The sequence below is a fragment of the Patescibacteria group bacterium genome, assembly GCA_018817715.1.
Classification (GTDB): domain Bacteria; phylum Patescibacteriota; class Patescibacteriia; order Veblenbacterales; family UBA10138; genus JAHITT01.
Genome location: JAHITT010000004.1, coordinates 173,015 through 228,384, shown reverse-complemented (window position 1 = coordinate 228,384; position 55,370 = coordinate 173,015). Strand labels below are relative to the sequence as shown.

General features: G+C 36.8%; 61 protein-coding genes and 11 tRNA genes (1 of these 72 cut by a window edge). 21 read left to right on the top strand and 51 right to left on the bottom strand.

Annotated elements, in window-relative coordinates; all coding sequences use genetic code 11:
* Positions 1-265 carry the beginning of a ribonuclease HII gene (locus tag KKC17_02680; protein MBU1039108.1) on the bottom strand. Its footprint begins 362 nt before the window's first position, so only the first 265 of its 627 coding nucleotides appear in the window; the start codon lies at positions 263-265; its stop codon lies off the left edge, out of view.
* Between the two features lie 74 nt (positions 266-339).
* Between KKC17_02680 and KKC17_02675 the strand changes: the two genes are divergently transcribed.
* On the top strand, positions 340-939 hold the full coding sequence (locus KKC17_02675) for a hypothetical protein (GenBank protein MBU1039107.1): 600 nt from the start codon (positions 340-342) through the stop codon (positions 937-939).
* Entirely contained in the window at positions 926-1,252 is a 327-nt protein-coding gene (locus tag KKC17_02670) for a hypothetical protein (GenBank protein MBU1039106.1), read from the top strand. The genes KKC17_02675 and KKC17_02670 overlap by 14 nt, the downstream gene beginning before the upstream one ends.
* A gap of 43 nt (positions 1,253-1,295) precedes the next feature.
* On the opposite strand, the gene KKC17_02665 is transcribed toward KKC17_02670, so the two are convergent.
* The 9 genes from KKC17_02665 to KKC17_02625 form a co-directional block, all read right to left on the bottom strand.
* Complete coding sequence (locus KKC17_02665) at positions 1,296-1,688, bottom strand: CoA-binding protein (GenBank protein ID MBU1039105.1); 393 nt, start codon at positions 1,686-1,688, stop codon at positions 1,296-1,298.
* 120 nt (positions 1,689-1,808) lie between these two features.
* Complete coding sequence (locus tag KKC17_02660) at positions 1,809-3,044, bottom strand: Glu/Leu/Phe/Val dehydrogenase (protein ID MBU1039104.1); 1,236 nt, start codon at positions 3,042-3,044, stop codon at positions 1,809-1,811.
* A 39-nt stretch (positions 3,045-3,083) separates the two neighbouring features.
* A complete protein-coding gene (locus KKC17_02655) occupies positions 3,084-4,073 on the bottom strand; it encodes an FAD-dependent oxidoreductase (GenBank protein ID MBU1039103.1) in 990 nt (329 codons plus the stop codon).
* A 4-nt stretch (positions 4,074-4,077) separates the two neighbouring features.
* Positions 4,078-4,401, bottom strand: a complete 324-nt coding sequence (gene trxA / locus KKC17_02650; protein MBU1039102.1) for a thioredoxin — start codon at positions 4,399-4,401, stop codon at positions 4,078-4,080.
* A gap of 15 nt (positions 4,402-4,416) precedes the next feature.
* Complete coding sequence (locus KKC17_02645) at positions 4,417-4,674, bottom strand: metal-sensitive transcriptional regulator (protein ID MBU1039101.1); 258 nt, start codon at positions 4,672-4,674, stop codon at positions 4,417-4,419.
* Positions 4,675-4,866: 192 nt separating this feature from the next.
* Positions 4,867-4,942: transfer RNA gene (locus KKC17_02640), tRNA-Ala, on the bottom strand.
* Between the two features lie 51 nt (positions 4,943-4,993).
* The gene (locus tag KKC17_02635; protein MBU1039100.1) at positions 4,994-5,770 is read right to left on the bottom strand and encodes a WecB/TagA/CpsF family glycosyltransferase; all 777 of its coding nucleotides are present in this window, start codon (positions 5,768-5,770) and stop codon (positions 4,994-4,996) included.
* 76 nt (positions 5,771-5,846) lie between these two features.
* Positions 5,847-5,919 (bottom strand) — tRNA-Ala (locus KKC17_02630).
* Between the two features lie 96 nt (positions 5,920-6,015).
* Positions 6,016-6,090 (bottom strand) — tRNA-Arg (locus KKC17_02625).
* 181 nt (positions 6,091-6,271) lie between these two features.
* On the opposite strand from KKC17_02625, the gene KKC17_02620 reads away from it, so the two are divergent.
* On the top strand, positions 6,272-6,685 hold the full coding sequence (locus tag KKC17_02620; GenBank protein MBU1039099.1) for a polymer-forming cytoskeletal protein: 414 nt from the start codon (positions 6,272-6,274) through the stop codon (positions 6,683-6,685).
* A 27-nt stretch (positions 6,686-6,712) separates the two neighbouring features.
* On the top strand, positions 6,713-7,474 hold the full coding sequence (locus KKC17_02615) for a hypothetical protein (GenBank protein ID MBU1039098.1): 762 nt from the start codon (positions 6,713-6,715) through the stop codon (positions 7,472-7,474).
* Here KKC17_02615 and KKC17_02610 read toward each other — a convergent pair.
* From KKC17_02610 to rpmH, 5 genes are read right to left on the bottom strand one after another with little or no spacing between them, the layout of a single operon-like run.
* Positions 7,471-7,743 carry a PRC-barrel domain-containing protein gene (locus KKC17_02610; protein MBU1039097.1) on the bottom strand — a complete coding sequence of 91 codons (273 nt, stop codon included), beginning with the start codon at positions 7,741-7,743 and terminating at the stop codon, positions 7,471-7,473. The two genes, KKC17_02615 and KKC17_02610, sit on opposite strands and share 4 nt — an antisense overlap.
* Entirely contained in the window at positions 7,721-8,440 is a 720-nt protein-coding gene (locus KKC17_02605) for a YidC/Oxa1 family membrane protein insertase (protein MBU1039096.1), read from the bottom strand. The genes KKC17_02610 and KKC17_02605 overlap by 23 nt, the downstream gene beginning before the upstream one ends.
* Positions 8,441-8,454: 14 nt before the next feature.
* Positions 8,455-8,721, bottom strand: a complete 267-nt coding sequence (gene yidD / locus KKC17_02600) for a membrane protein insertion efficiency factor YidD (protein MBU1039095.1) — start codon at positions 8,719-8,721, stop codon at positions 8,455-8,457.
* A 13-nt stretch (positions 8,722-8,734) separates the two neighbouring features.
* Positions 8,735-9,073: a ribonuclease P protein component gene (rnpA, locus tag KKC17_02595; protein MBU1039094.1), complete on the bottom strand. Its 339-nt coding sequence runs from the start codon at positions 9,071-9,073 to the stop codon at positions 8,735-8,737.
* A gap of 3 nt (positions 9,074-9,076) precedes the next feature.
* On the bottom strand, positions 9,077-9,217 hold the full coding sequence (rpmH, locus tag KKC17_02590) for a 50S ribosomal protein L34 (protein MBU1039093.1): 141 nt from the start codon (positions 9,215-9,217) through the stop codon (positions 9,077-9,079).
* 175 nt (positions 9,218-9,392) lie between these two features.
* Here rpmH and dnaA point away from each other — a divergent pair, with 175 nt between their 5' ends.
* Together dnaA and dnaN are read left to right on the top strand one after the other, a co-directional pair.
* Positions 9,393-10,745, top strand: coding sequence for a chromosomal replication initiator protein DnaA (dnaA, locus tag KKC17_02585; GenBank protein MBU1039092.1), 1,353 nt, complete (start codon positions 9,393-9,395; stop codon positions 10,743-10,745).
* Between the two features lie 118 nt (positions 10,746-10,863).
* The gene (dnaN, locus tag KKC17_02580; protein ID MBU1039091.1) at positions 10,864-11,967 is read left to right on the top strand and encodes a DNA polymerase III subunit beta; all 1,104 of its coding nucleotides are present in this window, start codon (positions 10,864-10,866) and stop codon (positions 11,965-11,967) included.
* A gap of 3 nt (positions 11,968-11,970) precedes the next feature.
* On the opposite strand, the gene KKC17_02575 is transcribed toward dnaN, so the two are convergent.
* On the bottom strand, positions 11,971-14,763 hold the full coding sequence (locus KKC17_02575; GenBank protein ID MBU1039090.1) for a transglycosylase domain-containing protein: 2,793 nt from the start codon (positions 14,761-14,763) through the stop codon (positions 11,971-11,973).
* A 50-nt stretch (positions 14,764-14,813) separates the two neighbouring features.
* Here KKC17_02575 and KKC17_02570 point away from each other — a divergent pair, with 50 nt between their 5' ends.
* Positions 14,814-15,998 (top strand): tyrosine--tRNA ligase, encoded by a 1,185-nt coding sequence (locus KKC17_02570; GenBank protein MBU1039089.1) that lies wholly within the window; start codon positions 14,814-14,816, stop codon positions 15,996-15,998.
* A gap of 2 nt (positions 15,999-16,000) precedes the next feature.
* On the opposite strand, the gene ruvC is transcribed toward KKC17_02570, so the two are convergent.
* Positions 16,001-16,507, bottom strand: a complete 507-nt coding sequence (gene ruvC / locus KKC17_02565) for a crossover junction endodeoxyribonuclease RuvC (GenBank protein ID MBU1039088.1) — start codon at positions 16,505-16,507, stop codon at positions 16,001-16,003.
* Positions 16,491-17,207, bottom strand: coding sequence for a YebC/PmpR family DNA-binding transcriptional regulator (locus KKC17_02560; protein MBU1039087.1), 717 nt, complete (start codon positions 17,205-17,207; stop codon positions 16,491-16,493). The genes ruvC and KKC17_02560 overlap by 17 nt, the downstream gene beginning before the upstream one ends.
* A 159-nt stretch (positions 17,208-17,366) precedes the next feature.
* On the opposite strand from KKC17_02560, the gene KKC17_02555 reads away from it, so the two are divergent.
* Together KKC17_02555 and KKC17_02550 are read left to right on the top strand one after the other, a co-directional pair.
* The gene (locus KKC17_02555; GenBank protein ID MBU1039086.1) at positions 17,367-18,941 is read left to right on the top strand and encodes a hypothetical protein; all 1,575 of its coding nucleotides are present in this window, start codon (positions 17,367-17,369) and stop codon (positions 18,939-18,941) included.
* Positions 18,942-18,946: 5 nt separating this feature from the next.
* Complete coding sequence (locus KKC17_02550; protein ID MBU1039085.1) at positions 18,947-19,648, top strand: polyprenol monophosphomannose synthase; 702 nt, start codon at positions 18,947-18,949, stop codon at positions 19,646-19,648.
* Between the two features lie 58 nt (positions 19,649-19,706).
* Here KKC17_02550 and KKC17_02545 read toward each other — a convergent pair whose 3' ends face one another.
* The 9 genes from KKC17_02545 to KKC17_02505 form a co-directional block, all read right to left on the bottom strand.
* Complete coding sequence (locus KKC17_02545) at positions 19,707-20,264, bottom strand: pilin (GenBank protein MBU1039084.1); 558 nt, start codon at positions 20,262-20,264, stop codon at positions 19,707-19,709.
* A 15-nt stretch (positions 20,265-20,279) separates the two neighbouring features.
* Complete coding sequence (locus tag KKC17_02540) at positions 20,280-20,675, bottom strand: pilin (GenBank protein MBU1039083.1); 396 nt, start codon at positions 20,673-20,675, stop codon at positions 20,280-20,282.
* Positions 20,676-20,745: 70 nt separating this feature from the next.
* Positions 20,746-22,179 (bottom strand): pilin, encoded by a 1,434-nt coding sequence (locus tag KKC17_02535; GenBank protein ID MBU1039082.1) that lies wholly within the window; start codon positions 22,177-22,179, stop codon positions 20,746-20,748.
* 6 nt (positions 22,180-22,185) lie between these two features.
* Positions 22,186-22,890, bottom strand: a complete 705-nt coding sequence (locus tag KKC17_02530; GenBank protein ID MBU1039081.1) for a pilin — start codon at positions 22,888-22,890, stop codon at positions 22,186-22,188.
* A gap of 25 nt (positions 22,891-22,915) precedes the next feature.
* Positions 22,916-24,301, bottom strand: a complete 1,386-nt coding sequence (locus tag KKC17_02525; protein ID MBU1039080.1) for an extracellular solute-binding protein — start codon at positions 24,299-24,301, stop codon at positions 22,916-22,918.
* Positions 24,298-25,164, bottom strand: a complete 867-nt coding sequence (locus KKC17_02520; protein ID MBU1039079.1) for a UTP--glucose-1-phosphate uridylyltransferase — start codon at positions 25,162-25,164, stop codon at positions 24,298-24,300. Before KKC17_02520 ends, KKC17_02525 begins: the two co-directional genes overlap by 4 nt.
* Positions 25,165-25,244: 80 nt before the next feature.
* Entirely contained in the window at positions 25,245-25,706 is a 462-nt protein-coding gene (locus KKC17_02515) for a Gmad2 immunoglobulin-like domain-containing protein (protein ID MBU1039078.1), read from the bottom strand.
* A 3-nt stretch (positions 25,707-25,709) separates the two neighbouring features.
* On the bottom strand, positions 25,710-26,441 hold the full coding sequence (locus tag KKC17_02510) for a coenzyme F420-0:L-glutamate ligase (protein MBU1039077.1): 732 nt from the start codon (positions 26,439-26,441) through the stop codon (positions 25,710-25,712).
* Between the two features lie 279 nt (positions 26,442-26,720).
* Positions 26,721-27,482, bottom strand: coding sequence for a hypothetical protein (locus tag KKC17_02505; GenBank protein ID MBU1039076.1), 762 nt, complete (start codon positions 27,480-27,482; stop codon positions 26,721-26,723).
* 84 nt (positions 27,483-27,566) lie between these two features.
* Here KKC17_02505 and lexA point away from each other — a divergent pair, with 84 nt between their 5' ends.
* The gene (lexA, locus tag KKC17_02500) at positions 27,567-29,147 is read left to right on the top strand and encodes a transcriptional repressor LexA (protein ID MBU1039075.1); all 1,581 of its coding nucleotides are present in this window, start codon (positions 27,567-27,569) and stop codon (positions 29,145-29,147) included.
* On the opposite strand, the gene KKC17_02495 is transcribed toward lexA, so the two are convergent.
* The 4 genes from KKC17_02495 to KKC17_02480 all read right to left on the bottom strand — a co-directional run bounded on the left by KKC17_02495 (position 29,148) and on the right by KKC17_02480 (position 31,102).
* Entirely contained in the window at positions 29,148-30,161 is a 1,014-nt protein-coding gene (locus tag KKC17_02495; GenBank protein ID MBU1039074.1) for a hypothetical protein, read from the bottom strand.
* A gap of 70 nt (positions 30,162-30,231) precedes the next feature.
* Positions 30,232-30,453, bottom strand: coding sequence for a helix-turn-helix domain-containing protein (locus KKC17_02490; protein MBU1039073.1), 222 nt, complete (start codon positions 30,451-30,453; stop codon positions 30,232-30,234).
* Between the two features lie 209 nt (positions 30,454-30,662).
* Complete coding sequence (locus KKC17_02485) at positions 30,663-30,977, bottom strand: GIY-YIG nuclease family protein (GenBank protein ID MBU1039072.1); 315 nt, start codon at positions 30,975-30,977, stop codon at positions 30,663-30,665.
* A gap of 36 nt (positions 30,978-31,013) precedes the next feature.
* Positions 31,014-31,102: transfer RNA gene (locus KKC17_02480), tRNA-Ser, on the bottom strand.
* A gap of 171 nt (positions 31,103-31,273) precedes the next feature.
* On the opposite strand from KKC17_02480, the gene KKC17_02475 reads away from it, so the two are divergent.
* The 4 genes from KKC17_02475 to KKC17_02460 are packed head-to-tail and all read left to right on the top strand — an operon-like array spanning position 31,274 to position 35,291.
* Positions 31,274-31,552 carry a metal-sensitive transcriptional regulator gene (locus tag KKC17_02475; protein ID MBU1039071.1) on the top strand — a complete coding sequence of 93 codons (279 nt, stop codon included), beginning with the start codon at positions 31,274-31,276 and terminating at the stop codon, positions 31,550-31,552.
* 3 nt (positions 31,553-31,555) lie between these two features.
* Complete coding sequence (gene cadA, locus KKC17_02470; GenBank protein ID MBU1039070.1) at positions 31,556-33,859, top strand: cadmium-translocating P-type ATPase; 2,304 nt, start codon at positions 31,556-31,558, stop codon at positions 33,857-33,859.
* A gap of 10 nt (positions 33,860-33,869) precedes the next feature.
* Positions 33,870-34,889 carry a sulfite exporter TauE/SafE family protein gene (locus KKC17_02465; GenBank protein ID MBU1039069.1) on the top strand — a complete coding sequence of 340 codons (1,020 nt, stop codon included), beginning with the start codon at positions 33,870-33,872 and terminating at the stop codon, positions 34,887-34,889.
* Positions 34,890-34,892: 3 nt separating this feature from the next.
* On the top strand, positions 34,893-35,291 hold the full coding sequence (locus KKC17_02460) for a hypothetical protein (GenBank protein MBU1039068.1): 399 nt from the start codon (positions 34,893-34,895) through the stop codon (positions 35,289-35,291).
* Here KKC17_02460 and KKC17_02455 read toward each other — a convergent pair.
* The 14 genes from KKC17_02455 to KKC17_02390 all read right to left on the bottom strand — a co-directional run bounded on the left by KKC17_02455 (position 35,288) and on the right by KKC17_02390 (position 43,798).
* Positions 35,288-36,682 (bottom strand): flippase, encoded by a 1,395-nt coding sequence (locus KKC17_02455; GenBank protein ID MBU1039067.1) that lies wholly within the window; start codon positions 36,680-36,682, stop codon positions 35,288-35,290. The two genes, KKC17_02460 and KKC17_02455, sit on opposite strands and share 4 nt — an antisense overlap.
* Entirely contained in the window at positions 36,679-36,999 is a 321-nt protein-coding gene (locus KKC17_02450; protein ID MBU1039066.1) for an MGMT family protein, read from the bottom strand. The genes KKC17_02455 and KKC17_02450 overlap by 4 nt, the downstream gene beginning before the upstream one ends.
* A gap of 131 nt (positions 37,000-37,130) precedes the next feature.
* Positions 37,131-37,205 (bottom strand) — tRNA-Gly (locus KKC17_02445).
* A gap of 108 nt (positions 37,206-37,313) precedes the next feature.
* On the bottom strand, positions 37,314-37,859 hold the full coding sequence (locus KKC17_02440; protein MBU1039065.1) for a hypothetical protein: 546 nt from the start codon (positions 37,857-37,859) through the stop codon (positions 37,314-37,316).
* A gap of 80 nt (positions 37,860-37,939) precedes the next feature.
* Positions 37,940-38,011: transfer RNA gene (locus KKC17_02435), tRNA-Phe, on the bottom strand.
* A gap of 14 nt (positions 38,012-38,025) precedes the next feature.
* Positions 38,026-38,385: a hypothetical protein gene (locus KKC17_02430; protein ID MBU1039064.1), complete on the bottom strand. Its 360-nt coding sequence runs from the start codon at positions 38,383-38,385 to the stop codon at positions 38,026-38,028.
* Between the two features lie 9 nt (positions 38,386-38,394).
* Positions 38,395-38,471, bottom strand: a tRNA-Pro gene (locus KKC17_02425).
* 184 nt (positions 38,472-38,655) lie between these two features.
* Positions 38,656-38,730, bottom strand: a tRNA-Lys gene (locus KKC17_02420).
* Positions 38,731-38,758: 28 nt separating this feature from the next.
* Positions 38,759-38,830: transfer RNA gene (locus KKC17_02415), tRNA-Arg, on the bottom strand.
* Between the two features lie 145 nt (positions 38,831-38,975).
* Complete coding sequence (locus KKC17_02410; protein MBU1039063.1) at positions 38,976-40,013, bottom strand: type IV pilus twitching motility protein PilT; 1,038 nt, start codon at positions 40,011-40,013, stop codon at positions 38,976-38,978.
* A 42-nt stretch (positions 40,014-40,055) separates the two neighbouring features.
* Positions 40,056-40,412 (bottom strand): DUF2703 domain-containing protein, encoded by a 357-nt coding sequence (locus KKC17_02405; protein ID MBU1039062.1) that lies wholly within the window; start codon positions 40,410-40,412, stop codon positions 40,056-40,058.
* A 308-nt stretch (positions 40,413-40,720) separates the two neighbouring features.
* The gene (locus KKC17_02400) at positions 40,721-41,533 is read right to left on the bottom strand and encodes a patatin-like phospholipase family protein (GenBank protein ID MBU1039061.1); all 813 of its coding nucleotides are present in this window, start codon (positions 41,531-41,533) and stop codon (positions 40,721-40,723) included.
* A gap of 9 nt (positions 41,534-41,542) precedes the next feature.
* On the bottom strand, positions 41,543-42,601 hold the full coding sequence (locus tag KKC17_02395; protein ID MBU1039060.1) for a glycosyltransferase family 4 protein: 1,059 nt from the start codon (positions 42,599-42,601) through the stop codon (positions 41,543-41,545).
* A gap of 3 nt (positions 42,602-42,604) precedes the next feature.
* Positions 42,605-43,798, bottom strand: coding sequence for a glycosyltransferase (locus KKC17_02390; GenBank protein ID MBU1039059.1), 1,194 nt, complete (start codon positions 43,796-43,798; stop codon positions 42,605-42,607).
* 157 nt (positions 43,799-43,955) lie between these two features.
* Here KKC17_02390 and KKC17_02385 point away from each other — a divergent pair, with 157 nt between their 5' ends.
* Positions 43,956-44,219, top strand: a complete 264-nt coding sequence (locus tag KKC17_02385) for a hypothetical protein (GenBank protein ID MBU1039058.1) — start codon at positions 43,956-43,958, stop codon at positions 44,217-44,219.
* A 272-nt stretch (positions 44,220-44,491) separates the two neighbouring features.
* Here the strand turns inward: KKC17_02385 and KKC17_02380 are convergent, their stop codons facing one another.
* From KKC17_02380 to KKC17_02360, 5 genes are all read right to left on the bottom strand, one after another.
* Positions 44,492-44,884, bottom strand: coding sequence for a cupin domain-containing protein (locus KKC17_02380; GenBank protein MBU1039057.1), 393 nt, complete (start codon positions 44,882-44,884; stop codon positions 44,492-44,494).
* 81 nt (positions 44,885-44,965) lie between these two features.
* Positions 44,966-45,039: transfer RNA gene (locus tag KKC17_02375), tRNA-His, on the bottom strand.
* Between the two features lie 48 nt (positions 45,040-45,087).
* Complete coding sequence (locus KKC17_02370; GenBank protein ID MBU1039056.1) at positions 45,088-46,422, bottom strand: DUF3048 domain-containing protein; 1,335 nt, start codon at positions 46,420-46,422, stop codon at positions 45,088-45,090.
* A gap of 122 nt (positions 46,423-46,544) precedes the next feature.
* Positions 46,545-46,616 (bottom strand) — tRNA-Arg (locus KKC17_02365).
* Positions 46,617-46,678: 62 nt separating this feature from the next.
* Positions 46,679-47,557 (bottom strand): tyrosine-type recombinase/integrase, encoded by an 879-nt coding sequence (locus KKC17_02360; protein ID MBU1039055.1) that lies wholly within the window; start codon positions 47,555-47,557, stop codon positions 46,679-46,681.
* A gap of 192 nt (positions 47,558-47,749) precedes the next feature.
* On the opposite strand from KKC17_02360, the gene rpsO reads away from it, so the two are divergent.
* From rpsO to KKC17_02330, 6 genes are all read left to right on the top strand, one after another.
* Positions 47,750-48,094 carry a 30S ribosomal protein S15 gene (gene rpsO / locus KKC17_02355; protein ID MBU1039054.1) on the top strand — a complete coding sequence of 115 codons (345 nt, stop codon included), beginning with the start codon at positions 47,750-47,752 and terminating at the stop codon, positions 48,092-48,094.
* Between the two features lie 17 nt (positions 48,095-48,111).
* Positions 48,112-48,639, top strand: coding sequence for an NYN domain-containing protein (locus KKC17_02350; protein MBU1039053.1), 528 nt, complete (start codon positions 48,112-48,114; stop codon positions 48,637-48,639).
* Positions 48,640-48,792: 153 nt separating this feature from the next.
* A complete protein-coding gene (locus KKC17_02345; protein ID MBU1039052.1) occupies positions 48,793-51,024 on the top strand; it encodes a polyribonucleotide nucleotidyltransferase in 2,232 nt (743 codons plus the stop codon).
* 724 nt (positions 51,025-51,748) lie between these two features.
* Positions 51,749-52,114 carry a TraR/DksA C4-type zinc finger protein gene (locus tag KKC17_02340; GenBank protein ID MBU1039051.1) on the top strand — a complete coding sequence of 122 codons (366 nt, stop codon included), beginning with the start codon at positions 51,749-51,751 and terminating at the stop codon, positions 52,112-52,114.
* Positions 52,115-52,149: 35 nt separating this feature from the next.
* Positions 52,150-52,554 (top strand): signal peptidase II, encoded by a 405-nt coding sequence (locus KKC17_02335; protein ID MBU1039050.1) that lies wholly within the window; start codon positions 52,150-52,152, stop codon positions 52,552-52,554.
* On the top strand, positions 52,544-54,070 hold the full coding sequence (locus KKC17_02330; GenBank protein MBU1039049.1) for a YifB family Mg chelatase-like AAA ATPase: 1,527 nt from the start codon (positions 52,544-52,546) through the stop codon (positions 54,068-54,070). The genes KKC17_02335 and KKC17_02330 overlap by 11 nt, the downstream gene beginning before the upstream one ends.
* Here KKC17_02330 and KKC17_02325 read toward each other — a convergent pair.
* Positions 54,067-55,290, bottom strand: coding sequence for a peptidoglycan DD-metalloendopeptidase family protein (locus KKC17_02325; protein MBU1039048.1), 1,224 nt, complete (start codon positions 55,288-55,290; stop codon positions 54,067-54,069). The two genes, KKC17_02330 and KKC17_02325, sit on opposite strands and share 4 nt — an antisense overlap.
* Positions 55,291-55,370: the final 80 nt, after the last annotated feature.

Below are 55,370 nucleotides of genomic sequence, written 5' to 3'. Positions count from 1 at the left end.
CTATTTGGCGGCTATTTACCAAACCAATTGACCAAATAATTTGTCGCCGGGCTAACTTAAAAATTTCCTGTCTTTTTTGGGGGTTTAAAATTTTAGAATCTTTAACCCAACTCAACCAGTCTGGAGGATTGGCTAATAAATCTTTAGACAAAATAACCACTGCCGCCACAATTGGCCCGGCCAAAGCGCCCCGACCAGCCTCATCCGCCCCGGCCACCAACTTATAACCTTGGGTGGTTAATTTTTTTTCAATTAGCAAATTCATAACTATCTATTTGACAATATATACCAATCGGGGTAATTTGTTTAATTAAAATCACAAACAAAAAGGACTTTAAAATGATAAAAAATGTAAAAATATTATTACTAACAGGCGGTAAAATACCTAAACTAGGCACCCCACAATCAGCTGGCTATGACGTATATCCAAGGTGTATTGTTTCCTTAAGTGAAATGGATAAACAATCACCTTACTTAAGAAAAAACTTATTCAACTTTAAATCAAGATCGGATAATGAACAAATCAACAAAAACATAATCCAAGAAAACGGTCAGCTAATTTATAACCTTATGCCCAACCAGTCAGTAGTTTTGGGTATAGGTTTTATAACTGAAATGCCGTCAGAAATGTTTTATTACTTACTGCCCCGTTCCGGTGCCACTACAGTAAAAGATACTCTTTTACAAAATGCTATGGTACCAATTGATGCCGACTTTCGGGGCGAGGCTACTGCTAAAATATTAAACATAGGCAATAAACCTTTCATTATAAGCAAGGAAGTTGCCATAGCCCAAGTCGTTTTTCAGAAAAGGCTTGTTCCTCAATTTGTTGAGATTAATAATTATAACGAATTTAGCCAAACCGAAAGATCTTTCCACGGTCTAGGTCATACTGATTTTAAAAATAAAAACTTGAGGAAAAACAATGAAAACAAATAATTTAAATAATGAAAAAATTCAGATAGCTTTTGATTTATTACGAAAATTTGTTGACATAACAATCACAAACAAAAGATATCAGAATCAAATTACAAAAAAAGATGAGTTAATCCATCAAAAAATTTCTATCAACAGTCATCTTAAAAAATTAATAGATGAACACAAATGGAAGGAAATACTAAACAACTCTGATTTTGATGATCTATTAAATTACTTCCAAGACAACAAGCTATACAAAAATTCAGAAGTGATGGAGGTACTACATTATCTCATCAGGGTCTTTCCTGGACAAATTGAGGTTACCTTATGGTAACCTAAAACCCCAAAAGTCTTAAATCAAGATTTTTGGGGTAATTTTATTTAACCTGTCTAGCCAAGACCATAAGACAACTACCATCGGCCACTAAGTTAATATTATAATCCGCGGCTGTTCTTTTAATAGCCTCGTCAAAAGCACCTACTTGACACCATATTTTATCAATCTTTAAATCAACTGCTTGCCTCAATAAAGAATTACCTATTTCCGGTTTAATTACCAACACCAAAACATCGGGTTTAATTTTTAATTCCGACAAATCCTTATAAACTACCATACCCTCCTGTTCATTTTTATAATTTATATCCAAACCGACTGCCTTATATCCTTGGGTTAGTAAATCATTCAAAATAATATAACCATACTTTTGTTTGTCATGAATATTACCGGCCACGACATATAAATAATTTTTATTTAAAAAAGCAGAATACATAAATGAAGGTCCAAATCAAAATCCTAAAAACTAATACCTAAATCCTAAATAAACCCCAATACCCAATTTTAGGAATTTAAAGATTTGGATATTAGGATTTAAGATTTAGAATTTTTTTAATTAATATTTCCCTCTGGCTTCCATAGCCTGCTCCAGTCTTTCCAAGGCCACCACGTAAGCCGCCGTACGCAAATCAATATTTAATTGTTCTGATCTGCGCCAAACCTGTTTAAAAGATTGAACCATAATTGGTTTAAGTTTTTGCAAAACCTCGCCCTCATCCCAATAATATTGCTGCAAATTCTGAACCATTTCAAAATAAGACACTGTTACACCGCCAGCGTTAGCTAAAACATCCGGCACCACTACCACCCCACGTTTATTTAATTTAACATCAGCCTCCGGAGTGGTTGGACCATTGGCCATTTCCAAAATTATTTTAGCTTTAATGCGTCCGACATTTTTAATAGTTATTTGGTTTTCCAAAGCGGCTGGCACCAAAACAGTTACTGGTAATTCCAATAACTTCTCGTTGCTTATAGTTTGAGAATTGGGTAAACCTTTCAAACTGCCATGCTCTTTTTTATATCTTTCCACAGCTGGAACATCTAAACCATTACTATTATAAACAGCGCTACTAGAATCTGACATAGCTACTACTTTAACTTTAGCCTGATAAAGAAGTTGGGCCATAATGCCACCAACATTACCCATACCTTGAACGGCGACTGTGGTTTTTTGCGGCGACAATTTTAATTTGTTAAAAAGTTCCTGCAAAACATAAAGACCACCCTGAGCCGTGGCTGGCGTGCGCCCTTGAGACCCACCCAAAGACAGCGGTTTGCCCGTAACCACCGCTGGCACCTGACGACCAACTTGTTTGCTATATTCATCCATAATCCAACCCATTATTTCCGGTGTCGTATTTACATCTGGCGCTGGTACGTCTTTATCTGGCCCAATAAAAGGCGTTAGTTGCCTGGCTAAACTGCGACTTAATCTTTCCAATTCACCTTTAGATAATTTTTTTGGATCAACTGTAACGCCCCCTTTGGCACCACCCAAAGGAATGTTAACCACTGCACATTTTATAGACATCCAAAAAGCCAAGGCCTTAACTTCATCTAAGTTAGTTTTAGGGTGGAACCTAAGCCCGCCCTTATAAGGACCGCGACTGGATGAGTGTTGTACCCGATAACCATCAAAAACTTTCATAGAACCATCATCCATAGTCACTGGCAAAGACAGTTGAATAAGTTTTTCCGGTTTTTGTAAACGTTCAACAACACTGCTTTGGGTTTTAGAATAAAGCGTTGCTTTTTTTAACTGCTCCAAAGCGTTTTTAAATACAGACATAAGAAATAAAATTAAAAATCATAAAACTAAAATCAATTTTTATACCTGTTTTTTATCCTTAACTCCCCAATCAATCTTAACCCCCCTAAAACCACGAACTTTTTGTAAATATTCATAAGCCCGCAGAGCCGCTGTAGCTCCCCAGCCGGCCGAAACAACTATTTGTTTATAGGCGATATTAGTAATATCTCCGGCTGCTAAAATACCCGGCCGAGAAGTTTCTGAATCTAAATTTATTTTAATTTGCTTACGTTCATCCAAAGCAACCAATCCTTCTATTAACTGGGAGTTAACCACAAAACCCACCTCCACAAACACACCTTGCACTTCAATTGATCTGTTATTATTTTTAGGATCGGTTGATTTTAAAATTATTTTTTCTACCATCTCTTGGCCGGCTATTTCTTTAACTTCACTTTCTAAAATTACTTCTATATGAGCTTGTTTTAATTGCTCCACCAAAACAGCTTCAGCGCGGAAATCCTTACTACGATGAATTAAATAAACTTGGGGACAAAGCTTAGCCAAAAGCAAAGCGGCATCCACCGCTGAATTTCCTCCACCCACTACGGCTACTGTTTTATTTTTAAAAAGAGGGGCATCGCAAGTGGCGCAATAACTAACACCTCGACCACCTAATTCTTTTTCTCCTGGCACACCCAAATGGCGATGCGTTAAACCATAAGCCAAAATCACCGAATAAGCTCGGAAACTTTCTGTACTAGTAAGCACTGTAAAAATTGGTAAAGATTTTTCATCTTTTACTTCTGTTATTTTTATAACTTCACCAATCTTAAATTCAGCGCCAAATTTTTCTGCCTGTTCTTTAAAATTATTCATCAAATCCGGCCCGGTTACTAAACCTGTTCCCGGATAATTTTCTATTTCCGTAGTAGTGGCCGCTTGCCCACCAACATCTTGGCTAAGTATTAAAGTTTTCATCGCCCGACGCGAAGCATACAGAGCAGCTGTCAAACCAGCGGCCCCACCACCCACAATAATAGTGTCATACATTTTTTCTTCAACCATAAAACTATTGTTGTTTAGTAAGAGCGGCTTTTAAAGCATCCTTGCTTTGAACACCCACAAACCTTTCTACTACCTGACCATTTTTAAAAACTAATAAGGTCGGAATACTCATTACATTATATTGACCAGCTGATACTGGGTTTTCATCTACATTAAGTTTAGCTATCTTAGCTTTATTTTTGTCTGTCTCTTTGGCCAACTCTTCAATAATCGGACCCTGCATCCGACAAGGTCCGCACCAGGGAGCCCAAAAATCAACTAAAACAGGGGTAGTTGCCTCCACCACCTCTTTATTAAAAGTTGCATCGGTTAATAATATCTCTGACATAAGTTTATAAATTAATTAATTAAATTTAAATAAATTGGTTACCACACTATTTAGATTTTTTAATTTATCTTGACTGTTTTCATCAAAACAACCTTGAGCTTCCTGCTCTAAAAGCATAGTGGCTAATCTACCCAAAGAAGCCCGGACAGCAGCTATTTGTTGAACAATTTCTAAACAATCACGGCCAGACTCGATCATTTTATTTATACCATTAACTTGCCCCTGGCTTCGGTTAATTTGTTTTTTAATAGATTCTATATCACAACTTTGCATAATTTTTATACTAGTTACTAGTAGGTAGTATATACTATAAAGAAAAATAGTCAACTAACAATTTTGCGACACAAAAAATTATAATATAATTATATTAATATTAAAAAGAATTAACTATTATTTATTTTTTTAATAATTTAATTATTAAAAAAATACCTATTAATTAAATAATAAGTATTTAAAATAAACAAGTGGTGGACCCAAGGAGGCTCGAACTCCTGACCTCCTCCATGCCATGGAGGCGCTCTACCAGCTGAGCTATGGGCCCATTTAACTATCTAATTATAACCGATATTATTAAACTTGTCAATGAGCTTGATTAATGTTCTGTTCTATGTGGAACTTTGTCTTTATATAAAAAAACTAGCACTGGAAACACAATAACGGCTGTAACAATCCTTAATACTCTTCTAGGTTGCCTAATTAAACGCCATAGCCACTCTAAACCAAACCTTTTAATAATCTCTGGTGGTTGTTTAGCTATACCAGAGAGGTAGTCAATAGCTCCACCAACACCTATACCAATATTCGGTTCTATTTTATTAAAATAACTTTTAAGCCAAATTTCTTGTTTAGGACTGCCAAAGCCAACAAAAATTATATTAGGCTGGCAAAAATTAATATTATTAATTAATTCTATATTATCCAAATTATTATCTAAACCATTTAAATCATTTAAAGAAAAAATTGGGCCTTTTTTAAAACCCACTATATTGACCTTGGCATAATCTTCTTTAATTCTTTGTGTCGCAAAATTTAAAATATCTTGTTTTAAACCAGTTAAATAAAGCCTAAAACCTAATTTATCTGACTGCTTAGCTATTTCTTTTAAAAGATCAACTCCGGTAACCCGACCATTTCTTATTGATTTTTTTAAATAACGAGCAGCCAAGATAATTCCAAAACCATCAGCCAAAATTAAATCTGCTGAACTTAATACCAAATAATACTCTTTATTAAAAAAAGCTTTAACTAATATTTCTGGATTAGCTGTTAAAATTAAGTGTTTTCCTGGTGTTTTTATTAAATCAACAATTTTTTCAATTGTTTGATCAATAGACAAATCACTTATTTTAAAACCCAAAATATCCACCATAATATTAACCAAGAATTAAAATTTTTATTTTTTAACAAGCTTTTAATACTTACTAATAACTCACCTGCTCTTACTTTGGACCGTGGGGGAGTCGAACCCCCGACCTCAGCAATGCGAATGCTGCGCTCTACCAACTGAGCTAACGGCCCTAAGCAATAGCGGGTAAACACTAAAACCTACCTGTTAATTTAAAGGGGAAAGTACTAACTTAAAACAATTTACCTTATATTAGACTAAATATTTAGTGGTGCCCCCGCCAAGAATCGAACTTGGATCTAAGGCTTAGGAGTCCCTTGTTCTATCCATTGAACTACGGGGGCAAGATTTAAATTATATTATAACTTAAAGGCAACTACCAGCCTAAATAAAAACCAAAAATATTTACCCACAAACAAATTAGAGCGTGTCTTTCAATTTTTAAATTATTGGTTATTCTTTTTTGACTGGACAGTCTTTAACATACTACAATAGAGTTACTTTTACTATTATTGTTTTGTAATTATGTTTACTAAAAATGAATCTGGCTCAGAAGTTGAAACTATTATTGGGCCATCCGTTAATGTTGAGGGTAGTTTTACCAGCCAAGGTAATGTCAGAATAGAAGGTTCGGTTAATGGCTCTGTAGCGACCTCTGGGGCTTTAAGTATTGGGGAACAAGCTCACATCGCTGCCAATATCCAAGCCACCAATGCTTATGTGGCTGGTTATGTTAAGGGAAATATCCAAATAAAAGATCGTTTAGAATTAGCCTCCACCAGTCGAATTGATGGCGATATTTCCACTAAAATATTAATGGTAGCCGAAGGCGCCCAATTAACAGGTAAGTGTCAGATGACGGGTTTAACTAACAACGCTATCGCTACTGTAACCAAAAATTCCAAAAAATCTGAAAAAACCAGTGAGGCAGAAGCTTAGTCAATCCATTATTTTGGATTATAAGTTATGTCCTATTTTTATTTATACGATAGTTACTTACAAGATAAAGCTTATAGCAACCAACTAATCCGTCTGGAAACCACCTTAACAGATTTAGGTATTCAGGGGAAAATTGGCCGTTTAACTTTGTTAAAAAGCGTTAGTGACCTGATAGAAAACGGTCTTAGAGACGGTACTGACACTGTGGTAGCTGTGGGTAATGACACAACACTAAGTCAGGTGGCTGAAGTTTTGGCTCATCATCCTAAAACCACTTTGGGTTTTGTTCCTTTGGGTCAAGAAAATCAAACCTTAGCTTCTTTGTTGGGTATACCTATTGGAATTTTAGCTTGTCATATCTTGTCCAGCCGTATTATTGAAACAATTAATCTAGCCAAGATTAATAATCAATTTTTTTTACAATCCATTATCAGTCAAGGAACACCAATCATTGAATGCGAAAACAATTATCGATTAGTCCTACAAAAACCCCATAAAATAAAAATAAGCAATTTAGATTGGTGGGGAGAAGGGGAAGATAAAATATCAAACCCCAAACAAAAATTATTAGAAATGATCCTTGAACCTATCGCTAAAAAAAGCTGGTGGTCAATGAAAAAAAATATTATTAGTTCACCCTCTTTTTTACCTTTAAAAAAATTTACTTTAAGTAGCCAACAACCCTTAAGCCTAGTAGTTGATCAACACCGCGTCATGAAAACTCCGGCGGTTATTTCGGTAGCAACAGAAAAAATTCGTTTAATTGTGGGTAAAGACAGAAAATTCTAACTAATCGCTGGTTGGGAAACTCTTTCCGCCTCGTTTTTTTCAGAAATTTCTATAGCTGTGTCTTCTACCACAATTTTTTTTGTTGTAATTTTAATAATCTGCCTAGGATGAATAAGTAAAAATTTTTTAAACTTCCACCAACCACTAACCACTTGATAAAACAAAACAAAACCATTAGTTTCATCCAATTCCACAGCTTGAAGCCGGCCCAAATATACCCCCTCCTTACTAAAAACAGGCAATTTTTTAACTAACAACTTTTTCTTCATTTTTAGTAAAAGTTAAATACTGCTGACCAATAGTAATAAGGGTGTTCATCAACCAATAAAGAATTAAACCGGCTGGTAGGGTAAAACCAAAAACCATAGTCATCACCGGCATAATATATAAAGCTTGTTTATTTATAGAAGCAGCCAAACCTTCATCTTTAGAGGCTTCACCACTAATAGCTGGCTTAGTACTCATTAACATTTTAGCTTGCCAGTATTGAGACAAACCAGTAATCACAGCTAAAATAATATTCGGTTTTCCTAAAGACCAAAAACCTAAAAATAAATCCGAAATAGCCCCTGGATTAGCCACAAAACTATATAAACCAGAAAAATCATTGGTTGATAAACCACTACCAAAAACACTATACAAAGCAAACAAAAAAGGTAGTTGAATTAAAAGTGGTAAACAAGAAGAAAAAGGACTAACCTTTTCCTGTTGATATAAAGCCATTAATTCTCGACTCATCGCTTCCTTGTTACCTTTATTTTTTCTTTTTAACTCTTCTACTTTTGGTTGAAGTTGTTGTAAGGCTTTTTGTGATTGTAGGGAGCGACGCGACAGAGGATATAAAATTATTTTTAACAAAATCGTTAAAATAATTATTGCCAAACCAAGATCACCAACTTGATTATATATAAAAACCAATAAATTAAAAAGGGGACCGTAAAAAAATGTTTGCCAAAACCAACTCATAAATATTATCTATTTTAGGCTGGGTCAAACCCACCCGCGCCACCAGGGCGACACTTAATTAATCTTCTTAAACCAAACCACAAACCTTTTGCTAGATTATATTTAATAATAGCTTGTTTGGTATATTGTGAACAAGATGGATAAAAAATACAACCAGCTTTAGGCCAAAATAATCTTCCCCAACCATGATCGGGGGATAGGGTGTGCTGATATATCTCTATAACAAGAATAAAAACCTTCTTGAAAAACAATTGAAGTTGTTTTATAAAATTACTAATCATTATTCCCAGCTATTTAATCTTTAGAATTATTAAAAAAATAACCAACCAACTCTTGTTTAAAAACATTTTCTTTTTGATCCGCTGCTGATTTTTTAGCCACCAACACCAAATCATAACCTAAGGCTGGTGCCTCAGTTTTTCTAAAAGCACCCAAAATACGACGGCGACACAAATTACGCACCACAGCTTTGGTGCTAACTTTTTTAGACACGACAACAGCTAAACGCCTAACTTGCTGACTATTGGTGAAAAAACAATATATTATCAAATTGTCACCAACCCACTTTCTACCGCATCGATAAACCTTGGAAAAATCTATAGCCCTCTTTAGGGTTGGCTCTTTTTTAAACATAAACTAACTAACTGTCAATTTTTTTCTATTTTTTAGACGACGTTTTTTAAGAATAACCTTACCTTTGGCAGTTTTTTGTCTAGAACGGAAGCCGTGCTTTTTAAGCCTTTTTACTTTCTTGGGTTGATAAGTCCTTTTGGGCATACTTTTGATACAACAATTTATTAAGTAGCTATACTATACTAACAGCCAACCTTTTAGTCAATCCATAAATTATTAAATTTCCACAGTACCTCAACAGTTTATAAACAATTAGGCTAATTTACAGTTACCCTAAATACTGCTTATATGAATAGTGGACCCAATTACTATCTTCCTTATGAATCATCAAGAATTATGGAAATCCACATTAGGCGAGCTTGAGCTTTTTATAAGCAAGGCTAGCTTTACTACTTGGTTTAAAAATACCGATATAATTAAAATTGATAATGGTGTAGCCACAGTTATAGTCCCCAACGCCTTTACCAAAGCTTGGTTAGAAAACAAATATCATAATTTTATTATAAAAGCCCTACAAAATATCAGCCGTGGCCAAGTTAAGGAGGCTACTTATTTAGTTGAAACTTTAAAAAAACCTCTTTCCAAAACCTCCTCATCCCTAACAACACCTCTTGAATCCACCAAAGACACCCCCACACCAAACAATACTCTTTGCGGGCTAAACCCTAGATATATTTTTAATAATTTTATTGTGGGTAAACACAACGAATTGGCTAGGGCGGCTGCTTTGGCAGTTTCGGAAAAACCAGGGCAAACCTATAATCCACTCTTTCTTTATGGTGGTGTAGGTTTGGGTAAAACACATTTAATGCAAGCTGTTGGCCATGAAGTTTTAAAAAAAAATCCTGGGAAAAAAGTTATTTATGCCCCTTGTGAAAAGTTTACTACTGAATTTATACAAGCCATTGGTAGTGGAAAAACCGAAAAATTCAAATCCACTTATCGTACTGTCGATCTTCTATTAATTGACGATATACAATTTTTAGCTGGCAAAGAAGGCACTCAAGAGGAATTCTTTCATACTTTTAACGCCCTACACCAAAACAACAAACAAATTATCTTAACCTCTGATAGGCCCCCTAAGGCCATCCAAACCCTAGAAAATAGGCTTATTTCCCGTTTTGAGTGGGGAATGATTGCTGATATTGCTCCACCAGACCTAGAAACCAGGGTGGCTATTTTAGAAATAAAATGCCAAGAAAAAAACTATTCATTAAATCATGATATTATTGTTTTTTTGGCTAATTCTATACAAAATAACGTCCGTGAATTAGAGGGGGCTTTAAATAGAATTATTGCCCTAGATCAACTTAACAACAAACCACCCACCTTAGAGAATATTAAAGAATTAATGGGTAACACCCTGCCTAGCGCCAACCAATCCTTAACCACCAAAAAAATAATTCAAGTGGTAGCTAATTATTTTGATGTTAATCCTAGTGAACTGTTTGGTAATAGTCGCAAAAAACACCTGGTAGAGCCTAGGCAAATTGCCATGTATTTAATGAGGGATGTTTTAGCTTCTTCTTTTCCAACTATTGGCCAAGAACTAGGGGGTCGTGATCATACCACCGCCATGCATGCCTGCTCTAAGATTTCTCAAAACCTTACCTCTAACCCCAAACTCCAACAAGATATCAACAACCTTAAAGAACAATTTCGCTTCTCTTAATCATCAACCCTTTTTCCCCAACCACCAAACACAGTTTTCTCACTTTCAACCCACCAATTAAACCCTATTCCTATTAACCCTTTTTAACTTTTCAACTTATTAACACCCCCTTACTACTATGAAATTTATATGTACTCAAGAAAATTTAATAACAGGCATCAACATAGTTGTTAATATCGCGGGAAAAAATACTACCCTGCCAATTTTAAATAATATAAAAATTAAAACCACCGGAAGTGGTTTAGAATTGGTTTCTACCAATCTAGAAATAGCTGTTACAACTTTTATTCGCGGTAAAACAGAGGAAGAGGGGGAAATTACCTTACCAGCTAAATTATTAGCCGAAGCTGTTTCTTTGATGTCTAAAGAAAATATTACAATTTTTACCCAAGGAAGTGATGTTGTTTTATTAACCGAGAAAAACAAAACAACCTTACGCGGAGTACCAGTAGATGACTTTCCTGTTATTCCCAAGGTCAACCAAGGAACTAAGCTTACCCTACCAAACCAAACTTTGGTTGATGGTTTATCTAGGGTTATTTTTACTGTAAACACCTTAGAAAATCGCCCGGAAATAGCGGGTGTTTGTGTTTGTTTGGAAAAAGAAGAAGTTGTTTTAGTGGGGACGGATAGTTATCGTTTGGCGGAGGCTAGATTAGTTGTAAAAAAACAAGAGAGTATTATCAATCTTTTAATACCACTAAAAACCGGCCAGGAAATAATACGACTTTTTTCTGGCAAAGAAGGAGATTTAAATTTATTAATTGATGATAACCAGTTTTCTTGTAGTTTAGAGGGGGTGGAATTAGTTTCTCGTTTAATAAATGGTCAATATCCTGATTACCAACAAATTATTCCACAAAAAACCACCACCAAACTTAAGGTAAATAAAAATATTCTTATACAAGCTGTTAAGGCCGCCTCTTTATTTGTTCGTTCTGGTATTAACGATATTAAAGTTTTGGTGGATACAACCAATAAGGAATTGGTTGTATCTTCTTTGAATGGTCAATTGGGTGAAAATATGACAAAAATAAACCCAACAGAGATAGTTGGAGAATCTTTAGAAATAATTTTTAATTACCGGTATTTATTAGATGGCTTGCAAGCTATTGAAGGGGGGGAGGTTGGTTTAGAAATGGTTTCGGCTAGTAGTCCGGTTATTATAAAACCAACAGAGCAAAAGGGTTATTTATATTTATTAATGCCAATCAAACAGTAGTTTTTAAAGAAGATAATAATTGGTAGTAGAGGTTGATTGTTGGGGGGAGTTTTTTTCTGAAGCAGTTATAAAAAGTTTATATTGTCCCGTTTCTTTGGGGGACCAGAAAAAAGATGAGGTTGGTTGGATGTTGGTAATTACACCAAACCACTGTGGTGAAGAGTTGTTTAAAGAAGAGTAGATATCGATTTGTTTTAGGTTTTCTGGGCGACTACTGTTAATTTTTAATTCAATTGGTTGGTCAGATAAGTAGAGGTTTTTTTCTGTTGGGGAAATAATAGAACTGTGGTTGCTTAAAATATTGGTGGGCAGATCAAGTTTAATTATATGTTCAATGGTTGTTGAGTTTTCAAAAACGTCTCGACTAATAATTTTTAATCTGTGAGCGCCCTGGTTAAAGGGTAGTTGGTTAACTAGTAGAGAAAAAGGTGGTTGGGGGTTAGAGTTAATTAAGATATCATCTAAATAATAATCAACAGATTTAATGTTGTTTTTAGCTGAAGTTGTGACTGGTATTAACCAAGGTAAAGAAGTGATAGTTTGGCCCTCTTTGAGGGTGGGAGCGGTGAGGGTTGGTTGGGAGTCGGGGTTGTGGATATTATCATAAATTGTTGGAGCAACTGAATTGGTTTGGTTGTTTTTTTGTGCCCACAACTTAACAGCCTCTTCCCAGTTTTGGTATTGAGGATCCAAAGAAGGGTCTTGGGGTATTGGCCCCAAAGGATTTCCTGGAGAAAGATATTTTAAAATAGTGTGGTGTTCGCTAAAAGTTTTGGTTTGTTTAAATTCAGCAGGGGTAAATTCAGTGGCCAGATTACCAGATATTTTATCAATGATAACAGTTTGCCCACCTAAAGAGCCGTTAAGCATTGGTTTATTGGGTGAGGTTGGTAGAGGTTCATTAAAAGGAATGATTGGTAAGGAGGGGGAAATTTTTTTAAAGAAATTTTGCCAAATTGGAGCGGCCACTACTGAGCCATCGGCCCCTTTTTTCATAGCTTGGTTATTAGAGTTACCAACCCAAACCCCCACTGCTAGATTGGAGGTGTAACCCATTGTCCAAGCATCGTGGTAATTATTAGTGGTGCCGGTTTTGGCAGCCACTAAACGGTCAGGGAGGGTTAGGTGATTTTGTTCACCAAAAATATAAGAGCGAGCGGGGTTGTCTGATAAAATATTACTTAGTGTTCTAGTAGCTTCAACACTTAAGACTCGGGTACCTGGCGAATCTTTAAATTCTTGTAAGGTGTCTCCATTAGCATCTTCAATTTTAATAATATAATTAATTGGTTTGGTAATACCCTCTCTAGCAAAAGAAGCATAAGCTGAAGTGTGTTCCAATAAACTTACTTCAGCCCCACCTAACACCAAAGACAAACCAAAACGAGCCTGGTCGTTAAGTGTGGTATAACCCAGATCTTGAGACAATTTTAGAACATTATTTAATCCAGTTAAGTATAACAATTTAACAGCTGGTATGTTAAGAGAACCAGCTAAAGCACTTCTTAAGTTAATGGGGCCGCGTTCTTGTCCATCGTAATTATTGGGTGCGTAATCCTTAGGTTCGGATTTAAAAATTGTTTGAACGTCGTACAGTAAACTATTGGGTGTGAAACCTTGCTCAAAAGCTAAAGCATAAACAATTGGTTTAAAAGAGGAGCCGGGTTGTCTTGGCCTGATAGAAACATTTACTTGGCCTTGGATAGAATCTTCAAAATAATCAGTCGAGCCGACCATGGCTAATATTTGGTTAGTGGTGGCATCTAAAGCAACCAGAGAGGCGTTGTGAGCGTTGTAGGGGGTATTTTTAGCCTTAGCTTCGGTTATGGCAGCTTCAGCCGCTGTTTGTTTGTCTAAATCTAAAGTCGTAATTATTTTTAAACCACCTTGTTCCACAGTTTTTTCTCCATAAATTCTGGCCAACTGCTCTTTAACAAAAAAAACAAAGTGGGGGGCAATAATAGATTCGCGACGTGGTTTAAAGTCCAGGGTTGTTTTTTTGGCTTCTTGTGAGGCTTGGGTTGTTATGTAACCCTGTTCCACCATATTATCTAAAATGTAGTGTTGTCTTTTAATGAGTTCATCTACATGGCTACCCCAAGGCGAATAATAGGTTGGTGATTGTGGTAAACTAGCCAACAGAACAGATTCAGCTAAATTAAGGTCCCTGGATTTTTTGCCAAAAACCATTTCCGAAGCGGCTTCTACTCCATAAGCGGTTGAGCCGTAAGGTATTTCGTTAAGGTAGAGTTTTAATATTTGGTCTTTACTGAAACGTTGTTCTATTTGATAGGCTAGGACCAATTCTTTTATTTTTCTGATATAGGATTTTTCATTGGTTAAAACAGCGTTTTTTATAAATTGTTGAGTAATAGTCGAACCGCCCTGGGCTCGTCGGCCTCTAATTAGGTTAACCAAGACAGAGCGTACCAAAGAAGTAAAACGGAAACCTTGGTGTTCATAAAAGTTTCTATCTTCAGCTGTTAAGGTGGCTTGTTTGAGGTAGTCGGGAATATCTTTTAGTTCTATAGAGGTGCGTCGTTCTGTTCCGTGGATATCATAAAGAACTTTTTGGCCGGTGCGGTCATATATTTTTGTGCTTTGCGAAACCACTCGCCTAGCAATACCTTCAGGGCTAGGTAAATCGCGACTTATCCAAGCAAACATTATTACCCCAAACAATAAACCACTTAAACCAACTAAAAGTACTAATTGCCACCACCAGCGTCGCCAACCAAAGTTTTTAATTTTTCGGCGGGACCATTTTTTTGGTAAATTAGGTTGTTTTTTTATCATAAAATCTATTTTATAGTATCATTGTATATGGTACAATAAATTAAGTCATTATGCCTAAAAATATTAATCAGGAAATATTAAGTCGGGGGGTAGAGGAGGTCTTTGTTTTTAAACACCTGGCCGAAAAATTAAAACAACGCAAGCTGTTACGGGTTAAATTTGGTATAGACCCAACTGGCCCTAATATACATTTGGGTCGAGCGGTTCCTTTGTTAAAATTAAGAGCCTTGCAATCTTTAGGGCACACAGTGGTTTTGGTTATTGGTGATTTTACTGCTCAAATTGGAGACCCTTCGGATAAGTTGGACAAACGACCTTTATTAACTAAACAGCAGGTTGAAAATAATTTAAAAAGTTATAAAAAACAATTAAGTAAAATATTAGACACGGACAAGGTGGAGTGGCATTTTAATAGTCGTTGGTTAAGCAAGTTGAATTTGCAAGAATTTTCAAAATTGGCTGAGGCTTTTACTGTTCAGCAAATGTTGTCTCGGCGTAATTTTAAAGAACGCTATAATAAAAACCAAGAGATAAGTTTACGGGAATTTATTTATCCTTTATTACAAGGTTATGATTCGGTGAAAGTTAAGGCCGATTTGGAAATTGGTGGCGCTGATCAACTATTTAATTTGCAAGCAGGGCGTTTGTTACAGCCTTTATATGGTCAATTATCGCAAGATATTTTGACCACACAAATGTTAGAAGGAACAGATGGTCGAAAAATGTCTACCAGTTGGGGTAACACTATAAACATAACAGAATCTCCTCAAGAAATGTATGGCCAAGCCATGTCGATTAAAGATGAATTATTACCTAAGTATTTGTTGTTAACCACAAATCTACCTTTAGTTGAGGTGGAGTTTTTGATTAAACAACTAACAAGTAACATTAATCCTAAAACAATTAAACAAAAATTAGCTTGGCAGTTGGTGTCTTTTTATCATTCAATAAAACAGGCTGACGCGGCAGCCAAAGAATTCGATGTGGTACACAGACAAAAGTTAACACCGAATCAAATACCAACTAAACCCCTACCCAAACAAAAAGATTGGTCAGTGGTAGATTTGTTGTTTAGTTTTAAATTAGTTTCTTCTAAAAATGAAGCTAAACGATTAATTGAGCAAGGTGGGGTAAAAGTGAACAAGCAAACTATTATAAATTGGCAGCAAATAATAAAACTTGAAGCAAATTTATTACTTCAAGTAGGCAAAAGGAAATTCCTTACTTTTAAGTAAATTTATCTAAGATTAGCCAAAAAACTTGGTTGAACTAGAGTTGCTAAGGCTACAGCCAAAGCATCAGCTGCGTCGTCGGGTTGGGGTATAGTTTTTAGTTTAAAAGTAAGTTGGAGCATTTTTTGCACTTGAATTTTGTCCGCTCTTCCTTGACCAGTGGCCGCAATTTTTACCTCTTGAGGTGACAATTCTATAATCGGGCAAGCTTGGGCGGTTAATAAAAAAGAAATTACACCGCGGGCTTCGGCTACATTTAAGGCGCTTTTTACGTTTTTGGAGAAAAATAATTTTTCTAAACCAGCTTTAATAGGTTGGTATTTTTTAAGAAGTTTTGTTATTTGCTGACCAAGCTGTAAGAGCCTTTGATTTTGGGGAAGTTGGGGATTGGTTTCCCAACAGCCGATTTTAATTAGTTCTGGTTTACTGGGCTGTCCACTTAAAACAGCAAAACCCAAACGTCCGATGCCAGGGTCAAAACCGATTATATATTTTTTAGGTAGCGTTGTCATAAGTGTTAGTAACATCATCATCATTATTTAAAGCCTCTCGCAGAGAGTCTAATTTATCAGAATCATTTTTATCTGGGATTGGTACATTGTTATTGGCCACTGGTTCAACCGAGCTGTAAGAAATAATTAGTTGATTAGTTTGGCAGACTTGTTTAATAATTTCTAATTGATTGCTTGGGGCGGTAATTAAGAATTCATTTTCCATTTCTTCAATTTCTTCGGCGCCCGCTTCGATTAGTTTTAATTCAATTTCTTCTTGATTAGTGGTTGGTTTATTAACTGTTATTAAACTTTTAGGTTCGAACATCCAAGCAACACTACCATTGTCGGCTAATCGGCCCCCGTGCTTATCTAATAAATGTCTTAGATTGGCAGTTGTTCGGTTGCGATTGTCGGTCAGTGTTTCTATTAAAAAAGCTACACCGTTCGGCCCATAACCCTCATAAATAACCTCTTCTACGTTGGCACCATCTTCTTGGCCAGCACCTTTTTTAATAGCCCGGTCAATATTTTCTTTGGGCATGTTGGCATTGCGGGCCTTATCAATAGCTAAACGTAGTTTAAAGTTCATTTCTGGATCAATGCCTAATCTAGCTGCCGCACTTAAAGCCTTGCTTAATTTGGTAAAAATTTGGCTACGTTTAGCATCAACAACGCCTTTTTGTCTTTTAATTGTGGACCACTTAGAATGACCAGACATAAGGAAAAGGAATTAAGGGTTAGAACCGCCAGCTGGCGGGAAGAATTAAGAAGGTGTTTATTGTTTAAGTTCACAATTCTTAATTCGTGATTCTTTATTCTTGTTTGCTATACTACCTACATACTTTAGCATTGATTAGCAAAAAAACAACCGGTCTTTATGAGAAGGTCTTTAGCTTTTTTTGGTTCATTATATAGGTGGTTCACAAATAATTCTACCAGGCAATTATTTTTAGCTGGTGGTGTTAGTTTGTTGGCTTTAGCTTTTTTACAATTAAATCCGACACTTAACGACCCAGATTCTTTTTACCACATTGGTTTAACTGTTTGGCTTAGGGATTATGGTTTGCTTAATTATTTTCCCTGGACACAATATTCTTTTTATAATCAAATTTTTATTGATCACCATTTTGGTTATCATCTTTTGTTAATACCTTTTGTGAGTTTGTGGCCAGGTTTTTGGGGTATTAAGATAGCTACTTTGTTTTTTGGGAGTTTGACTTTATTTTTTTTGTGGTGGTTACTGGTTCGTTGGCGGGTGCCTTATTGGGGCTGGTTAGTACCAGTGGTTTTAGCAACGAGCCCTTTTTTGTTTCGTTTGTCTTTGGCTAAAGCACCGTCTTTATCGGTGGGGCTTTTGTTGGTGGCTTATTATTTGATTAGTGAAAGAAAAATAGGGTGGTTGTTTTTGTTAAGCTGGTTTTTTGTTTGGGTTTATAGTGCTTGGCCTTTGTTAATTGTTTTGATAGTTATAGAAATAATTGCTGGTTGTTTATTTGGTAAGTTGTTTTTAAAGAAAAAAATAACCCAGATTTTTAAAGATAATAAGTATGTATTGGTTTTATTAAGTTCATTAGCAGGTTTGGTTGTTGGTTTAATTATCAATCCTTATTTTCCTAGAAATTTTATATATTTAAAACAGTTATTTGCTATGGCCCTAAAGCCTTACCATAGTTTTTTAGCTATTGGCGCAGAGTGGTATCCTTTCCCTGTAGTAGATCTTATAGCGGCTGGTACTTTTATTGTTGGTTTGTGGTTTTTAGCTACTTTGGTGGCTATTATTAATTATAAAAAAATTAGCCAACAAACAATGGTTACTTGGCTGCTTTCTTTGTTGTTTTTATTTTATACTTTAAAGGCTCGGCGTCAGGTGGAATATTTAGTACCTTTTATGGTTTTATCAGTTGGTTTTATTTTAAAGGATGGTTGGATATTTTTGTTAAAGTGGTTAAAAAATTGGCGTGATTTTTTGCCTCGTCCTTTGACCGGGCAATTATTTTTGTTTTTTTTAATAACCTATTTGGGTTTGGCCCTACCTTTGGGTTTAATAATTGGTTATGGGCGGACTTATTGGTCCTTGCGTCAAGGTTTTACCGAAACAAATTTATTAAAATCTGCCAACTGGCTTAAAAACAACACACCAGCCAATAGTTTAGTGTGGCAGACTGATTGGGGAACCTTTCCTTTATTATGGTATTACAATAGCCATAATAATTATTTAACCGGTTTAGACCAAACCTTTATGTATGCTTTTAGCCCGGATTTATATGAGCAGTGGCGACAAATAGTTACCGGCCAACGCCAGGATGTTTACGAGGTGGTAAAAAATAATTTTAAGTCGGATTATGTTTTGTTAGAAAAAAGAATTCCTGCTATGTTGTATAGTCTTAATCGGGATAAAAGATTTTCTAGGGTTTATCAGGATGAGGAAGTAATAATTTTTTCTGTTAATTAAAATTTATGAAAGATTTTTGGTTGATTATTCCAACTTACAATGAGGCTGATAATATTGGAGAGTTAATAAAAAGGTTGTGTGGAATTTTCTGCCAGTGTTCTATTTTAGTGGTAGATGATAATTCTCCGGACGGTACAGCTGATTTGGTTAGACAAACTCAAAAGCAATTTGAGAATATTTATTTATTGGTTAGGCCTGGTAAATTAGGTTTAGGTAGTGCTTATCAAACAGGATTTACTTATGCTTTGGAAAAAGGCGCTCTGGTGGTTGGTCAAATGGATGCTGATTTTTCTCATGCGCCTGAAGATTTATTTAAACTTATAGATAAAATAGAAAGTGGTTATGAGGTGGTTATAGGCTCCAGGCGGGTTAGGGGGGGTGGTATAGTGGGTTGGGGTTGGTGGCGGTGTTTTACTAGTTATTCAGCTAATGCTTTGGCTAGAAAAGTTTTATCCTTAAAAACTAAGGATGTAACAGCTGGTTTTAGGTTATATAGCCGGTCAGCTTTGCTTAAAATTGATTGGGTGAATATAAAAAGCAATGGTTATGCTTGGCAGGAAGAAATATTATTTTTGTGTGAAAAAGCTGGTTTAAAAGTGGCGGAAGTACCAGTTTTGTTTGTTGATCGTGAGCGGGGTAAATCTAAGTTGGGTTTGAGTGAAGTTTTTAATTTTTTTAAAGTTATCATAAAATTAGTTATCAAATAGTTTAATCAAAAAAACCTTTTGTTCAGAAACAAAAGGTTTTTTATGGGAGAGTTTTTATTTAAGGTACATTTACGCAGCAGGTTTTAGCGTCCGCTTCGTTACAGGTTTTATAGTTAGAAACAACCCCACCGACAGCTGAACAGTCGCTACTTGAAGACATACAAAGTTCTCCAGCAGCTTGGCCACAAACGACTGTTTGTGGAGTGTTAGTACCATCACTTAAAGTAGCTTTTTTAATTTGATTAATGGTGAAAGAAGCTAAAGCGTAAGAAGCTAGAATAATAAATAAACCAATTACGGCCCCAGCTAAAAGCTTTTTAGCTTTGGTTATTTTTTCTTCATTGCCGGCGGCTGTCATCCAAGTAAAGCCACCGTAAATTATTATTAGAACAGCGACAACACCAATAACACCCAATAATAAATTAATTATTGTGGCAGCAATATCAATCGGACCAACACTAGAGGTTGGCAGACCAGCTGCCGTGGCCGTATCTTTTAGGCCATAGTCACCGATATTAGGGGATTGTGCAGTAACGGCCAGCGTTAGAGTCGTAAAGACAAATAAGCTGGCCGTAAGAACTACCAATCCGAACCTTAAGTGGTTCAGAATTTTCATAAATAACAAAATCAATTAACCAATAGACCCGGTAGCATTAGAAAGGTTGTTGATGATAAAGGAAGCAATGGCGAAAGCGGCCAAAATAATTACTAAGCCGACTACGCCGGCACCCAATAATTTTTTAGCTTCACCCACCTTTTCTTCATTGCCAGCAGCGGTCATCCATTTAAAACCACCCATGAGGATGATAATGACGGCTACAACACCCAAGAAACCCAAAACTACATTGATAATCTGGGCGATAGTTTCCACCAAATCTCGATTACCCAAATTAACATCCTGTTCTAGGTTATCAAGCCCGAAATTGGTTTGGGCTAAGGCTACAGCCGGTAAGCCATAAATTACTGTATTAACGGCTGAGGTGATAAATTTTTTCATACTGTCACCTCCTTCCTTATTTTGCGACATACTACTTTAAAGTGTAGAGTCTATTGCTTTAATCTAAGCACTTTTTGGCTGGGTAGTCAAATAATTTTGTTTAAGGACAAAGCTTCCCAGCTTGGAATTTTAAGTATTCTTTAGGTAAATAACAGGCACCATCAATTTCATCATAAGAGCCACCAATAAAAGAACAGCCCCAAGGTATAACCGGACTAGCTACAGGTGGAAATATTTTTGGTTCACACATAAAATTAGTTAAGCCGTTACGACACTGTTGGTGGCCAGCTAGATTTTGCTGGCAATAGCCAACATCGACGCAGTTTAGATTTTGGTACCACTGGCCGCTTAAGTAGTTATCTCGCACCTGTTTACAATTAACAGCTGTTTCTAAGGAGCAGGTGGACTGGCGAGGTCCGTCTATATAATTACTTTCTGTTCTTAAACAAGCCCATTCTTCGTTTTCAGAACCACCTAAAGAAGCTGGGGGGTAATCTTCACCTGGTAAATACATAACATCGGCATAACAACTAGCGCTTTTATCTCCCTCACCAGCTAGAGTATTACCAAACGGACAAGAACCATCCTGGTTAGTGGTGCTTAGAGGTTTAAAAATTTCTTTTTGACATTCAGAAGCTAAAATTCTATTTTTATTAAAGTTACCAGGTAATATTTGTACGCAAGCACCAATATTAGAGCAGTCAATTTCTTGTCCATAAGATTTACCAGCCTTAAAATCAGTAGTTGCCTTCAAACAGTCTTTAGTTTTTTCAATTGTACAAGTGGCGCCGTACTTTTTATTAATAGGTTCTCTAAAACAGGCCACCTCTTTGGCAATAGCGTCGGGTGGTAATGTTTCCAGATTAGCAGCTGGTGGTTGGCCCGATTGCAAGAGTTTGGCAAATGGCGCGTAAGCAAAACTTATAACAGTGTAAGAACCTAAAACAATAATTAAACCCAAAACAGCATAACCTAAAGTTTTTTTAGCTTTGGTTATTTTTTCTTCATTGCCAGCCGCCAGCATCCAAGTGGCGCCGCCATAAATTCCCATTAGCAAAGTTAGGGCCCCTAGACCGCTTAATAAATATCTTAAAATACGTTGTCCGTAGAATTCAACTGGTGATTTTCCAGTCATACCCAAAGGGTCAAATAGGGTTGTTTGTCCGGTGGTAAAAGTTATTTGACCACCACTTAATAATTTTATAACTGTATCTAATATTGTGTAGCTGGCAATGGTTAAAATAAAACCTAAAATTGCGTATACAACCATATTTTTCCCTTTGGCAAAGTTTTCCGAATTGCCCGCTGCGGTTAATATTCTATAGCCACCCAAAATAACTATTATTAAAGCTAAGGTGCCAGTAATAAAAACTAATCCATAAGCTGCTCGGGCAAAAATTTGATTAACAGCCACATAACCACCACCCACCGGGTCTAGTGGGTTTTGTAAAGCGGTTTGAGCTAGGCTGGTTTGAGGTAACAAAGAAGCTAGCCAGATACTTAACCAGATTGTAATTAAGGATAGTTTTTTCATAAAAAATTATTCAGGTCGGCAACAAACCCGATCAGCTGGCCCACCACACAAACCAACTTTACAGCGATCAGGGGCATCCTTACAGTTGGCAGCGGTTAAGCCACAAGCACCAGCCGTTTGGCAGTCACCATTAGTAATTGTTAGATTACACAAAGAGACACATTTTTTGTTTTGACAGCGTCCGTTATCTTGATAAGTGTTTTGTACCAAAACGCATTCAGTATTATCGGGTTTGTCTTTACAAAATTCTGCGTCAGTTGGCAGGGCGCAGCCTAATTGGTTTTTCCACCAACTTTCCGATAAGGCTACATAATTAGGTAGGGTTTGATTAGTTGGTTTGGTTAAAAGAAAGAACATAATACTTATTAAAAAATAACCAGCCAAAATTATACCCACACCCATTAAAGTGGAAACAATTAATTTACGACTGGCAGTTATTTTTTCTTGGTTACCTGCGGCCATAATAAAACCTTGGCCACCCCAAATAAGCATTATTAAAGCTAGGCCCCCAAAAATGGACAGAATAACTTTTTGTAAAACTACGAATAAGCCGACAAAGTCACAAAAAGAACAAGTGCCTTGCTCGGCGCAGGCTTGTGGCAGGTTGCCAACAATTCCTTTGGAAATATCAAAAGCTTGGGCAACTAAAGGGAATAAAAAGAAGGCCCCGATTAATAATCCAAACCACAAATAGTACCTATTTTTTTTCATATTATTATTTTAGCATCTTATTTTTTTAGCGCCTATTTTGCAAAGTTTGAGAAATTTGACTGGCGGCGTATTTAAGGGCTTGTTCCAAATCCACTCCATCCACCGCTTGTCTAATCATGGCTTTAAGTGAGCCTTCCATTATTTCCGGTTTTAATCCGTGGTACCAGTTTTGGCTGTATAAAACTTGACTAGCGGCAATAGTTAAATCAGGATCTTTTAATTGTTCTTTTAGTAAGGCTCGATGAGCGGTTGGTTGTTTAGTTTTATCTAAATAATCTTTTAGCAGATTTGATTTAGAAACAAACTGTAAGAAATCCCAAGCTTCCGATTGATAGTTTGATTGTTTGGGTACGGTTTCTAAATAATAATTAGCTAAATTACTGGGTTTGGTCGTGTCATCTATTTGTGGTAAAGACGCTAAACCAATATTTACTTTAGGAGCGATTTGTTTTAGGTTTTTAAAATCTCTAAAATAGCCAAAAATAAAACCAACCTTACCACTGGCAAAAGTTTGCCAGGCATCGCCGGTTTGGCGTGACCAAGAATAAGTTTCTTTGCTGGGATTGGCAAAATCAGCATAGAATCTTAAGGCATCTAAACCAGGAATAAATTGTTGGTCACCCGATTTAACTGGTTGGTTAAAAATAGCTTGACTGCCTTGGCTGTTTACCATAGGTGTACCATTTTGAAGCATTAAAGCAGTAACAATGTCAGTGGCATAGGGCAGATTATCAGCTTCACCTAAAGCTGCGCCGTGTTGAATAAATTTACCATTTTTGTCTAGGAGGCTTATTTTTTGTACGGCTGTTTTGAATTCAGTCCAGGTAGTAGGTGCGGTGGCGATTTGGGCAACGTTTAAAAGGTCACGGTTGTAATACATTACCAAACTATCTACCGATAAAGGCAAACCATAAATTTGATTATTAATAATCACATCTTGCGGTACAGTGTCAACATAAAGAGCTGGTAGAGCTTTGGGGTTAAGGGTGGCATTGGAGCGCATTACCCAAGTAGGTTCTTTTTTTATAAAACCCTGCATTTCTCGAAAGGGTAAAGTAAGGGTCGCTGGTAAGGGAGCCATTTTATCTTGCCAGGCACCTAGGTGACTGTTTAACAAGGAAACTAAATCCGGTCCTTGGCCGGCGGCTAAAGCTTCTAGTAGTTTTTGTTCTAATTGTTGGGCCGGAACAACAGTTACTTTGATATTTATATTGGGATGAATTTGTTGATAGTTTTTTACCAAGTCGGCAAAATCGCTGGTTTGGCCGTTTATTCGCCACCAATTTAAGGTGATTTTGGTAGAAGCTTTAGTTTGAGCTTCTGGGTCGCCGCCTTTACAACCCAACCCCATTAAACTGAAAGTAAGGGTTAGACTTAAAATAGTTAATAAGACAAAACGGCTGGATTTCATATTTTTGTGGTTAAATATTTTTTAAAATCATCTTTTATTTCCGGATGTTGTAAGGCTAAGTCAACATTGGCCTTTAGCCAGCCTAACTTGGAGCCGACATCGTAATAAGTTCCTTGGACTTTTTTGGCAAAAATTGGTCGCTGTTGGCGCAGGGTTTCAATGGCATCAACTAACCACAACTCATTGTCACGACCAGGGTCGGTATTTTCCAGAATTTTAAAAATATCAGGCGTTAAAATATAGCCGCCCAAACTAGCCAAGCGGGAAGGGGCTTTTTCGGGCCCGGGTTTTTCCACTATACCTTCAACCTCAAAAACATCATTAGTTAGTGGTTTAGTTTTTAAAATACCATAATGTTTAGTACCCTCGTCATCTACCTCATAGCCGGTAACTACTGGTCCGCCATATTGTTCGTAGACTTCAATAAGTTGTTTTAGTCTGGGTGGTTGATTAATTAACAAGTCATCACCCCAAATAACCGCAAAAGGTTCTTGGCCAATAATATGCTTGGCGCATAAAACCGGCGTGCCGTTGCCATAAGGTCCTTTTTGTCTGATATAAATAAAATTAGCCAAGTCGGCAATGTGGCTAATTTCGGCAAAAGCCTTTTGTTTACCTTGTTTAAGTAACCAGTTTTCTAGTTCTGGCAAATGATCAAAATGATCTTCGGCTGCTCGTTTATTAAAATTAGTAACAATAATAACGTCTTCAATACCCGAGGCTACAGCTTCTTCTACTATGTATTGCAGTATAGGTTTATCCACTACTGGTAGCATTTCTTTGGGTTGGGCTTTGGTGGCGGGTAAAAATCTGGTTCCAAAACCAGCTACTGGTATAATAACTTTTTTAATAGGTGAAGACATAGAGTATTTAGCTGATTTAAAGACTTTTAACACTGTTACCCTAGCATAAACTAGACTAAAATAAAAGCCTTTTGTAAAGGCTAATTACTTTTTAAAATAGGGTAGTGCAGACTGGCATTAAATTGTGGTTCGCCCGATGGATTATCTTTATCAAAAATTAACCACAGATTAGAGCTAGTTGTAGGTTCAGTCTTAAATTTAAGTTCAGCTGTAAAAGGTACCCAGTTTTTTGTCATCCAATCGCTTTGCGCTTGGGCAATGGTTTGGCCTAATAAGTTACCTTGCTCGTCAGTAATTTTTATGGGAAAAGAAGCTTCAAAAAACCAGTAGCCGCGAGCTTGGCCGGTAATAACTAAGGGGCTAGTTATAGGCGAGTTGATGGGAGGTGTAAATATTTCTATATCCTGGGCCGATGAATTTATATATTGGCTAAGATTGGCAGCTAGTTGCGGAGGATTGTTGTTGGTTGTTTTATAAAAAATTAACCAAGCCAGGCCAGCTAAAATAAGTAAAAGTATTGGGCAATAAATTTTTTTAAACATAAATTAGTTTAATAATTTTTTTAATTTCCGGCTGGTGGACAGTTTATCAAAAAACGGTTTAAAGTTGTCGTGTAAGGGATTAATAATTAATTCACGGCGGTTTATTTTTTTGTCAGTAAAAATTATTGGCGCCCCGTTTACAATAGCTAAGGGTGTTTGTTCATTGGTTTCGCCCATAGCTAAAACCGCCGCTGTGGCCAAGCTATCGCCAATATTAATGCGCGTGGTTTTAAGCGGCTGCTTAAACATATCGTAACTGCCTTTTTTAGGCACTAGTCCTTTAAAACCAGCATAGCCCATAGCCACAGCCAAACTACCAGCCCGAAGCGGTAAAGACCGGCTGTCGGTAATTAAGACGCCTAAATTTTTTAATTTGAATTTTTTTAACAAAGCCAGTCTTATTTTTTGCGCCACTGCAAAACTATTTTTTGGTAGCAGAATTATTTGGCCATTGCCATTAGACCTATCTACCCCAGCCGAAGTCATTACCACGCCGTCTTTTACAGTTAACCAGGTTCTTACCCCACGCATTATAAACTGGCTTTCTTGTTTTATCAGCCTTTCCCGAGTTTTATTATTGATTGTTTTTTTAACGCGTCCTTGCGCCAGGCTTACGATTTTGGAAGTTATCACTAGCACGTCGCCATTTTTTAGTTTTTTGACGTGTTGGTTAATAAATTTAAGCAGGTTGTTTTTGGGTTTAAAGACACGAGTTTTGATGGGTTTGATGAGCATAATTAGTTTTTATTATACCTTTTGGGATACCCTTATTCAATTAAAATAAAAACACCCGTAAAAGGTAGGTGTTTTTTGGCGAAGTTTGAATGTATTTCGGGCAAAATCCGCAGGATTTTGACGAATGACACTCGCGCCTCGCATAGGCCGTTCGCATTCGCTCTATGGATTCGATTGAGCCTGTGGTAACTCTAAAAAGCGGATTGTGCTAGGCACAACAAGTTTATATGTGCTTGCCCCCACCCGCCCAGTGCACGCACAAAGTGGACTCCCAGATTATTATTTAAGATTACGAATTTCTTGATAAAATTTATCAGTTTCATAATCCATTAAAGAAGAAAATAAATATGTTGTTTCAACCATACTCTTATGTAGCATTAATGAATCGTCTATAAACTTGTTTAAAGTTTTACTAAATTTATTTTTATCTTTCTTGATTTCTAATAACGCAAATTCTCCAAAAGGCCCTCCGTGGACACTAGATGACATGTTTGTATATTCAGTTAATCTTTCTAAAAGATACTCTTTTTTATACTTTTCAAGAATTTTATTATCGTGATTATTGTTATTGATTAGATACTGAAATATCTTATCTATATCAAATTTTTTACCAATTTCACTCAAATTTTTATTATTTTTACTTTTGGTATTCCACTGGGTCTTTTCTGGAAATGTTAATTTATTGTAATTAAGAATTTTTTGAACAGACTTTAGATCCTCAAAACCTTTAAGCGAGCAGTAATACTCCTTACCAACATCGTCAGAATTTTCATTGAGAGTCCTAACAAAAATGTATAAGTATTTGAAATTATGTTCAATAAGAGACCGAAATAAGATTGAGGATGAATATATGTCAGAATTATTGCAAGAGAGTAATATTGAATTTAGTAAATAACCACTCTTAGAAATAAAAGAGACTAGAGCTTTTCCAGCATATTGAAATTTAGTTTTTTGAAGAGAACTAATAACAAAGGGAAGTGACTCACTAATCTTTTCAGAAAGTTTTTTACTTATCTCAAATTTTGTATTTAAATTTTCCATACGATTGTGGATAACCTATGCTTTACTTTTCGGTTTTTATTCGGTTATACTAAAATTGTAGCGTAAATGGATTTTTAAAACAATATGTCGAATCTTACGAAAAAGCAAAAAGAAGTCTTTGATTTTATAAACTCATACCTATCAGAGAATGGTATCGCTCCAACCATTGAGGAAATACGAAAAAAACTGAAATTAAAAGCGGTTTCTACTATTCATGAGCATATCAAATCCCTAAGAGAAAAGGGGTATCTTTCAAAATCAGATAATTCAGCAAGAAACCTGACTCCTAAAAAAGAAATTAAATCCGTTATTGAGATTCCGATACTCGGAAGTATTAAAGCTGGATATCCATTGCCTGCAATAGAAGAGAGAGACGGTTTCGTTTCTGTTATAAATCCACAAATCAAAACTGCAAAAGGATATTATGCTCTCTGTGTTGTTGGGGATTCGATGATTGATGATGGAATATTTGATGGAGATATTGTCGTTATCAAACATCAATCAGTTGCGGAAAATGGACAGACTGTTGTCGCAATTATTGATGACAACGAGGCAACTTTAAAAAGATTATACAGGAAAGGAAAGGGTTTTGAGCTTGTTCCAAGAAATCCCAGTATTCCAACCTTATTCAGGACTGATGTTGAAGTTAGAGGTGTTGTTGTCCAAGTAATAAGCAATCCTACAAATGAACCAATACACGAAATTAAAAAGAACAAGACAAAACACGGGTTTAGGACGATAGATCTTTTTGCTGGTGTTGGTGGTATTCGTATAGGTTTTGAGAATGCAGGTTTTAAGACTGTTTTTGCTAATGACTTTGAGGCTTCGTGCCGTGATACTTATGATTTGAATTTTCGTGATTCAAAGTTAGTCGTTGAAGATATCAGAAAAATAGGAATTGATGATCTTCCTGAATTTGATTTTCTCTTAGGCGGTTTTCCTTGCCAAGCTTTTTCAATTGCTGGCTATAGGCAAGGATTTAATGATGAAAAAGGAAGAGGAAACCTGTTTTTTGATGTTGCGCGAATTATTGACGAACGAAAACCAGAGGGTTTCTTGCTAGAAAATGTAAAAAATTTAAAAAGTCATGATGGTGGAAAAACATTTAGAATTATTGAAGAAACATTGAGAGATCTTGGATACTATGTAAAGACAAAAGTTTTAAACACAATGGAATATGGTAATGTTCCGCAAAACCGTGAGCGTATTTATATTGTTGGATTTAAAAACAAGCTTTATCACGACAGATTTGAGTTTCCTAACCCAGTAAAATTAAGTGTAGGAATAACTGATTTGCTCGAAGATAATGTGCCAGAAAAATACTATTACAATGGAAAACCTTTATTTGAAAAATTAAAAGGATCAGTAAAAGAATCTGGCAAAGTTTATCAATGGCGTAGACAGTATGTAAGAGAAAATAAGAGTGGTGTTTGTCCGACATTAACTGCCAATATGGGGATGGGTGGACATAATGTGCCAATTATAAAAGATAAAAAAGGTATAAGGAAATTAACCCCTTTAGAGTGTTTTAGAATTCAAGGTTTTTCAAAAAATTACAAACTTCCAAAAATTTCTGATTCGGCACTATACAAGCAAGCTGGAAATTCGGTAAGTGTGCCTGTTATTGAAGCTGTGGCAAAAGAGATGATGAGAGCAATGCAATAATTATTTTATATATTGCTTTATAGAGTCTAACATAACGGCCTCTTTACTAGGTATTCTATCAATAACGGATTTATGCATAAAATACTCCTCACCATTGTTTGAAGAACGATCTAATAGTTGGAACTTAATAATATAGGTTTTATTTGCTTCCAAAACCACATTATTCATAGTCGCTTTACCTTTTGTTGTTATAGTAATAGAGCTTTTGCTATTTTTTACAAAATCAATATTTTGAATGTCGTCAATATGAACATCTAGTATTTTGTGTTTGTTATTTTTGTCTAAAAAATTATTATTCCAACTATATAAATTGTTATTATTTTTTGTTAGATAGTTAGATAAAGGCGTTATAATTGTAGTCGTTTTTGCAGTTCTAGTTTCATTTACTTCTTTTACATAAATTGGACTCTCGTTTGAGGAGCAAAGAGTTGAAAAAGACATAAAATCTTTTGCTGAGCAAACAGTTATAAGTTTTAGTGAACCTAAATCTGTATTCTTTCGGTTGATTTTTGTAACAGAAGATAAGTCATTGTTAGCATTAGATTTAATAAAAATACTATCGTCCATTTTAAGTTTGTTATAGACATCTTCACTGAAGACTGTTTGTTCAAAAAATGGCAATAAGTAATCACTGTCTAGATTTGTTTCAACCATGACAAGGTATTTATTGTCATACCCTTGGTTTCTCAAACTAACCATATACTGTGCTTTTTTGAAGGATTTTACCTCAATCTGTGGAGTACCATTCAATGCTTTCCATTTATTTACATATTCAACAAAAGGCTTAGAATCTTCACCAACTCTTATGCCAAGTACATCAGGAGCTATACCTGATTTCTTTGGGTCATATTCATAATAGTCAGAAATGACTGATAGATTATTTGCTATTTTGGGCAAAAAATATTTGTTGAAAATTACACTTTCGGGAATTATGTTAATCCAACGATCAAAAACTCCTCCAATATAATCACTTTTACCACTAAGACCTCCATACATCCTGCCTCGCTGAGCCATTGAGCACACAAAATAGATGTACGGAATAACATCTTGTTTGGTAATTATAATTTTATGGTTATGGTTCATGTTACTTCACGAAAAAATCCAAGGATTTTTTATAAAGTTTCGCAAACTCTTTGAGTTGTAGTACATCAAATCGCCTCTGCCCTGATTCAATCTTTGATACATACGACTGAGTTCTGCCGAGCTTTTCTGCAACTTCAACCTGTCCAAGACCAATCTCAAGACGCGCTTGTTTCAAGCGTTCAACGATTTTCTTGTGGTCATCTTGATAAATTGCTCTTGGCATATATGTATATGATAATATTCCATTGTGTATTATTCCAAATTGCCATATTCTATATTAGAATAAAAACCGACTTCCTGACGAAATCGGCTTTTTATTTTTCAAAAACCCTTATTATACCCTTCGAATCCTCCTTTCTTCAACAAGAAGAACGCCGTCCACCCATAAAGGATGAACGGCCTTCTCCTGGCGGAGGCGGGAGGTATCCTGCGTCACCCTTCGCTTTTGCTTCGGGTTGACTTCGGACTACTTTTTCTCCCTTCCTTAAAATCCTTTGCTAAAGCTACCGAAACAAACCTTTTATAAGCAAATGATTTACCAGATCCCGATTTTAAGTAAAGTTCAAAATCTCTAGCTTGTTTTTCTGTTTCAAAAGCACAGTACCATACAAGCTTCCATGGTAGATGTGGTTTAGTTGATAAAACTTGTCCAGTATTATGTAGTTTTAATCGTTCTTTAATATTTTTGGTTGAACCAAAATAAAAAATATGCGATTTTGAACTTAATAATATATAAGTATAGTACATAGACATGGCCTGCCAATCCGTAGCTTTAGCGAAGGATGGCGGAGAGGGAGGGATTCGAACCCTCGATCCCTTTTGGGGATACCGGTTTTCGAGACCAGCGCACTAGACCACTATGCGACCTCTCCAAAGGTTTTAGTTGTCTCTATTTTAGCGTACCTAAGTATATGATTGTTAGGCCAGCTAGTCAATTATAACTGTTATTATTTGTCTTGTCTTTTTATATCTAGACCAAAGTTTGGGGCAGATTTGATTAATTAATTGACAATACCCCCAGGGGGGTATATAATTAAAACATTATGAAACATCATCATTCTTCTTCTCATCAAACTCGGTTAATCCGCCGTTTAAAAATAGTGGAGGGTCAGGTTAGGGGTTTGCAAAATATGGTGGAGCAGAAAAAATACTGTATAGATATTATCACCCAGACCTCGGCGGTTAAGCAGGCTTTATCTAATATCGAAGATATTTTATTGGAAAATCATTTGGCCACCTGCACTTTAGACCAAATGATGTCGGGTCAGCAGGCTAAGGCCCAAAAAGAAATTTTGAAAGTTTATCGTTTAAAGCGCAAGTAATTTATGGAACAGACCTTTAAAATTAAGGGTATGCATTGCGCTTCTTGCGCTAATATTATAGAAAGTACCCTTAAAAAAACCCCCGGTGTTAAATTGGTAGAGGTTAATTACGCTACAGAATCAGTCAAGTTGTCTTTTGATGAATTAAAAACTAATCCTCAAAATCTTTCTGAAAAGATTGTTCCCTTGGGTTATTCTTTGGTTTTTCCAAAAGCCAACCAAGAGATCGCCTTAGTTAATAAGCAAGCCAAGTCTGGGGATTTTAATGAATCTTTTAACGATCAGGCAAAACAGGAAAAGTTATCCGAATTAGCCGACATGAAAGTAAAAATATTATCAGCTTTGCCTATGGCCGGATTGGCTATTTTGGCTATGCTTTGGGATATTTTGGCTCAGTATAAAATTGTGAGTGCCATGAATCCGGTTATAAGTAATTTCTTTCATTATTTATTGCCTTTACTGGCGACTTATATTTTGTTTGTGGTGGGCAAGCCTTATTTGTTAGGTTTTTATAGATTTATTCGATACGGCAAAGCTAATATGGACACCTTAATTGGTTTGGGTACTCTGGCTGCTTATTTATATAGTTTTGCTCTTAAAGTTTTTGAAGAAATCCTTCGGCCTTTTATAAATGTGGATTATCAATATTATGATGTAACAATTGTAGTTATTACTTTTATTGCTTTAGGTAAATATTTAGAAACTAAATCCAAAATAAAAACTGGTGACGCTATTACTAAGTTATTAGACCTACAAGCTAAAACCGCTTTGGTGGTTCGGGGTAGTCAAGAAGTAGAAATTTCCATAAAGGAAGTTCAATTAAATGATTTAATTATTGTTAAACCGGGCGCTAAAATTCCGGTGGATGGGTTAGTAACTCAAGGAACTTCTTTTGTAGATGAATCTTTGGTTACAGGCGAATCCATGCCCATACAAAAAAAAGTCGGGGATACTGTTGTGGCTGGAACAATAAACGCCAGCGGTTCTTTTATATTTAAGGCCACTAAAGTCGGTGGTCAAACTTTATTGGCTCAAATTATAAAAATGGTGCAAGAGGCCCAAGGTAGCAAAGCCCCAATTCAAGCCTTGGCAGATAAAATTTCTAGCGTTTTTGTGCCTATTGTTTTGGTTGGCGCCCTAATAACACTTGGCGCTTGGCTGGTTATTGGTTACCAATCTTTAGGTTTGCCGCAGGCTTTGTCCTTTGGTCTTAGTTCTTTTGTCGGTATTTTAGTTATTGCTTGTCCTTGTGCCTTAGGTTTGGCTACACCGACAGCTATAATTGTTGGTGTGGGGAAAGGGGCCAAAGAAGGTATTTTAATAAAAGATGCCGCTACTTTAGAAAAGCTTCATAAAGTAAAAGTTGTCGTGGTTGATAAAACCGGCACTCTTACAGAAGGTAAACCGACTTTGGTAGATATAAAAAATTTATCCAATCACCAGGAGACAGAATTTATTTCCCTGATTGCTTCGTTGGAAAATAAATCAGAGCATCCTATTGCTCAATCAATAGTTAATTACGCGCAAGAAAAAAATATTGACTTAGTGGAGGTTATAGATTTTGAAAATTTACCAGGCAGGGGAGTTCGCGGATTAATTAGTGGCCAGGAATATTTTATTGGTAATATCAAATTAGTGAGTGATCTTAATTTGGTTTTGGATTTAGAGGAACTTAAGAAATTTACAATTCAAGGTAAAACCCCGGTAATCTTAGCTACTAAGGATAAAGTTTTGGGTTTTATTATGGTGGCTGATACTATAAAAAAAGCTTCAACTCAAGCAGTAAAAGATTTACAAGCTTTGGGTATTAAAGTGGTTATGTTAACCGGAGATAATATGGAAACGGCTCAATATATAGGGTCGCTGGTGGGGGTTAACGAGGTTAAGGCAGAGGTTTTACCACAGGATAAACTTATTAAGATAAAAGATTTACAAGCCCAAGGATTAATGGTGGCCATGGCCGGCGATGGAGTAAACGACGCTCCAGCCTTGGCTCAAGCTGATGTGGGTATTGCTATGGCCACTGGTACAGACGTAGCTATTGAGTCGGCCGGTATTACTCTTTTGCGGGGGGATATTTCTAAATTAGTTAAAGCCATAAAGCTTTCTAAAATAACCATGACGGGTATTAAGCAAAATCTTTTTTGGGCTTTTATTTATAATATTGTGGGTATTCCTTTGGCGGCTGGTTTATTTTATCCGTTATTTGGTTGGTTATTAAGCCCGGTTTTTGCTGGTTTTGCTATGGCTATGTCTTCAGTATCGGTTGTAGCTAATTCTTTAAGAATAAAAACTAAAAAATTATAAACTTTAAAATATGCCTACAGATTATACTTTTCATATCAGTGGTATGCATTGCGCAGCTTGCACTTTGCTGGTTAAGCAGGCAGCCGAGGAAGTTTTATCGGGTCAAGGCCAGGCCGAGGTTAGCTTAAGCCGACAGGTTTTAAAGTTAAGGACAGATGTTTCTATAGACGAAGCTGTTATACAGGAAAAAATAAATCAAGTCATCAGACAGCATGGCTATAGCCTGTCAGACAAGCCGGTTAAACCCATGGCGGACTACAGTGAATTTAAATGGGCTATACCCTTGTCTTTATTAGTTATTATTTTATTTATTGTTTTACAAAAATTGGGCATAGTTAATTTAATAAATTCTTCTAAAGTTACTTATGGCACAGCCTTAACAATTGGTTTAGTAGCTTCTTTGTCCACTTGTTTGGCCGTAGTTGGCGGGTTGGTTTTATCCTTATCGGCTAATTACGCCAAACAAGGCGGCGGCCGGGCTGTTCATTATTGGTTTCATGTTGGGCGGCTGGTAGGTTTTTTTATTTTGGGCGGTTTAATTGGTTGGTTGGGACAGTCTTTTAATTTGGGAATTAAAGGAAATTTAATTTTGGCCTTGGTAATTAATATAGTCATGTTGTTGTTGGGTTTTAATTTACTTAATGTTTTTACTTTTACCCGCCAGTGGCAATTAAGATTGCCGGTTAGTTTGGGTGGTCATTTGAATAAAATTAAAGCCGAGCGCTGGACTTTAGCGGCTTTATTGGGAGCTTTAACTTTCTTTTTGCCTTGCGGTTTTACTCAAGCTATGCAGTTTTACACTTTGTCAGTTAAAGATTTTTGGCAAGGCGGTTTGACTATGTTGTTTTTTGCCTTAGGCACCCTGCCGGTTTTGTGGCTTTTGTCTTTTAGTTCTTTTAATTTGCAAGCTAAATCTTGGCGCGGCTACTTTTTTAAAACCGCTGGTTTGGTAATAATAGTTTTAGCGGTTTTTAATTTATTAAATGCTTTAGCCGGGGCTGGTTTAATAGCGCCTTTATTTAATTTATAATTTATGAAGTTAATTATAGTTTTAGGTTCTTTGTTGGCTGTTATTTCTTTGGTTTTAACTGGTTATTTAATTTTTGTCGGTCCGCCAGCGGGAGAACCTGTTAGTGGCGACTCCTCTTTGGTTTATATGGAAGATGGTGTCCAATATATAAATATAACCGCCAAGGGCGGTTATTATCCTAGGAGTTTGCTAGCCACAGCTAATCAGCCGACAGTACTTAGAATAAAAACCAATAATACTTTTGATTGTTCTACTGCTTTAACTATTCCCAAACTTAATTATCAGAAATTTTTGTCACCTAGTGCGGTGGAGGAAATTAATTTAACAGCTACTCAAGCCCAAGGCACCTTGCGCGGTGTTTGTTCTATGGGCATGTATAGTTTTGCTGTTAAGTTTGATTAGTTATTTGAGAACAACTCTTCTTTGGGTATAAGTTTTAATTTCCACAAGGCCACTAAATAAATTAAGCCGCCGATTAAAATATTTAGCCACCAAACCAAGGGTAGGCTAAGACCAACAGCCAAAAGAAGGCTGGCTAGAATTATTTTGGGCCAACGGTACAGTGTTGGTTTTAAACCCCAACGATAAAGCATTATTAAACTACCCAAAGTCATTATCGCTTCCACAGCTACGGTAATCCAAGCTGCTGCCCAAATACCGTTTTGGGGAATAAATATTAAGTAACTTGTTAGGGCGCCAAGGGCCGCTAATCCGTAAAGTAAGAACATTTTTTTCTGTTTGTCTAAAGCAAAAATAAAGTAACCAAGAGCATTGCCCAAAAATATTAAAGCTGTAGCCAAGCTTAAAATAACTAAAATTTGTCCGGCCACAGCAAAATTAGGACCAGCTAAAGCGACCATAATTTTTTCTCCTAATATTAAACTGCCGATTATTACAGCCAGTCCGCCGGCCAATAAACTGTCAAAAGTGCCGCTGAACAATTTTTGTAAATTATCTGGCTGGGCTTGTTGTTTGTAGCGGGCAGCTAAAGGTAGGACTAGTCCACCAATAATGGCTGGTACAGCTAAAAGAACTTCCAAAACTTTATAAGCGGCACCATATAAACCAACTTCTTCCAGTGGTCTAAATAAAGACAGAATAATGGTATCGGTTTTAAAATAAATTAAATTTAAAGCAATAGTTAAAGCCACCGGCCAAGTGACTTGCCATAAGTAGTGCCAAATTTTTTTATCTATTTGCCAATAGAAAGGTGATAGTTTATAAGCCTGCCACAAAATAGCGCCAGCCGAGGCAGTGTTGGACAGAATTAAAATTAATAAATAATAATTAAGCGGTTGCTTAGTTAAAAAACAACCTAAAGTACCTAGTAGTAGGATTAAACGGCCGGATAATTCAGCTAGTATTAACCTTTGACTTTTTAGATGATATTGAAAAACCGCAGTAAAGTTTTGGCTTAAACTGCTTAAGAAAAAAGCCAAACTGGTTAAAGCAATACCCACAACAATTTCTTTAGGATAAGGCAGTAGCCAAGCGACTAGTGGAGCTAGGGCGAATATAAAACCGCTTAAGATAGTACGTAAAGAAAGTAAATTACTAAGCAGTTTATCAGCCGGTATTGTTTGTTTGCCTAGTTCACGGGCTAAGGTCATGGTTAATCCCAGGTCGACTAAAATTCCAAAGAATTGTAAAAAAGTTACGATGGTTGTATAGCTACCAAAGCCAGCTGCACCTAAAGCTCTAGTCATTAAAGCTACTACAATTAAGCCGATAATTGTGCTGATTATTTTACCTATTAATTGGACTAGGGTATTTTGGCTAATTTTATTTATCATAGATTGCCCAACCAAAGATGTTTATCTAAATCAACCCAAAAATTTCCAGCTTTTTCGGTTACTGTTATGCCTTCTTGGGTTAATAAGTTAGCTTGTTCTTGTTTACTAAGGTTCCGGTTAGTTATAGAAATCATGCCCTTGCGGTTTATAACTCTGTGCCAAGGTACGTCATTGGGACAAACACTTAAGGCCCAGCCTACTAAACGTGAACCTTGAGGTTTACCTAAAGCTGCCGCGATTTGGCCATAAGTAGCCACCCGGCCTTGGGGAATTTTCTTTACTAGCAGGTAAATTTGTTGGTAGAGATCATTATCCATGGTCTTTAGTATAACATTAAATAAAATCGTTGACTTGTTTAATTCTGAAAAAGAAAAAGACCCGCTAAAGGTATAAAAGTGAGTCTTTTTCTGGGGTGGTGAACTTCTAGTAATTATTTTATTTCTATACTTGGAGCGGGTAGCGGGAGTCGAACCCGCGTCATCAGTTTGGAAAACTGAGATAATAACCGTTATACGATACCCGCTCCAAGTATAGAATAATAATTTTTGAAGTGCGGGAGAAAATACCTAATATAATTTATGTGCTACCCGCTCTTAGTTTGAAAAGTTTTTATAGTGTCAGTTAACCCGTCTTAGTTTTGTTGGTTTTTTTCAGTTATGGCTGGTGGTTGGCTGGATTTTTCTTTAGTTTTTAGGGAATGAACCTGGGTTAGTAATATTTTTAATTGTTGTTCCAGTTGTCCAAGACTTATTTCATCAGTTGGGCTATGTTTATGGGCATAGCGTTGTTCTAAGTTTTCTGAAATATCTTCTACATCTTCGGAAATATCCTCTACGTCCTCAGAAATATCCTCTACGTCTTCAGAAATATCCTCTACCTCTTCCGATAGTTCGCTAACATCTTCAGTAACTTCTTCAATATCTTCAGCTACGTCCCTTAGGGTTTGGGATTGTTGATTAACACTGTATTGAATAAAAATTGCCAAATAAATAGCTTCTAAGGAAACTAAAGTAGTAATAATTAAGAGAATTATTTCTAAATTAACCCCCATTATAACTAACAAAAAAGAACCAGCGAACAAAATAGTATGAACAACTAGTGAACTTTTAGAACCAACCCAAGAGATGGTTCGGTTAGTTAAATCATCAAAGACGTTTTTGGGATTTTGTTTATCCATAATACTAACGGTTAAAGATTTAATCTTTATTTTAGCCGTCTTTATTTAAGCTTAGCTTTTATTTATTTTTATTACCAATGTGCCGCGGGTCAGAATCGAACTGACGACGCCAGCCTCTTCAGGGCTGCGCTCTACCATTGAGCTACCGCGGCACGCCGATAATAAATTAAATATTAGCTAGAATAAAGCCGATTAATACTAATATAAAACCTAAACGAACATTACTTTGTGGTAAATTGCCAAAAACAAACCAGTTAAGGGACACCTCGACTATTATTATAGCAGTCCAGCTAGTTAAAGTAACCAGCCAGATATTTTGTCCAGCCGATTTTATGCCATAAAGATAGCCTAGCAAAACTATTAAAGCGCCTAGGATGGTTACCCAACCGTACCAGTTATTTAGTTTAAAAAAATTTACTAAGGGTTGGCCTAAACTAGAGGCTTTGGCTCCATAAACTTGGGCCAGAATCATTAAAGATTCACCTAAAGCAATACATCCTAAGGTAATTAAATGTCGCCAGATCATATTTAGAATTGGTCGGGGTACTGGGATTCGAACCCAGGACCTCCTGCTCCCAAAGCAGGCGCGCTAGCCAGCTGCGCTATACCCCGTTATTTAATTTATCATCGCTTTTGTTAACAAATTGGCTTAGTAAAACAAGTAGGACCTTCCCGCCCCAGGCGGGACAAGCTAGCCAGCTGCGCTATACCCCGTATAAATTTAATTCGTAGTTCTTAGTCTGTAGTTTATATAGTAATAATTACTGACTATAAACTGTAATTATTTTTTAGCGTTTGGTGGGTCGTACAGGACTCGAACCTGTAACCAACTGCTTAAGAGGCAGCTGCTCTACCATTGAGCTAACGACCCTAAGTTACTAGATGGCTGCTAATTATTTTGCCCCCGGAGGGATTCGAACCCCCAATAACTGGTCCGAAGCCAGCCGTGATATCCATTTCACCACGAGGGCCTAATTAGATAGATGGTATTTGATTTAATGATTGGTTAATTTTTAAAAGAACGGGTCGATAAGAAGCCTTAGATGCTTTATCAAAGCATCACCCAAAGTAACATAAAGTTTGTTTGGTTTCAAGTCGGGAAGTCTTTTATTTTGGCTAGTCTTCCAGATTAATGTGTCGACTGGCTATTTCTTCATTTATTAAACCTTGTTGCAATAAATCTTTAACTGATCTTTCTAAGGTTATCATACCTTGGTCGGCACTGGTTTGGATAACAGATTTTATCTGGCCTATTTTATTTTCTCTTATGAGGTTGGCAACAGCTGGATTATTTATTAAGACTTCAAAGGCTGCTCGTCGGCCACCGGCTAGTAAGGGCAGTAGTCTTTGTGAAACCACAGCTTGTAAGGAAAGGGATAGTTGAAGGCGAACCTGGTTTTGTTTGTGGGGTGGAAAAACATCCACGATACGATCAATAGTTTCGGCAGCGTTATTGGTATGCAAGGTGGCAAATACCAAGTGACCGGTTTCGGCTAAGGTTAAAGTGGTAGAAATGGTTTCTAGATCGCGCATTTCGCCAATCATAATAACATTAGGATCCTGCCTTAAAACATGCTTTAGCCCCTCAGCAAAGGACAGCATATCCGTGCCCAGTTGTCTTTGTTGGATTAGGCTTTTTTTGGATTCAAACAGAAATTCGATTGGATCTTCTAGAGTTATTATATTTAAATTCCTTTGCTGATTAATCATTTCGATTAAAGAGGCAATGGAAGTAGATTTACCCGAGCCAGTTGGCCCAGTAACTAAAACTAAACCATGATTTAATTTGGTAAGATTTTGAGCAACTTCTGGTAAGTATAATTCTTCTGGGCTGGGAATGGTGGTGGGAATTACTCGGGCGGCTAAACTTAAATTACCTTTTTCGTAAAAAACGTTCACCCTAAAACGGGTACCATCACTAATTTGGTAGGAAGTATCTAGTTCACGATTTTTTTCTAGTTTGGTTTTTATTTCCGGACTGAGTATGCCATAAACTATTTTTTGTAGAACATCGGCGTTTAGGACACCTTCGTTTATAGGTTTTAAGGCGCCATGTAATCTAATGACTGGCGGTTGGCCAGCCACTAAGTGAAGATCGGAGGCTCCAGCTTCAGCTGCTTGACTGAATAATTGTTCCAAAGAAGAGTTAGGCATAAATTTTTTGTTAGTCTTGAGTATTAATAGTGTACCTAAATATTAAACTTTATCAAAATATAGTTTTTGCAGGGCGGATTTAATTTGTTCAACGCTGGGGTAAGGGTGGCTGGATTTATTGTAAAAATAAGGTCGGCCGTAGCCTAGGCCCCGTTTATGGGAGCGCCTAGCAGTCGGATCAATATCTTGGCCATTAATATGAATGGCTGGTGAAGCAAAAAAATTGTACAATTGGGCCTCAATAATAGTGTTTATTTTAATTATTTTAGGTTTATCTGTTACTTTAAGTTCGGCTAAGGCTTTTTTAAGGTTAACTAGAGTAGTTGGCCAAGCTTGGCAATCTTTAGTATAAAGTAGTTCAATTCCTTCGTTGCTTTGATTAGTTGGTTGATTTTTCATATGTTTTAAGATTAACATTTTAGCCACTTAAAGCAATGTTTTGGCGGGGTTTATTTTTAAGGTCAATATGCTAATATAAAAAGGCCTTAGTAAGGCCCTTAATCTTAATTCTGCTGCCAATTAATTGGCCAGCAGGCATAAGGAAAAGTTATATGATGGACATTTGCCCAGTATGCGGTAATGAGCCATGCACCTGTGGTACTGAAGCCAGTGAAGAAGAAATGCAGTAAAGAAAGTCAGTCAGAAAATATCTTGGTGTCTCTTTTTAGATTTTTCGCCAGTCGGCGAGAATTAAGAGGAGACACTTTTTAATTAAGCAGGTTTTTTATTTTTGGCCAATTAGTTTCGGTAGCCAAAAAACCTTGTTCAATAATTTGTTGGTGGTGATCGCCGGTAAAATATTGTCGCCAAGATTTAAAGCCATTGTTTTTTAGTTGGGGAGTTATTACAACGTCAGCTGCCGCGCAAGATAAATCAGCTAAATGATGGTGTATAATATTTAAACTGCGGCGACTGGTTTGGGTTAAGGAGGGCTTTAAATCAATTTTAGTTTCTGGATCAGAAATTAATTGGTTTAGATTAACAGCGATTATTTGGTTGGCCCCCATGGCTTTTAAAGATTGGACTGGTACAGGATTGCTTAGGGCGCCGTCTATTAAAAAATAATTTTGATATTTAACTGGTTGGAAAATCGGCGGTACGGCCATACTGCCACGTAGAGCAGTTAATAGAGGGCCAGAATTAATATTAATAATTTGGCCGGTTTGATAATCAGTGGCTACTATAGTTAAGGGTATTTTTAAATCTTCGAAATTAGGTGTGCCCAAAAAATTCTGTAATAATTTTTCTAGTCGGTGCCCTTGAATTAACCCGCTAGACCAAGCAGGTTCTAATAATGAATAAAATTTTTCCCACTTATTACCCAGAGTGTCTTGAATAAGTTTGTCTATGTTTTCGTGCACTGCATAATGCGCCGCCACCCAGGCACCTATACTACTGCCGGCTAAAAAGTTTGGTTTTAGGTTTTTGGAAATTAAAAATTTAAGTACGCCAATATGTGCTAAGCCTCTTGGTCCACCACTACCCAAAGCCAAACCTAGTTTATTTTTTTGTCCAGACATAATTAAGGTTTATTTGGTTAGGTTGTTTTTATCGGCCTGCTGGCGGTGTTCTTCTACTATGCGTTGATAAACTTTTTCATAACCAAGTACCATTTTTTCTATGCTGAATAAGTTTTCCACTCGTTGACGAGCAGCTTGACGGTTAATTTTACCTAAATGGCTTATAGCTTTTACCATTTCGGTCACACTTTTAATCACATAGCCGGTTTGTTTGTGCTGAATTATTTCTGGTACGGAACCACTTTTCCAACCGATAACCGGTGTGCCACAAGCCATAGCTTCTATCATTACCAGACCAAATACTTCATCGTATTGAGTGGGAAACAGTAAGCCACGGGCATTCCTTAAGTATTCTATTTTAGTATCAAAATCCAATTGGCCAGCATAAATAATATTTTTGCCATCAATCTTAGATTCAATGGCGTTGTGCCAATAGCCTTCGTTTTCGTAGCTCATACCGGCAATGACTAGTGGTAATTTGGCGGCTTGGGCCGCTTCAATAGCTAAGTGGACACCCTTGTCTTCGGTAATTCTACCTAAATACATCAAATAATTTTTTGGTCGCAATTTGAATTTGAATTTGTGGGTATCCACGCCATGATAAATATTGGCTACCCAGTTAAGTTCGGGCATTTGTTTGCGCTGGGCCAAAGAAAAAGATATGTAATTATGGTGCTTGAATTTTTTTAGCAAGGGTTTTAGCTCGGTATTAATCGGACTGTGCAAGGATTTAAGGCTGGGCGTTTTTACTAAGTCGGCGTAAAAAGAAGATAATAAATTAAAATGAGAATGAATAATATCAAAACTATCTGCCTGTCTGTAGCATTCGGAAATGAGATTATGCAAATGATAACGTTTCATTGGTTCATCCAGATTCAATTTATAAGTGGCGCTGGCAGTTACCGAGATTAATTTAGCTTGGCTAATAGAATCGCCACTGGCGAAGAGGGTTACTTCATTATTTTGTTTAGTTAAACCATTACTTAAAGCGGCCACTAGGGAATAAATGGCTTGTTTGGTGCTGGGACTGACACGATGGTAATTAGAAACTAATTGGGCGATTTTCATAGTCTATTTTTTAGCTAGGGAAGCTAGTTTTAAATATTTTTTAAACACTTCACTGGGATGATGTTGGGTTTTTATGTAATTATAAAATTTTGTTGGCGCCGGTTGTTTAGTATTATTTTTTATGAGATTGATAATTTGTTTAGGTTGATTAAAGTTAGCAATTAATTTGTTTAAACCGAATTTTTTATAAATACTTACCCAGCCGACATTAGCCGAAATAAGGGTTAGACGATTTTGCAAAGCCGCTTCCATAACAACCGTCGGTGACACATCAAAATGTGAGGGTAGGACTAGTAGATTCATAGACTGGTAAAATTTTTTAAGTTTAGCTGGCGTCATTTGGCCGACTAGTTGGATATGTTTTTTATATTTTTTTTGCAGATTATTAAGTGGTTTATTGTCTGGCCAATGGGTAACGGAATAAAATTTCCAAGGTAATTTTTGTTTAGTAGTTGTTTTAGCCAGTTGCCAAAAGGCGCGGTGATTTTTTATATTATCCCAACGGCCGATTAAGCCGATTTTTAATATTTTACTATTAGCCGTGGCTGGTTTTTTCTTATTTAAGTAAACAGTATTATAGGGTAGAGGTAGGTAGTTTATTTTATTTGCGAAAAAACCCCCAATTTTAGTAGTAAAAATTTTTTGACTAAAATCATTAAAAAATATTTGTTGATCAGCTAATAGATAAATATCTTTTTCCATTTTTAAGGCTAATTTTTTACCAGAGTTGCTATATAACTGGCCAGTGGCTTGAATGTCTTTAAACCATAAACCGTGATGGGCAACTAAAATGGGCAAACCACTTTGGTGAGCAGCTTTTAACAAATACCAATTAGGTACGGAAAAACCATTAAATAAAATAACATCTGGTTGAATATTTTTTATCTCGGCAGTCAATTTTTTAATAATTGCTTGATAGCCATAAGGTAAGGTGGTTGTTGAGGCTTTAATGATTTTTTTAATTTTTAAATTGGCCCGAATAGTTAGCCAGTTATTTGGGCCTTCTTTAGTTTTTTTAATTTTTAAGTCAGAGCCTTTGATTCTTTGGTCACTTCTTAAAATAATAGCCGTGAAGGTGTGATTGGTTTTTTGTTTCAAGTAATTAATAAAGGAATTAGTAAAACTTTGCGGTCCGCCATAGTGGTGACCGTTGCGTGGTGGCAATAAATTTTGATAGCCATTAAACAGTATTTTCATAAAATTGTCCAAATGCGAAAAAATTGCCTTACAATAAGGACAATTTCTTCCGAAGCCAACATTACCATTTTTTAGTCGCTCAGTCAATGTGTTATAGGGGTATTTTTTAAATTTAAATGTGTTATTATTTAGAATAATTAGGATAAGCTATAAAATTATGGGACAAATGTTTTATTATTTGCCAGCGGTTTTTTTTACTATTTCTGGTTTGCCACAGATTTATCGTTTGCTTAAAAGAAAAAGCAGCGCTGATATTAGTTTAGCTATGTATGCTTTAACCGTGGCTGGTATTGCTATTATTACTTATGATGCTTGGCGCAATCGGGTGATGAGCATCTTTGTTTCTAATTTGATAAGTTTGATTATTACCAGTCTTAGTTTAATCTTGGTGGCCTATTATCGTTGGCGAGTTAAGAGTTAGAGATCGTGTAAATAAACTAAATCAATTTTCTTTTTGATGTGGTGGTTAGAGCAAGAAATCCTATTCCCCCGAATCTCGCGGCCCCACATTCGTGGGGCAACGCTCGTTTCTCCTCCAGAGACCGGGGTCGTCTAAAAAGTGAAGCAGTTCACTTTTTATCCGTACCCTTTGATTCCCTAAGTAATTCCTACAAAGAAAAATAGCCTCCTCGGCAGGCGAGAAAGCTATTTTTCTTGGGGTGGATTGGGGTAAAGTCGTGACTGTATTTACCGCTATTGGTGTGGGTTAAGCTTAATTGTATCGGCCTCGTAGTTTTCAAAGTCGCTCTTACTAACATTAAACTCGATTAGGATAATATCAGTTAAGGCCCTGAACGAGTGGTAAATGTTGGGCGGTATTTGGATTTTGGTACCAGGCTCTATGATGTGCCTTTCTTCAAGCCCGCTTTTCTGGTCTTTGAGGTGTAATTCTGCTTTACCGTCAATAAAATAAAATATCTCGGGAGATTTAGATTTAATTGTTCCCTTGTGGTAATGGTCACCACTCGTGGTCCCTTTGCGGCGGTAGAGGGCAATATAAAAACTACTCTCTCGAGTTGAGAATTGATAAGCCTTACCTCGTTCGTCCTCTTTCCAGAGAGGAACTTTTTCTATCTCAGCTAGCATAAGTAAATTATACCACTCAATCAGAACCGAAAAAAGCTTATTAGTTAAACAAAAAACACCAGTCAACACTGATGTCCTTTGTGGGGCGACTAGAGGGAATCGAACCCTCGTAACTGGTACCACAAACCAGTGTTCTACCATTGAACTATAGCCGCCATAAACCCTGTTTAATTAGGGTAGAACAGATTTTAACACGGCTTTATTTAAGATTCAAGACTGGGTAGCAGACTGTCTATTTTTATATCTTTAAGCAGACTGTTATCAATTACCGAAATCCAAGTATTACCAGGTTGCAAAGGTAGGGGTTGGCCAGATGAATCAACGAATTCTAAGTAACTGTCTGGTTTGTCTTTGCGCCATTGGCCTTTATAAATTTGGCCATTAGTGAATAACCAAGCTGTACCCGTGCCCAAAGTTCTAAGTTCGGTTCTTTTTAGTTCGTCATTAGGTATAGGATCAATGTCGGTAGCTAGGACTATAGCATTGGTTACCAGGATTGGTTGGTTGTTGCTGGCATCAGTTTGTTTTACACCCATTAAACTGCGCTGGTAAACTTTGCTTTCAGGTAAGTATTGGTAGGTGACAGTATATTCTTCGGGTTGGTAGGGAATCATTATTTGATTGGCTGGTTGGCCCGGCTGATAGTTAGTGGAAAAATTAAGTGGTTGTATGTTCTGTTGGCTAGGCCAATTTTTTTGTTGGACATAACTAAAGAATTTTTCCGCCGTGGTAAAAAGATTGTGTGGAGCGTTTAATGAATTGTTTCTTTGGTAAGCTGAACCGTTATAAAATTCATTAACGTCTTGAATATCACCATAGCCTTTGGCTAATTGTTGCAAGGCTTTGGTACTGCCACCAGAATGGCTAAAAAAAGGAGCTAAAGGTCTTAGCCAATCATTAAAATAAGAGCGGGCACTACGAATTGGGCCAATTTGGCCGGTGGGCAATTGACTTTGGAAAATAGCAGCAAAACGGGTAATGCCACCTTCAGTTGGTGATTCAATTACCACATCAGCGAAAGATAGGCCACTTTGGGGCCTGACGGTTGGAAAATTTTCTATAATTATTGCCCAAGGTCGACGTCTAGCTGAAACTTCATCGGTTTTAAGTCCAGTTAAAGGGGCTAAGGCTGTTAAAGCTGGTTGAAGTAAGGAGTCTTGGACAGGCGGCGTCGGGGCTAAGGGTGAGTTTTTTTTAAAATTATTAGAAAAAGAAAATATGGATATTAAACCGGAAACAATTAGTAAAGCTAAAGCCACTATAGTAAAACCAATTAACCAACTCCAATAGCTAGTGGGTGTTTTTTGGTAAGTTAAAGTGGCTGGCGGGAAGTTATTTTCTGTAATTGGTTGGATTGTTTTGGCCCCCACCGAAGGTTTGGCCGATGTTACTTTTTTGGGTGCTGGTTTTTTAGGACGGCGGAGTGGTTTTTTTCTTTTAGTCGTTGGTTTTGGTTTAGCCGGCTGTTTAGAAATGGTTTTTTTAACAACTGGTTGTTTTTTTTGACTAGTTGTTGAACGGTGTTTTTTTTCTGGCATATTTTTTAGGTTACCTCCATTAGTAATATCTTTTGAGGGAAGATATTTTTATATGTTATATATTATAACTTGCTTAGGCCAACTGCGCCACTCTTTTTAGATTGGCGACTTGAGCTAACTTGTGCCCCTGAGAGGAATCGAACCTCTATTAGTGGCTTAGAAGTCCACAGTTCTATCCATTGAACTACAGGGGCATAAGTTAGACCAAGTAATTTCTTAAAAGACTGTAACGATAAGTTAAGGCCAACTGTCTGTTTTAGTCAACCTGACTGGGTTTATACCAATTAATACTACTAGTATGTTTGTAACCAAGAAGGCTTTTAATCTGAATTGTTGGAATTTTATTTTGAATTAATTTTTGACTGTAAATTTTTCTTAAATGACTAGGAGTTAGTGGTTTTTCTAAACCGGCCAGTCGTCCATAATAAGCGATTAATCTTTGGATGCTGCGACTGCTTAAATTATGGTTGATTTTTTGAGTCCGTTTAGCAGATTTAGCCGCTCGGTCGTGGTTAATAAATAAAGCTGGGTCAGTATCATGCCGTTCTTTTAAATAATTTATTAATAATTGTTGAGATTCTGCGGTTAGAATTAATTTTCGAGTGTGCTTTGATTTTTTTACAGTTAGTTCTTTTTTTTCAAAATCAACATCGGCTTTAGTTAGGTTGGAAACCTCCGAAACTTTTAGGCCATTAGTTAAAAGCAATTCTATTATAGTTGAATCTCTTAAGTTAATAACTTGACTGGCTAGGGTTGATTGGATTGCTTGGTGTAATTTATCTGTTGGGTCGATTTCTTTTGTGACCGTTTTCCTTTTTAAGGGATTTAATTTTATATCATTGGTTTTTAGATTAGAAAGATTTTTATTTTTTAAGAATCGATTGAAGGAACGCAGAGCTGTTAAATGATAATTAATGGTATTATTTTTTAAAGTTGGCTGTTGGTTAGCCAGGCTCTGAGCAAAGTTTTTTATTACCAAACTATCAACTTGTGGCAGACTTAGGTTTTTTGTTTTAAGCCATAGAGCGAATTTTTTTAAATATAGTTGATAATTTTTTATAGTCAGATTATTTTTCCCCTGATTTTCCAAATCAGTTAAGAAAGTTTTTATTAAATTGGTAGATTGGTTAGGCATATTTTTTCAGTTGTTCATATTTTACGACACATCTTAAAATTAAGCAAAAATATTGTTTTTTAATTACCTTACCCTTAGCACTTGATTTTATTTGTTTAATCTGTTACAGTTATGTCGCTTAATCATTAAGGCGCGAACTTGGGTTGGTGGAAAATCCCTAAACTCGACTCGACGCTCATAGAGGATAAAAATATGTTGGATAAAGTAGCTAAGGATAAGATAATTAAGAAGTTTAAGACGCATGATCAGGATACAGGTTCGGCCGAAGTTCAGATAGCTATTCTGACCGAAGAAATAACCCGATTAACCGAGCATTTAAAGGGTCATAAGAAAGATTTTTCTTCTCGTCGTGGTCTGATTAAAAAGGTTAATCAACGCCGTAAATTGCTTAAATTTTTACAACGTGAGAATAAAGTTAGTTTTGAAGAAATAGTAAAGAAATTAAAACTTAAAGTTAAGATTTCTGACCAGTCGGCTATTTTAGGCGAAGAAGCCGAAGAGTCGATAGAGCAATCTGTGGAGTCGGATGAATCTTAGAAAGAATTAGAGTTAATATGCTTAAACACAAAGATCAGCGCGTTGGAGTTTTTGTCGATGTGCAGAATATGTATTATTCAGCCCGCAACCTTTATGGTTCTCGGGTTAATTTTGCCAATATCTTGCAGCAGGCTGTGCAAGATCGAAAACTTATTCGGGCAGTGGCCTACGTAGTTAAGGCTGAAGCACCTGAGGAAATAAAGTTTTTTGAAGCTTTGGATAAACAGGGTTTTGAAGTAAATATGAAAGATCTGCAGGTTTTCGTGGGGGGAGCCAAAAAGGGCGATTGGGATGTTGGTATAACTATTGACGCTGTGACTATGGCTAATAAGTTGGATGTGGTTATTTTAGTAACTGGCGACGGTGACTTTGTGCCTTTAGTTCAGTATTTGCAGTTTTTGGGCCAGCGGGTGGAAGTTATGGCTTTTATTGAAACCACCTCAGCGAAATTAAAAGAGCAAGCGGATGATTTTTTTGACTTGTCAGAAGAAAAAAATAAGTTCTTATTAAGAGGTCGTCAAGGTCAAATTAGACGTTCTAAGTAGATTAAAAAATTATTAATTAAGCGTGGTTTGGTTCAATCTAGGGTTGGATATGTTATTTGAAGAGAGGTTGCCTTGTTTTAAGGCCAGCTCCTTTCAAATAACCAATCTCCCAAAAAGTTTTTGGCCAACAACGCCATAAGGAATTAGTTATCAATGAGTAATGTAAAAATTTTTAAGCACGAATTAGCCGGCCAGCCTTTAGAGGTGGAAGTTGGTAAATTAGCCAATCAGGCCCAAGGTGCTTGTACTGTTCGTTACGGCGATACAGTTGTTTTAGCAACAGTTGTTCAAGCTTCTACCCCAAGGGAGGGTATAGATTATTTCCCTTTGATGGTGGATTACGAAGAAAGATTGTATGCAGCTGGAAAAATTAAAGGTTCTCGGTTTATTAAACGAGAAGGCCGCCCTACCGATGAGGCTATTCTAACCGCTCGAGTAATTGATCGTTCGGTGCGGCCGTTATTTGGTGACAGTGAACGGCGAGATGTTCAAGTAATGGTTACGGTTTTGTCTGTGGATGGAGAAAACGATCCAGATGTACCATCTTTGTTAGCCGCTTCTTTGGCTTTGGCTATTTCACCGGTTAAGTGGTCAGGTCCGATTGCGGCTGGCCGAGTTGGTCGGGTTGATGGTCAATGGGTTTTTAATCCTTCTTATGAAGCTAGAAGTAAGTCGGATTTGGATGTTTTTATTTCGGCTACGGCTGAAGAAATAGTTATGTTGGAAGCAGGTAGCCAAGAAGTTGTAGAAGCTGATATGTCTGCCGCTATAACTTTTGGTCATCAACAAATCGCCAAATTGTTTCCTTTTATGCAGGAGGTTATTCAAGCTTGCGCTCAACCTAAATTGGCTGAAATAGAAATTTCTACTGAACTTAAAGAACAACAAGCCAAACTTAAAGCTAAGGTGGAGCAGTATTTAAATGGTAAATTTGATTCATTATTTGGTGGCTCTTCCAAGCAGTCTTTTAAGGATGGTTTACGTCAAATAGAACAAGGTTTGTCCGAGGCTTTAAAAGCTGATAATGAGGTTAGTAAAGAAGAGGCCGGTCGAGGCTTAAAGTTGATAGAGTTTTATTTGGATAAAGCTTCACGCCAGTATGTTTTAGCAACTGGTAAAAGAGTAGATGGTCGGGCTTTTGATCAAATTAGGTCTTTGTCAGCGGAAGTAGGTTTGTTACCGCGTACTCATGGTAGTGGTTTGTTTCAACGTGGCGAAACGCAAGTTTTATCGGTGGTGACCTTAGGTAGCCCAGGTGATGAACAGACTTTAGATGGCATGGAAGAAGATGGTAAAAAGCGCTATATGCATCATTATAATTTTCCAGCTTATTCAGTAGGCGAAGTAAAACCAATTCGTTCACCGGGTCGCCGGGAAATTGGCCATGGTGCTCTAGCAGAAAAAGCTTTGATGCCAGTGATTCCTCAAGACAAAGAAAAGTTTCCTTACACTATTAGAGTGGTTTCCGAAGTGTTATCTTCTAATGGTTCTTCTTCTCAGGCTTCCATTTGTGGATCCTCTTTGGCTTTAATGGATGCCGGTGTACCAATTAGTGCGCCAGTGGCTGGTATAGCTATGGGTTTAATAACCGATTTGGATCAGCCGACTAAATATGCCATTTTGACTGATATTCAAGGTATTGAAGATCATTCTGGCGATATGGATTTTAAAGTTGGTGGTACGACTAAAGGTATTACGGCTGTTCAACTAGATATTAAATTAGGTGGTATTTCTTTGGCTATAGTAGAAGAAACTTTAAACAAAGCTAAGGAAGCTAGATTACAGATATTAGAAGTGATGTCTAAGGCTTTAGCCCAGCCCCGGCCAGAAATGTCACCTTACGCTCCTAGAATAATCTCTTTTTATATACCAGTTGATAAAATTAGAGATGTTATTGGGCCAGGTGGCAAGATGATCAATGAAATCATTGCTGTAACGGGTGTAGCTATAGATATCGAGGATAGTGGTTTGGTCATGGTAACTTCTAATAATGCTTCGGGTTCAGCTCAAGCAGTTGATTGGATAAAGAATCTTACTCGGCAGGTAGTAGTCGGTGAAGTTTATAAAGGCAAGGTAACTCGTTTAATGAATTTTGGGGCTTTTGTGGAAATATTGCCTCGGACTGAAGGTTTGGTTCATATTTCTGAATTGGCTTGGGCCAGAATTAATACTGTGCAGGAAGCGGTTAATGTAGGCGATGAGATAGAAGTGAAGGTGACTGAGATAGATGATCAAGGACGGGTTAATTTGTCCCATAAACAGCTTTTACCTAAACCCGAGGGTTATGTTGCTTCCGCTGAGACAGCTTATCAGCCGGCTCGTAATAGTCGGCCTTTTGCTGGTGGGCGCGGTCGAGAATCACAAGGACATGGTTCAAGACGTTAGTTAATATTTATTTAAGGTTAGCGAAAAACCAGCTTAAACCAGTTAATTAATTGGTGAATAAGCTGGTTTTTAGTTGTGGTTATTTTTGTGGATAAGTTGTGATTACTGTGGATAATGAACATAATATGTGCCCATCTATTATAGAGGTTTTTTGTTTAATTTAAGCTAAAAAATAGCTATTGACTGATTTTAAAAAGTATGCTATATTAAAGATGTTCTTTAAAAAGACAGAGGTAAAGATTTGTGGCTAGATAAAATTTGGCAATAATTCTTTTCTTACTGTCCTTTTGGAACTGTTAACTGGTGGCAGTACCAAAAAAAATTTTGAAACAAAAACTAAAATGGCGCTTCTGCCTTAATAAGGGTGGGAGAGTTGCCACAGGACGGTAAGAACAAAGCGTACTTTATATTTAGCCAGTGTACGCGCCTAATCAAGTCGCTTGAGGATACATTCTTAGCAAGTTTCAAATTAATTTGGGATTTACTAAGTAGCGCAAGCGTCGCAATTAAGGCGCCAGTACGCCATTAATTAAGTTTTTTAAAAAATGGGCGCCTACTGGCGCCTATTTTTATTGTTAAATTTTAACAGATTAAATAACTAGTCTTGTAATTTAATATTATTGCCAAATTAGCCAAAACCCTTTTAAGGCTTGAATAAATTTAACTCTCAGGCTATAATTCCACTACATTTTATTGGGTAGATCTTAGTTGGCAGCTAAAATTTATGAAGCAAACTTTTGTTGAAGAAATGAAGACTATTTTAGGCCAGACTCAAAACCGCTTGCGGCAGGAGTTGGATTTGGTCAAGGCTGAATCTGGTAAAAAAACCGACAAAGCTACTTGGCCTGAATATGGCGATAAAGATGATGAAAATGCCGCTGAAGTGGCGACTTTTTCTGATAAGTTGTCTTTAAACAGGGCTTTAGAAGAAACCTTAGAAGATGTGGAGTCAGCTTTACGTAGGATAACGGACGGTAGTTATGGTGTGTGTAAATATTGCCAAACAAAGATTGATGAGCGACGCCTGCGGGCTCGACCAGAATCAAGTTCTTGTGTTGATTGTAAAACCAAATTGTTAAATAAGCTTTAATGATTAAAAGGTCTTTTAGCACCCTGGGAGGGGTTATGGTGTTATTAATAGTTGACCGTTTGATAAAACAAGGGGCAGTAACTCAGCCGATTAAAACGATTGGTCAGAGTTTTTTTTCTTTTGGCTTTTCTCTTAATTCCCAAGGTATTTTTAGTTTGCCTTTGTCTAATTGGTGGTTAGTAATTTTTAATTTATTAATAATAGTTGGTTTGTTGGTTGGTTTATTGAAAATTTGGCCCTTAGACCGGACTTGGTTAACGGCAGGGTTGCTTTTTTTATTGGTGGGTGGGTTAAGTAATTTTTATGATCGTTTATTTTGGGCTGGCGTAGTGGATTATTGGCATTGGTTTAACTTTTTTTCTTTTAATCTGGCAGATGTTTATTTAATTATTGGTTTAAGTTGTTTGTTAAGAGGGATCAAACAACCTTATGGCAGCTAAAGTATTTACTATCCATGTTTTAGGTCTAGCAGCCAGGTTAATTGAGGTAGAGGCAGATACCTCCAGTCAATTACCAGGTATTTTTATTGTAGGTTTGCCTGACAAGGCGGTTGATGAGGCTAAAGAGAGGGTTCGTTCGGCTTTAAAAAATTCTGATTGTTATTTTCCTAGGACAAAGGTAACAGTAAATTTAGCACCGGCTGATTTAAAAAAAGAAGGCTCCTCTTACGATTTACCCATCGCCTTGGCCTTGCTTTTAGCTAGTGGTCAATTAAAACCAGCGGTTGATTTAAAGAAGCTTTTGTTTATTGGGGAACTGTCTTTGGCTGGTGATTTACGGCCAGTTAAGGGTATTTTGGTTATGGCTCAGGCGGCTCGACGTTTGGGTTTTGATTGTTTGTTGGTACCTCAAGCTAATGCTAAGGAGGCTGCTTTAATAGAAGATATAAAAATTTTAGCTGTTAATAATTTAGCTGAAGTTTTACAGTATTTAACTAGTCGTAAAATTTTATCACCTCAACCTGTTACTAGTTTGAAGCAAAGCAAAGGATTTAATCCTTTGGTTAATTTGGCTGATATTTATGGTCAGGAGCAGGCTAAAAGAGCTTTAGAAATAGCAGCGGCTGGTGGCCATAATTTGTTATTATTTGGGCCGCCTGGTTCAGGTAAAACTTTATTAGCTCGAGCTTTAACTGGTTTGTTGCCTGATTTAGCCAGGCAAGAGGTTTTAGAGGTAACAGCTATTTATAGTGTGGCCGGTTTATTAACCAAGGAGGAGCCTTTGGTTTATTTAAGACCTTGTCGGTCGCCCCATCATACTGCTTCAGAAATATCTTTAATCGGTGGTGGTACTGCCCTGCGGCCAGGTGAAATATCATTAGCTCATCGAGGAGTACTTTTTTTGGATGAGTTACCAGAATTTCCTCGATCGGTTTTAGAAAGTTTGCGCCAACCTTTGGAAGAGGGTTGGGTAACAATTTCTCGGGCCAGCGGTAGTGTAAAATTTCCAGCCAGATTTATTTTAATAGCCGCCCTTAATCCTTGTCCTTGTGGTTTTGCTGGTGATCCCAAAAAAGATTGCCAATGTACTGTCAATCAAATTTATCGTTATCAAAGACGGCTGTCTGGCCCGTTGTTGGACCGGTTTGATTTACATATTATGGTACCGCGCTTACCTTATTCTAAAATGGCGGCAGCTGAAGGGGGTGAAAATAGTTCAATTGTTCAACAAAGAGTAATTTTGGCCAGGCAAAAACAATTACTTAGGTTTAACAACTCGGCAGTTCAACTTAATAGCACTATGTCTAATCAGGATTTAAAAAAGTGGATTAATTTAGAATCAGGCAGTTCTCTTTTATTAAAACAAGCTATGGAGCGTTGGCAGCTTTCTGGTCGGTCTTATCATCGTTTGCTTAAAGTAGCGCGGACGATTGCCGATTTGGCCGGATCAGCTGAAGTTAGAACAAACCATTTGGCTGAGGCCTTGCAATATCGCCCGCGCGCTAATTTTAATTAGCGGGTGTAACTTAAAGGATTAAGACGTCGGCCGTTTAAGCGCACTTCAAAATGAATATGTGGTCCAGTAGAACGGCCGGTGGACCCCATAGCGGCAATCTCTTGGCCGCGGTTTACTTTTTCTCCAACCGATACGAATAGTTTGCTATTGTGTCCGTATAATGTTTGTAATCCGCCACCGTGGTCAATAATTATGTAATAACCGTAGCCGCCTCGATTCCAACCAGCCACCGTAACAACACCGTCTTCGGCAGCGTAAAGTGGGGTGCCTACTTTATCAGCAATATCTAAACCAGTGTGTCGCCAGCTATAATATTGAGTAATTTTTCGTCTAACAGTCGGCCATTGTAATTTAGTGTTACTAATAGAAGCACTACTGCCTGACGGTTGGAGATTGTTTTGTCCGGGTTGGCTGGCTACCACTGGGCTGGTTCTGATTGTTAGGGGCTGGGCACCCGGTATAATGATGTTTTGGCCAATGGTTAATTTGTTACCCACAGGATTAGCTTCAGTAATGGCATCAATGGAAACTCGATAACGGCTGGCAATGGCTGATAAAGTGTCACCCGATCGTATTTTGTAACTTAGGCCATTAATTGGCAAAATTGTTATGTTTTGTCCGGGCCTAATTAGGCTGCCACTTCTTAGATTATTTTCCCATAATAAAGTGTTAAGGCTTAAACCGAATTTTTTGGCTATACTGGCCAAGGTGTCACCGGTTTCAACTGTGTATTTTTCAATTTCTTGTCGTTTGGCTACACTAATTTGGGAGTGAATAATATTGGGTTTCAAAATAGAAGTGCCATTTATTAAAGTTATAGGCAGATCAGTTGGAATACCAACGCCTCTTTCTGTATTATCAGCTTTAAGTTGCAGACTATTTTGGCTGGGGGGGAGGATGCCAGGCGTATTATCATCTATGATGGTACCGTCGAATTCATTTTTAATTAAAGGATAAATAAGATTATTTTGCCCAGCGGTTAATTGTCGATTAGTTTGTTTAGCTTGAAGATTATTAAGACTAATTAATAAACCGCCACAGATTAAAGCAATTAAAATCGTGCGGTGACTTCTTAAAACCAGTCTTAAATTAAAATTTAATTGGCCTTGGCGTAATTTTCTGTGCCAACGTAGGTAAAAATCATACGGCCAGACAACCAAAAAACGCCAGATGGCTTGACCGACTGGTTGGGAGATAATTTTTATTAAGGTGGTTAGCAAGCTAAATGGTTTCTTAAGCCAGGGGCTTATTTTTTTTAAAAGCCAGGCGACTTGCTTAACCTTATGCCAGATTATTATGA

Coding starts and splice junctions, on each gene's coding strand:
- KKC17_02675 (MBU1039107.1), top strand. CDS start 340: ATGATAAAAAATGTAAAAATATTATTACTAACAGGCGGTAAAATACCT.
- KKC17_02670 (MBU1039106.1), top strand. CDS start 926: ATGAAAACAAATAATTTAAATAATGAAAAAATTCAGATAGCTTTTGAT.
- KKC17_02665 (MBU1039105.1), bottom strand. CDS start 1,688: ATGTATTCTGCTTTTTTAAATAAAAATTATTTATATGTCGTGGCCGGT.
- KKC17_02660 (MBU1039104.1), bottom strand. CDS start 3,044: ATGTCTGTATTTAAAAACGCTTTGGAGCAGTTAAAAAAAGCAACGCTT.
- KKC17_02655 (MBU1039103.1), bottom strand. CDS start 4,073: ATGGTTGAAGAAAAAATGTATGACACTATTATTGTGGGTGGTGGGGCC.
- trxA (MBU1039102.1), bottom strand. CDS start 4,401: ATGTCAGAGATATTATTAACCGATGCAACTTTTAATAAAGAGGTGGTG.
- KKC17_02645 (MBU1039101.1), bottom strand. CDS start 4,674: ATGCAAAGTTGTGATATAGAATCTATTAAAAAACAAATTAACCGAAGC.
- KKC17_02635 (MBU1039100.1), bottom strand. CDS start 5,770: ATGGTGGATATTTTGGGTTTTAAAATAAGTGATTTGTCTATTGATCAA.
- KKC17_02620 (MBU1039099.1), top strand. CDS start 6,272: ATGTTTACTAAAAATGAATCTGGCTCAGAAGTTGAAACTATTATTGGG.
- KKC17_02615 (MBU1039098.1), top strand. CDS start 6,713: ATGTCCTATTTTTATTTATACGATAGTTACTTACAAGATAAAGCTTAT.
- KKC17_02610 (MBU1039097.1), bottom strand. CDS start 7,743: ATGAAGAAAAAGTTGTTAGTTAAAAAATTGCCTGTTTTTAGTAAGGAG.
- KKC17_02605 (MBU1039096.1), bottom strand. CDS start 8,440: ATGAGTTGGTTTTGGCAAACATTTTTTTACGGTCCCCTTTTTAATTTA.
- yidD (MBU1039095.1), bottom strand. CDS start 8,721: ATGATTAGTAATTTTATAAAACAACTTCAATTGTTTTTCAAGAAGGTT.
- rnpA (MBU1039094.1), bottom strand. CDS start 9,073: ATGTTTAAAAAAGAGCCAACCCTAAAGAGGGCTATAGATTTTTCCAAG.
- rpmH (MBU1039093.1), bottom strand. CDS start 9,217: ATGCCCAAAAGGACTTATCAACCCAAGAAAGTAAAAAGGCTTAAAAAG.
- dnaA (MBU1039092.1), top strand. CDS start 9,393: ATGAATCATCAAGAATTATGGAAATCCACATTAGGCGAGCTTGAGCTT.
- dnaN (MBU1039091.1), top strand. CDS start 10,864: ATGAAATTTATATGTACTCAAGAAAATTTAATAACAGGCATCAACATA.
- KKC17_02575 (MBU1039090.1), bottom strand. CDS start 14,763: ATGATAAAAAAACAACCTAATTTACCAAAAAAATGGTCCCGCCGAAAA.
- KKC17_02570 (MBU1039089.1), top strand. CDS start 14,814: ATGCCTAAAAATATTAATCAGGAAATATTAAGTCGGGGGGTAGAGGAG.
- ruvC (MBU1039088.1), bottom strand. CDS start 16,507: ATGACAACGCTACCTAAAAAATATATAATCGGTTTTGACCCTGGCATC.
- KKC17_02560 (MBU1039087.1), bottom strand. CDS start 17,207: ATGTCTGGTCATTCTAAGTGGTCCACAATTAAAAGACAAAAAGGCGTT.
- KKC17_02555 (MBU1039086.1), top strand. CDS start 17,367: ATGAGAAGGTCTTTAGCTTTTTTTGGTTCATTATATAGGTGGTTCACA.
- KKC17_02550 (MBU1039085.1), top strand. CDS start 18,947: ATGAAAGATTTTTGGTTGATTATTCCAACTTACAATGAGGCTGATAAT.
- KKC17_02545 (MBU1039084.1), bottom strand. CDS start 20,264: ATGAAAATTCTGAACCACTTAAGGTTCGGATTGGTAGTTCTTACGGCC.
- KKC17_02540 (MBU1039083.1), bottom strand. CDS start 20,675: ATGTCGCAAAATAAGGAAGGAGGTGACAGTATGAAAAAATTTATCACC.
- KKC17_02535 (MBU1039082.1), bottom strand. CDS start 22,179: ATGAAAAAACTATCCTTAATTACAATCTGGTTAAGTATCTGGCTAGCT.
- KKC17_02530 (MBU1039081.1), bottom strand. CDS start 22,890: ATGAAAAAAAATAGGTACTATTTGTGGTTTGGATTATTAATCGGGGCC.
- KKC17_02525 (MBU1039080.1), bottom strand. CDS start 24,301: ATGAAATCCAGCCGTTTTGTCTTATTAACTATTTTAAGTCTAACCCTT.
- KKC17_02520 (MBU1039079.1), bottom strand. CDS start 25,164: ATGTCTTCACCTATTAAAAAAGTTATTATACCAGTAGCTGGTTTTGGA.
- KKC17_02515 (MBU1039078.1), bottom strand. CDS start 25,706: ATGTTTAAAAAAATTTATTGCCCAATACTTTTACTTATTTTAGCTGGC.
- KKC17_02510 (MBU1039077.1), bottom strand. CDS start 26,441: ATGCTCATCAAACCCATCAAAACTCGTGTCTTTAAACCCAAAAACAAC.
- KKC17_02505 (MBU1039076.1), bottom strand. CDS start 27,482: ATGGAAAATTTAAATACAAAATTTGAGATAAGTAAAAAACTTTCTGAA.
- lexA (MBU1039075.1), top strand. CDS start 27,567: ATGTCGAATCTTACGAAAAAGCAAAAAGAAGTCTTTGATTTTATAAAC.
- KKC17_02495 (MBU1039074.1), bottom strand. CDS start 30,161: ATGGCTCAGCGAGGCAGGATGTATGGAGGTCTTAGTGGTAAAAGTGAT.
- KKC17_02490 (MBU1039073.1), bottom strand. CDS start 30,453: ATGCCAAGAGCAATTTATCAAGATGACCACAAGAAAATCGTTGAACGC.
- KKC17_02485 (MBU1039072.1), bottom strand. CDS start 30,977: ATGTACTATACTTATATATTATTAAGTTCAAAATCGCATATTTTTTAT.
- KKC17_02475 (MBU1039071.1), top strand. CDS start 31,274: ATGAAACATCATCATTCTTCTTCTCATCAAACTCGGTTAATCCGCCGT.
- cadA (MBU1039070.1), top strand. CDS start 31,556: ATGGAACAGACCTTTAAAATTAAGGGTATGCATTGCGCTTCTTGCGCT.
- KKC17_02465 (MBU1039069.1), top strand. CDS start 33,870: ATGCCTACAGATTATACTTTTCATATCAGTGGTATGCATTGCGCAGCT.
- KKC17_02460 (MBU1039068.1), top strand. CDS start 34,893: ATGAAGTTAATTATAGTTTTAGGTTCTTTGTTGGCTGTTATTTCTTTG.
- KKC17_02455 (MBU1039067.1), bottom strand. CDS start 36,682: ATGATAAATAAAATTAGCCAAAATACCCTAGTCCAATTAATAGGTAAA.
- KKC17_02450 (MBU1039066.1), bottom strand. CDS start 36,999: ATGGATAATGATCTCTACCAACAAATTTACCTGCTAGTAAAGAAAATT.
- KKC17_02440 (MBU1039065.1), bottom strand. CDS start 37,859: ATGGATAAACAAAATCCCAAAAACGTCTTTGATGATTTAACTAACCGA.
- KKC17_02430 (MBU1039064.1), bottom strand. CDS start 38,385: ATGATCTGGCGACATTTAATTACCTTAGGATGTATTGCTTTAGGTGAA.
- KKC17_02410 (MBU1039063.1), bottom strand. CDS start 40,013: ATGCCTAACTCTTCTTTGGAACAATTATTCAGTCAAGCAGCTGAAGCT.
- KKC17_02405 (MBU1039062.1), bottom strand. CDS start 40,412: ATGAAAAATCAACCAACTAATCAAAGCAACGAAGGAATTGAACTACTT.
- KKC17_02400 (MBU1039061.1), bottom strand. CDS start 41,533: ATGTCTGGACAAAAAAATAAACTAGGTTTGGCTTTGGGTAGTGGTGGA.
- KKC17_02395 (MBU1039060.1), bottom strand. CDS start 42,601: ATGAAAATCGCCCAATTAGTTTCTAATTACCATCGTGTCAGTCCCAGC.
- KKC17_02390 (MBU1039059.1), bottom strand. CDS start 43,798: ATGAAAATACTGTTTAATGGCTATCAAAATTTATTGCCACCACGCAAC.
- KKC17_02385 (MBU1039058.1), top strand. CDS start 43,956: ATGGGACAAATGTTTTATTATTTGCCAGCGGTTTTTTTTACTATTTCT.
- KKC17_02380 (MBU1039057.1), bottom strand. CDS start 44,884: ATGCTAGCTGAGATAGAAAAAGTTCCTCTCTGGAAAGAGGACGAACGA.
- KKC17_02370 (MBU1039056.1), bottom strand. CDS start 46,422: ATGCCAGAAAAAAAACACCGTTCAACAACTAGTCAAAAAAAACAACCA.
- KKC17_02360 (MBU1039055.1), bottom strand. CDS start 47,557: ATGCCTAACCAATCTACCAATTTAATAAAAACTTTCTTAACTGATTTG.
- rpsO (MBU1039054.1), top strand. CDS start 47,750: ATGTTGGATAAAGTAGCTAAGGATAAGATAATTAAGAAGTTTAAGACG.
- KKC17_02350 (MBU1039053.1), top strand. CDS start 48,112: ATGCTTAAACACAAAGATCAGCGCGTTGGAGTTTTTGTCGATGTGCAG.
- KKC17_02345 (MBU1039052.1), top strand. CDS start 48,793: ATGAGTAATGTAAAAATTTTTAAGCACGAATTAGCCGGCCAGCCTTTA.
- KKC17_02340 (MBU1039051.1), top strand. CDS start 51,749: ATGAAGCAAACTTTTGTTGAAGAAATGAAGACTATTTTAGGCCAGACT.
- KKC17_02335 (MBU1039050.1), top strand. CDS start 52,150: ATGGTGTTATTAATAGTTGACCGTTTGATAAAACAAGGGGCAGTAACT.
- KKC17_02330 (MBU1039049.1), top strand. CDS start 52,544: ATGGCAGCTAAAGTATTTACTATCCATGTTTTAGGTCTAGCAGCCAGG.